This window comes from Erwinia sp. JUb26, assembly GCF_003751505.1.
Taxonomy (GTDB): domain Bacteria; phylum Pseudomonadota; class Gammaproteobacteria; order Enterobacterales; family Enterobacteriaceae; genus Erwinia.
The window spans coordinates 1-57,671 of the sequence record NZ_RJVB01000013.1 but is presented as its reverse complement, the minus strand read 5'-3'; the positions used below and the strand labels follow the sequence as shown (position 1 = coordinate 57,671).

Annotated in this window: 52 protein-coding genes and 7 tRNA genes (1 of these 59 running past the window's edge); 15 read left to right on the top strand and 44 right to left on the bottom strand. The window is 55.2% G+C overall.

The window, feature by feature from the left end; genetic code table 11:
- Window positions 1–455: the 3' portion of a glycerol-3-phosphate transporter gene (gene glpT / locus EC836_RS23930; RefSeq protein WP_123337856.1), read on the top strand. It extends 892 nt beyond the left edge of the window; the window shows 455 of its 1,347 coding nt (coding positions 893–1,347); the start codon falls outside the window, past its left edge; the stop codon is at window positions 453–455.
- Between the two features lie 54 nt (window positions 456–509).
- On the opposite strand, the gene EC836_RS23925 is transcribed toward glpT, so the two are convergent.
- Window positions 510–917 carry a hypothetical protein gene (locus tag EC836_RS23925; protein WP_123337854.1) on the bottom strand — a complete coding sequence of 136 codons (408 nt, stop codon included), beginning with the start codon at window positions 915–917 and terminating at the stop codon, window positions 510–512.
- A gap of 43 nt (window positions 918–960) precedes the next feature.
- A complete protein-coding gene (locus EC836_RS23920; RefSeq protein WP_148050403.1) occupies window positions 961–1,758 on the bottom strand; it encodes a transcriptional regulator in 798 nt (265 codons plus the stop codon).
- 329 nt (window positions 1,759–2,087) lie between these two features.
- Here EC836_RS23920 and EC836_RS23915 point away from each other — a divergent pair, with 329 nt between their 5' ends.
- Window positions 2,088–2,483, top strand: a complete 396-nt coding sequence (locus tag EC836_RS23915; RefSeq protein WP_123337849.1) for a hypothetical protein — start codon at window positions 2,088–2,090, stop codon at window positions 2,481–2,483.
- Between the two features lie 282 nt (window positions 2,484–2,765).
- Here EC836_RS23915 and yigL read toward each other — a convergent pair whose 3' ends face one another.
- Both yigL and pldB read right to left on the bottom strand, forming a co-directional pair.
- A complete protein-coding gene (yigL, locus tag EC836_RS23910) occupies window positions 2,766–3,566 on the bottom strand; it encodes a sugar/pyridoxal phosphate phosphatase YigL (protein WP_123337847.1) in 801 nt (266 codons plus the stop codon).
- Between the two features lie 69 nt (window positions 3,567–3,635).
- Window positions 3,636–4,628: a lysophospholipase L2 gene (pldB, locus tag EC836_RS23905; RefSeq protein ID WP_123337845.1), complete on the bottom strand. Its 993-nt coding sequence runs from the start codon at window positions 4,626–4,628 to the stop codon at window positions 3,636–3,638.
- A 114-nt stretch (window positions 4,629–4,742) separates the two neighbouring features.
- On the opposite strand from pldB, the gene rhtB reads away from it, so the two are divergent.
- The gene (gene rhtB, locus EC836_RS23900; RefSeq protein ID WP_123337843.1) at window positions 4,743–5,366 is read left to right on the top strand and encodes a homoserine/homoserine lactone efflux protein; all 624 of its coding nucleotides are present in this window, start codon (window positions 4,743–4,745) and stop codon (window positions 5,364–5,366) included.
- 43 nt (window positions 5,367–5,409) lie between these two features.
- Here the strand turns inward: rhtB and recQ are convergent, their stop codons facing one another.
- Both recQ and pldA read right to left on the bottom strand, forming a co-directional pair.
- A complete protein-coding gene (gene recQ / locus EC836_RS23895; RefSeq protein ID WP_123337841.1) occupies window positions 5,410–7,242 on the bottom strand; it encodes an ATP-dependent DNA helicase RecQ in 1,833 nt (610 codons plus the stop codon).
- A 322-nt stretch (window positions 7,243–7,564) separates the two neighbouring features.
- Window positions 7,565–8,449, bottom strand: a complete 885-nt coding sequence (gene pldA / locus EC836_RS23890; RefSeq protein ID WP_105595156.1) for a phospholipase A — start codon at window positions 8,447–8,449, stop codon at window positions 7,565–7,567.
- Between the two features lie 170 nt (window positions 8,450–8,619).
- Here pldA and EC836_RS23885 point away from each other — a divergent pair, with 170 nt between their 5' ends.
- Entirely contained in the window at window positions 8,620–9,090 is a 471-nt protein-coding gene (locus tag EC836_RS23885; RefSeq protein ID WP_123337839.1) for a thioesterase family protein, read from the top strand.
- Window positions 9,091–9,093: 3 nt separating this feature from the next.
- The gene (gene rarD, locus EC836_RS23880; protein ID WP_123337837.1) at window positions 9,094–9,993 is read left to right on the top strand and encodes an EamA family transporter RarD; all 900 of its coding nucleotides are present in this window, start codon (window positions 9,094–9,096) and stop codon (window positions 9,991–9,993) included.
- On the opposite strand, the gene EC836_RS23875 is transcribed toward rarD, so the two are convergent.
- The 10 genes from EC836_RS23875 to EC836_RS23835 form a co-directional block, all read right to left on the bottom strand.
- Window positions 9,973–11,016, bottom strand: a complete 1,044-nt coding sequence (locus EC836_RS23875; RefSeq protein WP_123337835.1) for an AbrB family transcriptional regulator — start codon at window positions 11,014–11,016, stop codon at window positions 9,973–9,975. The genes rarD and EC836_RS23875 overlap by 21 nt on opposite strands.
- A gap of 130 nt (window positions 11,017–11,146) precedes the next feature.
- Window positions 11,147–12,100 carry a magnesium/cobalt transporter CorA gene (gene corA / locus EC836_RS23870; RefSeq protein ID WP_123337833.1) on the bottom strand — a complete coding sequence of 318 codons (954 nt, stop codon included), beginning with the start codon at window positions 12,098–12,100 and terminating at the stop codon, window positions 11,147–11,149.
- A 147-nt stretch (window positions 12,101–12,247) separates the two neighbouring features.
- Entirely contained in the window at window positions 12,248–12,304 is a 57-nt protein-coding gene (ysgD, locus tag EC836_RS25180; protein WP_370348498.1) for a YsgD/CorL family protein, read from the bottom strand.
- Window positions 12,305–12,381: 77 nt separating this feature from the next.
- A complete protein-coding gene (gene uvrD / locus EC836_RS23865; protein WP_123337831.1) occupies window positions 12,382–14,544 on the bottom strand; it encodes a DNA helicase II in 2,163 nt (720 codons plus the stop codon).
- Between the two features lie 56 nt (window positions 14,545–14,600).
- A complete protein-coding gene (gene yigB / locus EC836_RS23860; protein ID WP_123337829.1) occupies window positions 14,601–15,317 on the bottom strand; it encodes a 5-amino-6-(5-phospho-D-ribitylamino)uracil phosphatase YigB in 717 nt (238 codons plus the stop codon).
- Window positions 15,317–16,225, bottom strand: a complete 909-nt coding sequence (gene xerC / locus EC836_RS23855) for a tyrosine recombinase XerC (RefSeq protein ID WP_123337826.1) — start codon at window positions 16,223–16,225, stop codon at window positions 15,317–15,319. Before xerC ends, yigB begins: the two co-directional genes overlap by 1 nt.
- The gene (locus EC836_RS23850; RefSeq protein ID WP_123337824.1) at window positions 16,222–16,932 is read right to left on the bottom strand and encodes a DUF484 domain-containing protein; all 711 of its coding nucleotides are present in this window, start codon (window positions 16,930–16,932) and stop codon (window positions 16,222–16,224) included. The genes xerC and EC836_RS23850 overlap by 4 nt, the downstream gene beginning before the upstream one ends.
- Window positions 16,929–17,753, bottom strand: coding sequence for a diaminopimelate epimerase (gene dapF, locus EC836_RS23845; protein ID WP_123337903.1), 825 nt, complete (start codon window positions 17,751–17,753; stop codon window positions 16,929–16,931). The genes EC836_RS23850 and dapF overlap by 4 nt, the downstream gene beginning before the upstream one ends.
- Window positions 17,754–17,780: 27 nt before the next feature.
- A complete protein-coding gene (locus EC836_RS23840) occupies window positions 17,781–17,981 on the bottom strand; it encodes a lipoprotein (protein WP_123337822.1) in 201 nt (66 codons plus the stop codon).
- Between the two features lie 105 nt (window positions 17,982–18,086).
- Window positions 18,087–20,642, bottom strand: a complete 2,556-nt coding sequence (locus EC836_RS23835) for a class I adenylate cyclase (protein ID WP_123337820.1) — start codon at window positions 20,640–20,642, stop codon at window positions 18,087–18,089.
- 297 nt (window positions 20,643–20,939) lie between these two features.
- On the opposite strand from EC836_RS23835, the gene hemC reads away from it, so the two are divergent.
- The 4 genes from hemC to hemY are packed head-to-tail and all read left to right on the top strand — an operon-like array spanning window position 20,940 to window position 25,017.
- Complete coding sequence (hemC, locus tag EC836_RS23830; protein WP_123337818.1) at window positions 20,940–21,881, top strand: hydroxymethylbilane synthase; 942 nt, start codon at window positions 20,940–20,942, stop codon at window positions 21,879–21,881.
- Window positions 21,878–22,627: a uroporphyrinogen-III synthase gene (gene hemD / locus EC836_RS23825; RefSeq protein ID WP_123337816.1), complete on the top strand. Its 750-nt coding sequence runs from the start codon at window positions 21,878–21,880 to the stop codon at window positions 22,625–22,627. Before hemC ends, hemD begins: the two co-directional genes overlap by 4 nt.
- A 57-nt stretch (window positions 22,628–22,684) precedes the next feature.
- Window positions 22,685–23,824, top strand: a complete 1,140-nt coding sequence (hemX, locus tag EC836_RS23820; protein WP_123337814.1) for a uroporphyrinogen-III C-methyltransferase — start codon at window positions 22,685–22,687, stop codon at window positions 23,822–23,824.
- A gap of 2 nt (window positions 23,825–23,826) precedes the next feature.
- A complete protein-coding gene (hemY, locus tag EC836_RS23815; protein ID WP_123337811.1) occupies window positions 23,827–25,017 on the top strand; it encodes a protoheme IX biogenesis protein HemY in 1,191 nt (396 codons plus the stop codon).
- 727 nt (window positions 25,018–25,744) lie between these two features.
- Here the strand turns inward: hemY and EC836_RS23810 are convergent.
- From EC836_RS23810 to trxA, 17 genes are all read right to left on the bottom strand, one after another.
- A tRNA-Pro gene (locus tag EC836_RS23810) sits at window positions 25,745–25,821 on the bottom strand.
- Window positions 25,822–25,897: 76 nt separating this feature from the next.
- Window positions 25,898–25,974, bottom strand: a tRNA-Pro gene (locus EC836_RS23805).
- 30 nt (window positions 25,975–26,004) lie between these two features.
- Window positions 26,005–26,091, bottom strand: a tRNA-Leu gene (locus tag EC836_RS23800).
- 13 nt (window positions 26,092–26,104) lie between these two features.
- Window positions 26,105–26,180, bottom strand: a tRNA-His gene (locus tag EC836_RS23795).
- 73 nt (window positions 26,181–26,253) lie between these two features.
- Window positions 26,254–26,330: transfer RNA gene (locus EC836_RS23790), tRNA-Arg, on the bottom strand.
- 179 nt (window positions 26,331–26,509) lie between these two features.
- Window positions 26,510–27,250, bottom strand: coding sequence for a lipopolysaccharide N-acetylmannosaminouronosyltransferase (wecG, locus tag EC836_RS23785; protein WP_123337808.1), 741 nt, complete (start codon window positions 27,248–27,250; stop codon window positions 26,510–26,512).
- Between the two features lie 22 nt (window positions 27,251–27,272).
- On the bottom strand, window positions 27,273–28,640 hold the full coding sequence (gene wzyE / locus EC836_RS23780; protein WP_123337806.1) for an ECA oligosaccharide polymerase: 1,368 nt from the start codon (window positions 28,638–28,640) through the stop codon (window positions 27,273–27,275).
- A complete protein-coding gene (locus tag EC836_RS23775) occupies window positions 28,637–29,713 on the bottom strand; it encodes a TDP-N-acetylfucosamine:lipid II N-acetylfucosaminyltransferase (RefSeq protein ID WP_123337804.1) in 1,077 nt (358 codons plus the stop codon). The genes wzyE and EC836_RS23775 overlap by 4 nt, the downstream gene beginning before the upstream one ends.
- On the bottom strand, window positions 29,713–30,960 hold the full coding sequence (gene wzxE / locus EC836_RS23770; protein ID WP_123337803.1) for a lipid III flippase WzxE: 1,248 nt from the start codon (window positions 30,958–30,960) through the stop codon (window positions 29,713–29,715). The genes EC836_RS23775 and wzxE overlap by 1 nt, the downstream gene beginning before the upstream one ends.
- A 1-nt stretch (window position 30,961) precedes the next feature.
- On the bottom strand, window positions 30,962–32,092 hold the full coding sequence (gene rffA / locus EC836_RS23765) for a dTDP-4-amino-4,6-dideoxygalactose transaminase (protein ID WP_123337801.1): 1,131 nt from the start codon (window positions 32,090–32,092) through the stop codon (window positions 30,962–30,964).
- On the bottom strand, window positions 32,089–32,784 hold the full coding sequence (rffC, locus tag EC836_RS23760; protein WP_370348482.1) for a dTDP-4-amino-4,6-dideoxy-D-galactose acyltransferase: 696 nt from the start codon (window positions 32,782–32,784) through the stop codon (window positions 32,089–32,091). The genes rffA and rffC overlap by 4 nt, the downstream gene beginning before the upstream one ends.
- Before the next feature lie 36 nt (window positions 32,785–32,820).
- Window positions 32,821–34,083, bottom strand: a complete 1,263-nt coding sequence (gene wecC / locus EC836_RS23755; protein WP_123337799.1) for a UDP-N-acetyl-D-mannosamine dehydrogenase — start codon at window positions 34,081–34,083, stop codon at window positions 32,821–32,823.
- Complete coding sequence (gene wecB, locus EC836_RS23750; protein ID WP_123337797.1) at window positions 34,080–35,210, bottom strand: non-hydrolyzing UDP-N-acetylglucosamine 2-epimerase; 1,131 nt, start codon at window positions 35,208–35,210, stop codon at window positions 34,080–34,082. The genes wecC and wecB overlap by 4 nt, the downstream gene beginning before the upstream one ends.
- Before the next feature lie 10 nt (window positions 35,211–35,220).
- Window positions 35,221–36,282, bottom strand: coding sequence for an ECA polysaccharide chain length modulation protein (gene wzzE, locus EC836_RS23745; protein WP_123337795.1), 1,062 nt, complete (start codon window positions 36,280–36,282; stop codon window positions 35,221–35,223).
- A gap of 46 nt (window positions 36,283–36,328) precedes the next feature.
- Window positions 36,329–37,417: a UDP-N-acetylglucosamine--undecaprenyl-phosphate N-acetylglucosaminephosphotransferase gene (gene wecA / locus EC836_RS23740; protein WP_123337793.1), complete on the bottom strand. Its 1,089-nt coding sequence runs from the start codon at window positions 37,415–37,417 to the stop codon at window positions 36,329–36,331.
- Between the two features lie 286 nt (window positions 37,418–37,703).
- A complete protein-coding gene (rho, locus tag EC836_RS23735) occupies window positions 37,704–38,963 on the bottom strand; it encodes a transcription termination factor Rho (protein ID WP_062749087.1) in 1,260 nt (419 codons plus the stop codon).
- Between the two features lie 365 nt (window positions 38,964–39,328).
- On the bottom strand, window positions 39,329–39,658 hold the full coding sequence (trxA, locus tag EC836_RS23730; RefSeq protein WP_123337791.1) for a thioredoxin TrxA: 330 nt from the start codon (window positions 39,656–39,658) through the stop codon (window positions 39,329–39,331).
- A 130-nt stretch (window positions 39,659–39,788) separates the two neighbouring features.
- Between trxA and rhlB the strand changes: the two genes are divergently transcribed.
- Window positions 39,789–41,081: an ATP-dependent RNA helicase RhlB gene (rhlB, locus tag EC836_RS23725; RefSeq protein WP_105595129.1), complete on the top strand. Its 1,293-nt coding sequence runs from the start codon at window positions 39,789–39,791 to the stop codon at window positions 41,079–41,081.
- A 7-nt stretch (window positions 41,082–41,088) separates the two neighbouring features.
- Window positions 41,089–42,573, top strand: coding sequence for an exopolyphosphatase (ppx, locus tag EC836_RS23720; RefSeq protein ID WP_123337789.1), 1,485 nt, complete (start codon window positions 41,089–41,091; stop codon window positions 42,571–42,573).
- Window positions 42,574–42,582: 9 nt separating this feature from the next.
- Here ppx and rep read toward each other — a convergent pair whose 3' ends face one another.
- Entirely contained in the window at window positions 42,583–44,601 is a 2,019-nt protein-coding gene (gene rep / locus EC836_RS23715) for a DNA helicase Rep (RefSeq protein ID WP_123337787.1), read from the bottom strand.
- Between the two features lie 146 nt (window positions 44,602–44,747).
- Between rep and ppiC the strand changes: the two genes are divergently transcribed.
- The gene (ppiC, locus tag EC836_RS23710) at window positions 44,748–45,029 is read left to right on the top strand and encodes a peptidylprolyl isomerase PpiC (protein ID WP_123337785.1); all 282 of its coding nucleotides are present in this window, start codon (window positions 44,748–44,750) and stop codon (window positions 45,027–45,029) included.
- Window positions 45,030–45,086: 57 nt separating this feature from the next.
- Here the strand turns inward: ppiC and ilvC are convergent, their stop codons facing one another.
- Complete coding sequence (ilvC, locus tag EC836_RS23705; protein WP_123337783.1) at window positions 45,087–46,565, bottom strand: ketol-acid reductoisomerase; 1,479 nt, start codon at window positions 46,563–46,565, stop codon at window positions 45,087–45,089.
- Window positions 46,566–46,726: 161 nt separating this feature from the next.
- Between ilvC and ilvY the strand changes: the two genes are divergently transcribed.
- Window positions 46,727–47,608 carry an HTH-type transcriptional activator IlvY gene (gene ilvY / locus EC836_RS23700; protein WP_123337781.1) on the top strand — a complete coding sequence of 294 codons (882 nt, stop codon included), beginning with the start codon at window positions 46,727–46,729 and terminating at the stop codon, window positions 47,606–47,608.
- On the opposite strand, the gene ilvA is transcribed toward ilvY, so the two are convergent.
- The 6 genes from ilvA to ilvL form a co-directional block, all read right to left on the bottom strand.
- Window positions 47,605–49,149: a threonine ammonia-lyase, biosynthetic gene (gene ilvA, locus EC836_RS23695; RefSeq protein WP_123337779.1), complete on the bottom strand. Its 1,545-nt coding sequence runs from the start codon at window positions 49,147–49,149 to the stop codon at window positions 47,605–47,607. The two genes, ilvY and ilvA, sit on opposite strands and share 4 nt — an antisense overlap.
- A 4-nt stretch (window positions 49,150–49,153) precedes the next feature.
- A complete protein-coding gene (gene ilvD, locus EC836_RS23690; RefSeq protein WP_123337777.1) occupies window positions 49,154–51,004 on the bottom strand; it encodes a dihydroxy-acid dehydratase in 1,851 nt (616 codons plus the stop codon).
- Between the two features lie 65 nt (window positions 51,005–51,069).
- Complete coding sequence (locus EC836_RS23685) at window positions 51,070–51,996, bottom strand: branched-chain amino acid transaminase (protein WP_123337775.1); 927 nt, start codon at window positions 51,994–51,996, stop codon at window positions 51,070–51,072.
- Between the two features lie 18 nt (window positions 51,997–52,014).
- A complete protein-coding gene (gene ilvM, locus EC836_RS23680) occupies window positions 52,015–52,272 on the bottom strand; it encodes an acetolactate synthase 2 small subunit (protein WP_123337773.1) in 258 nt (85 codons plus the stop codon).
- Window positions 52,269–53,915 (bottom strand): acetolactate synthase 2 catalytic subunit, encoded by a 1,647-nt coding sequence (gene ilvG, locus EC836_RS23675; RefSeq protein ID WP_123337771.1) that lies wholly within the window; start codon window positions 53,913–53,915, stop codon window positions 52,269–52,271. The genes ilvM and ilvG overlap by 4 nt, the downstream gene beginning before the upstream one ends.
- 139 nt (window positions 53,916–54,054) lie before the next feature.
- Entirely contained in the window at window positions 54,055–54,153 is a 99-nt protein-coding gene (ilvL, locus tag EC836_RS23670) for an ilv operon leader peptide (RefSeq protein ID WP_072277511.1), read from the bottom strand.
- Between the two features lie 336 nt (window positions 54,154–54,489).
- On the opposite strand from ilvL, the gene EC836_RS23665 reads away from it, so the two are divergent.
- Window positions 54,490–56,010, top strand: coding sequence for a YifB family Mg chelatase-like AAA ATPase (locus EC836_RS23665; protein WP_123337769.1), 1,521 nt, complete (start codon window positions 54,490–54,492; stop codon window positions 56,008–56,010).
- Window positions 56,011–56,043: 33 nt separating this feature from the next.
- On the opposite strand, the gene EC836_RS23660 is transcribed toward EC836_RS23665, so the two are convergent.
- On the bottom strand, window positions 56,044–56,382 hold the full coding sequence (locus EC836_RS23660) for a DUF413 domain-containing protein (protein ID WP_123337767.1): 339 nt from the start codon (window positions 56,380–56,382) through the stop codon (window positions 56,044–56,046).
- Window positions 56,383–56,503: 121 nt separating this feature from the next.
- Between EC836_RS23660 and hdfR the strand changes: the two genes are divergently transcribed.
- Window positions 56,504–57,325 (top strand): HTH-type transcriptional regulator HdfR, encoded by an 822-nt coding sequence (hdfR, locus tag EC836_RS23655; protein ID WP_123337764.1) that lies wholly within the window; start codon window positions 56,504–56,506, stop codon window positions 57,323–57,325.
- Window positions 57,326–57,494: 169 nt separating this feature from the next.
- Here hdfR and EC836_RS23650 read toward each other — a convergent pair.
- Window positions 57,495–57,570, bottom strand: a tRNA-Trp gene (locus tag EC836_RS23650).
- A gap of 7 nt (window positions 57,571–57,577) precedes the next feature.
- Window positions 57,578–57,654: transfer RNA gene (locus EC836_RS23645), tRNA-Asp, on the bottom strand.
- Window positions 57,655–57,671: the final 17 nt, after the last annotated feature.

The following is a 57,671-nucleotide window of genomic DNA, read 5'->3' as shown; positions in this document are numbered from 1 at the left end:
ATGAGTATGCGGGTATTCCCGGCACTCTGCTGTGTGGCTGGATGTCAGATAAAGTGTTCAAAGGCAATCGCGGCGCTACCGGCGTCTTCTTTATGACCCTGGTGACCATCGCCACTATCGTCTACTGGATGAATCCAGCGGGTAATCCTGGTGTAGATATGGCCTGTATGATGGTGATTGGATTCCTGATCTATGGTCCGGTGATGCTGATTGGCCTGCATGCACTGGAACTGGCACCGAAAAAAGCGGCGGGGACTGCCGCTGGCTTTACCGGCCTGTTCGGCTATCTGGGTGGGTCTGTTGCTGCCAGCGCTATCGTAGGGTACACCGTTGACTACTTTGGTTGGGACGGTGGCTTTATGGTGATGATCGGCGGATGTGTTCTGGCAGTCATTCTGCTTGCGATGACCATGATGAGTGAAAAGAAGCATAAGCAACAGCTTAAGGCTCAGTAATGAAATAATAAGTAGCGGGAATAGCCATTAAAAATCCCGCTACTTATTGTCCCGTCACTCCGATTTACACACCAGCAATGCATATTGATCGGTAGAAAGAAGATATCTCCGATCGTCAAGCCTGGTGATCCCGACCGTTAAATCATCCGCGCTGAACTGGGGGAGTAGTTTGCTTATCACCACATTGTGTTTTCGCACATGCAGGTCATAATTCCCCCCTTCCCTTTCATAGTCGAAATCTAAAATAGCGTTGATGACTTCTGAACTCTCCTGACATCCCATTTTCCCCGAGAGCATTAAATAACCGTCTCCATCGCCGTCCATCGCCATAAACAGATCGAGCAGATTTCGGCGACCACACTGGCCGAACGATGAGCCGGTATCCAGTTGCGCCCTGCAGGTAAAACGGTGCTTCTTACCCGTATTGAAAAAACAGAGAACGCACAGTGAGAGAATAATCATTACCACCCAGCCGGGATACTGCTTCCTGATCAAAGACATGACTTTAGTTCTCGTGTTTGAACAGACCGTAATTGATGCATGACGCACCATGACTATCATCGCACCAGGCAAAAATTTCTCTATCCATTGTGCTTTCATTCGTTAAATGATGCTTTCCAGGCCAATAAAAAACATCCGCTTTACGACCACAGTTAATGTGGTATTCATTCACGTATTTTTTTATTACTGAAGAAACCCCTTCTGATTTGTTGTTGGTTTCTCTCGCATCTAAAAGATAAATAGTGCATTTATTTAATCCAAATGAATGATACTCACCGTGAGTATCATTGCTCCATGGCAATGAAAAAGAATAAACAACACACAACAGCACAAGAATTTTTAACAAACTAACTTTATAAGTGACAAAAAGAGTAGCAGTGGAACTCATTATCTTTTTGAGTTTGTTATGGCAGGGGTTTTCTCTTGAATATAAGACCTGAAATGGGTTGGTCGCCCTACTTTTTTGAACATTATCAGGAATAACATCGATCTCTGCACTAAACATAAAGCCATAGCGTGGAATGGTAATAATCAAATCAGAGCATCCTAAACTTGCCAGAGCTTTACGTAGCACTGATATATAATTATTGAGATTATTACCCGAAGAGGCCAGGCCTCTTCGGGTCCATAATTCGTTCAAGATATGCTCTCTTTCTAATCGACTCTCATTATTCTCTACCATCAGCAATAACAACTCATTAGCAACCCTGCTAAGAGTTAGCATATCAATGCTGCCATCCAATAAATACAACGTTCCATCATAGGCGTTATATTTTAAGATTCTATTTATTAAATAAATCACAACCCCACCCGATTAACTAAGCGAGTGACTACCTTGGTAATAACAGGCATATGATGACATCACTTCGCCAACCAAAAAAAATAAGAGTCACTATTAAAAATCCACTATTTTTTTACAAGCAGTTAATTCAAAAGACTTAAAAAGCGACATATAAAACTAATATATATATTATATATAGAATAATTATCTATAAAACTTAAATAATGAAATGTAGATTGCTGTTAATCCATTACAAACAATACACTCTTCCTGACGAAATGACTTATTAGCAAAAAGACTGTCTTTGCATGTCATCTATCCCCACGTTTGAAAACAGAGAAATTGTAGAGATGAATAGCCTGGATCCAAGATCGGTTAAGTATGAGAATGAAAAACTTATCTTGAAAGAAAAATATCTCATCATGAAAGACACTGACATTATGGCCAAGGTCAGCAAAAACCAGAAAACGTTAATCCTTTGCCTGATGAATGACGTCATTGAAAAAGAGAAAATCATCCAAAATATTTGGGGAAAAAATCCATCAGGATCAAAAGAAAAAAATTACAATCAGTTAGTTTTTCAGACCCGTTCGCTTCTGGTTAAGCAAGGATTTCCCAGCGATCTGATTATGACAATTCATCGATACGGTCTGTGTTTTAACAAGTTTTTCTTGAACATAAATAAAAAGAGTTATGATGGTGATGAAGATGGAAAATATACGCCTGGTGCAGACACCCAACTGTAATTTTTTAAAACATGAGCTTTTAAAATTATATCTCTGCTGCATGTCGCTATGAAAAATGCATGTCAATCTCGGATAACTCAACTTCGCGCCTGTCATTGATTATCCATGGTGTTTCAGTCCACATCAAATCCAGATACGGATTCAATTATTTATCCAGTGCGTTTAACATTTCATAAGACCGCGGAGATAAATGAACATAAAAAAACCAGGAAATAGGCACTATTTCCTGGTTAATGAGAGGGCAATGCAGACTGATCGGTTAACGATTACAAATCCAGTCGCCTACACACCAAACAGGGTACGCAGCGTTTTTGGTACGGCCTCATCGGCGTTAGAACCAATGACTTCAAGCTCAGGCAACAAATCCTTCAGCCGCTGATGGGCGTTTTCCATGATGCATCCTTTACCCGCCATACTCAGCATCTCTTTATCATTCATCCCGTCACCGAAAGCGATGCACTCTTTCAACGATGAACCCAGAGACTGCGATACCGCATCCAGCGCATGACCTTTAGATACGCCACCGGCCATCACCTCAAGGCAGGTTGGCAACGAGAAGCTCACGTTAACCCTGTCGCCCCACCGCGCAATCAGCGCCAGCTCCAAAGGAACCAGTAGATCGGGATCGTTACAGGTAAAGAAGACTTTACTGATGCCGTCCGTCGGCAGTTCATCGGGATGGTAGATCTGGTAGTTAAAATCAGATTCCTTGAAGAAATCCATTTCATCAGGACGATGGCGGTTCAGAAACCACTCTTCATCGCGATAAATATTGGTGTAGATGTCGGGATTACTGTGCTGCATAGCAAACAGTTCGCGGGCGATGTCTTCATCGAGATTGTGGCTGAAAACCAGTTCACCGGCGGTGTTGTGCACACGTGCGCCGTTGGAGGTGATCATAAAGGCATCAATGCCCAGGCTGTCACGCATCTGCGCAACGTCAATGTAGTGGCGGCCGGTAGCAAAAATAAAATGGATCCCCTTGCGGACCAGCAGCTGCAGGGTTTCGCGGGCATAAGGAGAAAGCGTGTGATCGGGAGATAACAGCGTGCCGTCCAGATCTGAAGCAACAATACGATACATAAAACCTCTGGTTAATATCATTTAGCGGGCAGAGCCCGTCAGGTAACGTAAACCTCGCGTAGCGGGTGATCAGGGATGGCGGGAGAAAAACGCCATAATCGCCTCCAGCGCCTCCGCCCGCATACTGTCTTTCTCAAACAGTATTTCATGGCGGGCACCCGCGATAATTTTTGGACCGCCTCCTTCGCAGGGCTGTCCGGCATCGGCCATCGCCTGGCAAAAAAGATCCTGCGCTGTGTTATCAACAACCCGGTCCTCGGCCGCCTGTAGCAGCAGCAGCGGCGTTGAGATATGGGATGCCTGCTGCAGGATCGTCTGGCCCGCCAGCACCCCCTCCCTTACCCAATGGTAGGTTGGCCCGCCAACGCGGAGCCCGGGATCGTCAGCATAAAAGCGCAGATTGCGTTGGTAGCGCTCACGGCTGTGCGTTAGATGATTAAGGGCAAACGGGCGCGGACGCCATTTTCCGGTGCCAATGGCATAACCTTCGCTGACCGCCGGACGTTTTTCCGTCCAGTCCAGAATGCGATGGGCCATCCACTGGGGCATCGGCAGCGTGATGCCGAACATCGGTGCGGTCAATGCCGCCGCATCAAAGGCCGCAGGCTGACGCGCCAGCATCAGCGCGAGGATTGCGCCTCCCATCGAGTGAGCCAAGGCATAACGATGACGATAATGCCGTGCAACGATCTCTTTTAAATACAGCGTTTCCAGATCGTCGACGTAATCTTCGAAGGCCGCCACGTGCCCACGATGCGAATCCTGTAATAAACGCCCCGATCGTCCCTGTCCACGATGATCGACCACGATCACATCATAGCCGCAGTGAAACAGATCGTAAGCCAGTTCCGGATATTTCACATAGCTTTCAATACGGCCGGGACAGAGCAAAATAACGCGGTCATGTTGCGGAGAGATGAAGCGGGCATAGCGAATGGGCACGTTGCCAACACCGGCGAATTCATCCTCCTCACGCTGCTGCCAGAATCTCAGCAAAGGGCCGGTAGCAAAGGCCGCAAAGGATTGCTCACGCGTCAACCAGCCGGGTTTACGATGATCCATCAGACTTTTTCCTGGAAGGTGATTTGCCATTCAGCAAGGCCATTGTTACCCATAGCACAACGTTCAACAATCACGTATTGTGTCACAATTGAGCGTTTTTCGGGAGCTTTACCCATGACCATCGAATGGTGGCTGACCTACCTTTTAACAACCAGCATTTTAAGCCTTTCGCCAGGCTCTGGCGCAATCAACACCATGAGTACCGGTATCAGTCACGGCTATCGCGGTGCCGCCGCCTCCATTACCGGGCTACAGGTCGGGCTGTCGCTGCATATTGTCCTGGTGGGTATCGGGCTGGGTGCGCTGTTTTCACAGTCGCTGCTGGCATTTGAGATCCTGAAATGGGCGGGCGCGGCCTATCTGATCTGGCTGGGTATTCAGCAGTGGCGATCTGCCGGGGCGATCGATCTGAACGCCGTGGCGAAGGCGATGCCGAGGCGCAAGCTGTTCCAGCGGGCGGTGCTGGTTAACCTGACCAACCCGAAAAGCATCGTGTTTCTTGCTGCGCTGTTCCCCCAGTTTATCCTCCCACATCAGCCTCAGGCGATGCAGTACCTGGTACTGGGTGTAACGACGGTCGTGGTCGATATCATTGTGATGATTGGCTATGCCACGCTGGCCACGCGTATTGCCGTCTGGATCAAAGGTCCGCAACAAATGAAGCTGCTGAACCGGATTTTCGGGGGCTTATTTATGGCGGTGGGTGCGCTGCTGGCATCGGCTCGGCGTATCGCCTGACAGAACGTGAACGGGCCGGTTTCCCGGCCCGCATGCATGACGATTACTCGTCATCGACGCCATCTACGTGATCTTTAATCATCAGCAGGAAAGGTCTGCCAAAGCGTTCCAGCTTCTTGTGACCTACCCCGTTGATGCTCAGCATTTCTGAAGCCGTCAGCGGCATCTGTTCGGACATTTCAATCAGTGACGCATCGCTGAATACCACGTAAGGCGGAATGTTGTCCTCATCGGCAATCGCTTTGCGCAGCTTACGCAGTTTGCCAAACAGCTTACGATCGTAATTCCCGCCCCATGATTTCTGGCTGCTGCTGCGCGGCTTCGCCGTCACCAGGCGCGGAACGGCCAGCATCAGCGGCGTTTCCCCACGCAGGATCGGCCTGGCCGCTTCCGTCAGCTGGAGCGCCGAATACATCGCGATATTCTGGGTCACCAGGCCAAGGTGGATCAGTTGACGCAGTACGCTGGTCCAGTGTTCGTTAGTCTGCTCACGACCAATGCCATATACCGGCAGCTTGTCGTGCTGCATGTCGCGAATACGCTGATTATTTGCCCCGCGCAGGATCTCGACAATATATCCCATGCCGAAACGCTGCCCGACGCGGTAAATACAGGAAAGCGCCTTCTGCGCCTCCACCAGGCCATCATAGCGGCGCGGCGGATCGAGGCAAATATCGCAGTTTCCGCAGGCCTGCTGACGCCCTTCGCCGAAGTAGTTCAGCAATACCAGACGTCGGCAGGTTTGCGCTTCGGCAAAGGCGCCCATCGCATTGAGTTTGTGACGTTCAATATCCTGCAGCTGCCCCGGCGCTTTTTCTTCCAGGCAGCGGCGCAGCCAGGCCATATCCGCCGGATCGTAAAGCAGCAGCGCTTCCGCCGGCAGGCCGTCACGACCGGCGCGGCCGGTTTCCTGATAGTAGGATTCAATATTGCGAGGAATATCGAAATGCACCACGAAACGCACGTTGGGTTTGTTGATCCCCATGCCGAACGCCACCGTGGCCACGACGATCTGCAAATCGTCACGCTGGAAGGCTTCCTGAACATGCGCACGGTGGGCATTGTCCATTCCGGCATGATAAGCCCCCACGCTTAATCCACGGCTTTGCAGACGGGCGGCGGTATCTTCCACCTTGGCGCGGCTGTTGCAGTAAATAATGCCGCAGGTTCCACGCTGGTCCTGAACGTAGCGCAGCAGCTGTTCGGTCGGTTTGAATTTTTCCACCAGCGTGTAGCGAATATTCGGGCGGTCAAAGCTGCTGATCTGAATCAGCGGATCGTTGAGCTGCAGCAGACGAACGATATCGTTACGCGTGGTTTCATCGGCGGTGGCGGTCAGCGCCATCACCGGTACATTGGGGAGCCGCTGCCGAAGCTGCCCGAGCGCACCGTACTCAGGGCGGAAGTCATGGCCCCACTGTGAAATACAGTGTGCTTCGTCCACCGCCAGCATCGCCGGATTCCAGTGCGTCAGCTGATCGAGGAAGTTATCCATCATCAGCCGCTCAGGGGCGATATACAGCATGCGGACTTTACCGGTACGGCAGCCCGCCATCACGTCCTGCTGCTGTTCACGGCTCTGCGTGGAGTTCAGGCAGGCCGCAGACACGCCGTTTGCCAGCAGCTGATCGACCTGATCTTTCATCAGTGAAATCAGCGGTGACACCACCAGCGTTAACCCGTCGCGCACCAGCGCAGGAATTTGATAACAAAGCGATTTACCGCCGCCGGTCGGCATCACAACCAGACAGTCACGACCGTCGAGCGATGCCTGAATAATCGTTTGCTGTCCCGGACGAAACTGCTGATAGCCGAAGGTATCGCGAAGTACCTGCTCTGCCAGCGTCTCATTATTGATTACTGCTGCCGTAGACACATTGTCCCCAATCTGAAGTGGTGTGAAGCGCTACCGGGCACTGCCTGCCCGATGGTGATGCCGGAACCGACGGTTGAGCATGACTCAACCACAGCGAAGGATAATAACCCATGTCCGGAGCAAGATCTGGATTATCGCGAGCATTTTGCTTATTTGCGAAGCGGTTCGCGCCGTTTTGCTGCGCGAATAATGAGCCGCTGCATTATTTGCGTAACGGACTGCAAACCATAATAAGGCTGGATGCAGCAGGCCTGTTGAACAGGAGAGGGTCAGCGTTTAGCGAGTTTCCTTCGCCGGGCAGGGTTGCCCGGCGCAGATAAAATCAGAACAGATCGTTGAGGGTCACGCCCACGCCAACGCGAGTCTGACGGTGGTTATAGTCGATCAACGATTCGCCGTAGCCGCTAAATACCTGAGTATAAAAACGCACGTGCTCCGTCATAGGATAGCTCCAGCCCAGCTCCGCACCGCCGTAGCCGCTGTTCCAGTTGTAGTTACTTTTCACGCTGAAGATGCTGTCACCCATCTGATAGCCGAGCGTCAAACGGTAGTAACCCATGTATTTGGTGATATCCGGGTTATCGTCGTTGCTTTCACTTTCCGGCAGGCGATACCAGGGCTTCACTTCCACCAGCCAGTTGCCATTTTGCGCCATCAGTCGGGCATAAACCCGGTTCCAACTGCGGGAGGTCGGGTCGGAACGTCCGTTTGACTGGTGGTTCAGACCGGTTTCCACATCCCGCAGCGTCCAGCCGCCCAGGCTATAGTCGGTTGCCCAGCCGAGGAAAATCTGCGGCTCATAGTTGGTTTCACGGAATGGCGATGATGCACCCGCTCCACGGTTGGAGAGTTGCCACCAGGACTTCTGCGTGTAGGAGGCCGCCAGTACGGAATTATCGCCCAGAATACCGCGCCACAGCGGGAAGGCCAGGCTCAGCTGAAACTTCACTTCGTCGTGCTTGGCTTCATTACCCCAGTTGTAGGACTCGATTGCTTCCCGGTTAATATTGCTGGTGTAGGTGTAAAGCAGATAGTTGCTCTCGTAAGGATAGAGAACAAACGGGTTATCGTGTTTTTCCAGCAGGTTAGCAATGATGCTACCGGGAACCTCAGGTCGGTCGTGCACTTCTTTTAGCGTCGCTTCCTGTGCCAGCGCAATTGTCGGTACCAGGAGTGCTGTTGCCAGCAGTCCTTTCAGCAGAGCCATAATTTACTCCCGGTGGGCGAATATGAAGATAAAAGCACGCCATTCTACACATAAAGTGCTGCCCGCTTTAGTGCTGTTTTCTGAAAGTGGAAAGCGCTGCCAACGAAGCATAAGATACCCACCTTATTAACCTTTGATTTACTTTTCCCCGGCTTTACAGGATCACAATAATGTCAGCGTTACCTTTGGATCAGGCGGCGGCACGTCGGCTGATTGGCGAGATTTTCATTTACGATATGCCCTTCAACCGCTCGCTCGGCCTGGAGCTCGATCGCCTTGAGCCGGACTTCGCTCAGCTGAGCCTGGCGAATCAAACCATGCTGGTCGGCAACTTTGCACAAAAAATTCTGCATGGCGGGGTGATTGCCTCGGTGCTGGACGTGGCGGCGGGGCTGGTCTGTGTCAGCAGTGCGCTGACCCGCCAGCAAAGCATTACCGAAGAGGAGCTTCGCCAGCGCCTGTCGCGTATGGGGACGATCGATCTGCGCGTGGATTACCTGCGCCCGGGACGCGGCGAGCGCTTTATTGCCAGCAGCAGCCTGCTGCGCGGCGGCAATAAGGTTTCCGTTGCCCGCGTTGAACTTCATAACGATGCCGGCGTACACATTGCCAGCGCTACCGCTACCTACATGATTGGTTAAGTAATGAATCCACAACAAACACGTCAGGGCGTGCTTTTTGCCCTGGGGGCGTACTTTATCTGGGGCGTGGCGCCGGTCTATTTCAAGCTGATCCAGCAGGTGCCTGCCGGAGAGATCATGACCCACCGGGTCATCTGGTCCTTCTTCTTTATGCTGGTTTTAATCAGCATCAGCCGCGGCTGGCGCAATATTCGCGCCATTGCCGCCCAGCCGAAAAAGGTACTGCTGCTGGCCCTGTCCGCCGTGGTGATCTGCAGCAACTGGTTGCTGTATATCTGGGCGGTGAATAATCACCATATGCTGGAAGCCAGCCTGGGCTATTTCATTAACCCGCTGTTCAATGTGCTGGTCGGCATGCTGTTCCTGGGTGAGCGCTTCCGCCGTTTACAGTGGCTGGCCGTCGCACTGGCCGCCTGCGGCGTGCTGGTGCAGCTGTGGAAGTTTGGTTCAGTGCCGGTTATCGCACTTGGCCTGGCGACAACGTTCTCAATGTATGGCCTGCTGCGCAAGAAAATTGCGGTGGATGCACAAACCGGCATGCTGGTTGAAACCAGCTGGCTATTGGTGCCCGCTGCGGTTTATCTGTTCGGCATTGTCGACAGCCCTACCAGCCACCTTAGCAACAATGCGGCGAGCCTCAATGTTCTGCTGGCCGCCGCCGGGATTATCACCACCGTCCCGCTGATGTTGTTTACCGCCGCCTGCACGCGTTTACGCCTCTCCACCGTGGGATTCTTCCAGTATCTTGGCCCGACGCTGATGTTCCTGCTGGCCGTGCTGTTCTACGGTGAGCAGATGACATCAGATAAAGCCGTGACCTTTGGCTTTATCTGGGCAGCGCTGGCACTGTTTATAGCGGATGCACTCTGGACGCTACGCCGCTCATCGTCGCGCATAGCGTGAGAGAAATCTGGCCATTGCCGGGCCGGTGAGCAGTATAGAGAACAGACGTAGCGTCTGCATCGCCATCACAAAAGCCAGATCGACCCGGCTACCGGCGGCAATAATCGCAACGGTGTCCAGCCCGCCAGGGCTGGTCGCCAGATACGCCGTCAGCATGTCGACATGCAGTACCCGGGTCAGCATCCACGCCATGGCGCCACACAGCAGCATCAGGCCGATAATCGACACCACCATTTGCGGTAACGTGCGCAGCGCCAGCAGAAAGACAGGGCGGGTGAAGCGCAGGCCCACCGTCCAGCCGATCAGCGCGTAGGCCAGCGCCAGCAGCCATTCCGGTACCTGCAGCGTTACCATGCCGCTAGAATGCAATGTCGCCCCAATCAGTGCAGGCAGCAGCAATGCGCCGGAGGGGATACGGAATTTCTGCCCAAGCACGGCCCCCAGCACGATCACCGCCAGCGTCGCGGCAAATCCCGGTCCCAGATGTGGAAACCACTCCAGCCCCGAGGACTGCGCACTGTCGCCCAAGCTGATGCGCGCGACGATCGCGGCGGCAGCGGCGACAAACAGCACGCGCAGGTACTGCATAAACGCCACCAGCCGGGTATCCGCCCCGAAGTCACCGGCCATCGCGACCATGGCGGATGCGCCTCCGGGTGAGGAGCCCCACGCGCCGGTTGGGCCAGGTAGATCGCTAAAGCGCACCAGTAAATAGCCGGACAGTCCGCTGGCTGCAAGAGTCATCAGGAGCACGGACAGTACGATTGGCCAGTCGGCCAGTAGCGGCTGAAGAATGGAGGGAGAGAGGCTCTGGGCGATCATACAGCCCAGTACCGCCTGGCACAGCACGAAGAGGCGTTTACTGATGCGGATCCGCGCACCGCACAGCCCCATTACCACGCCGACAATCATCGGGCCCAGTAACAGCGCAGCCGGTACATGAAAAACCTGCAGGACAGACCCCAACAGCAGCGATGTGATGAGCAGTAGTGCCCACTGGTTTCGCAGGGATAACCGTTCCATAAAGTGAAGCGAGCTCAGCTGAAATAAGAGCTGACAGACTACCCGTAGCGCGGGCGTAGTACCAGTTCGTGAAACATTTTGTGAAAGTTAAGGCTGGCCCAGCCCGGTAAATCAGGCTGGGCCCGGGCAATCAGAGCCAGTTTTTACGCTTAAAGTAGGCGTACGGTGCCAGACCGGCGAGGATCATCAGGGTGATGGCGCCCGGATAACCAAAGCTCCAGCGCAGCTCCGGCATAAACTCAAAGTTCATCCCGTAGCTGGAAGCCACCAACGTTGGCGGCAGGAAGACCACCGAAACCACCGAGAAGATCTTGATAATGCGGTTCTGTTCGATGTTGATAAAACCCATTGCCGCCTGCATCAGGAAGTTAACCTTCTGGAACAGGGATTCGTTGTGCGGCAGCAGGGATTCGATATCCCGCAGGATTTCGCGCGCCTGTTCCAGCTGATTACCCGGCAGGCGTGCTTTACGCACCAGGAAGTTCAGGGCACGCTGGGTATCCATCAGGCACAGACGCACCTTCCAACCGATATCTTCCAGTTCCGCCAGCGTCGACAGCGCGGCGTCAAACTCATCGCCCTGCTGTCCTTCCATAATTACCCGGCTGAGCTTCTCCAGGTCGCTGTAGATATTTTCGATCTCATCGGCCAGCTGTTCGATTTTAGTTTCAAACAGATCCAGCAGCAGCTCGTAGGCGTTACCGTCCGTCAGAACCTGGTTACGCGCACGCATGCGGTAAAGGCGGAAAGCAGGCAGCTCACGTTCACGCAGGGTGTATAAACGCCCTTCGCGAATGGTAAACGCCACGGTTGAGTTACCGGCGTGATCGTCCGCATCCTCAAAGAAAAAGAAGGAGTGGATGTGCAGGCCGTCTTCATCTTCGAAGAAGCGGGCGGATGCCTCGATGTCTTCCAGTTCAGGACGGGTGGCCAGGCTCTGGCCCAGTTCGGTCTGGACGCGGTCTCGCTCGGCGTCTTCCGGTTCGATCAGATCGACCCAGACGGAACCGGTCAGCTCTTCGCTGGCATCATCCAGCTCAAGACGGGTCAGACGGCTCTGGTCCAGTTTAAATGCGCTCAGCATAGCAATACTCCCAATTCGCAGTGACTAGTGGGACAGAGCGCTTGAACACGGGAAACATGCGTTTCAGTCAGCGAAATGTACTGACTCAGAGCGACGAAAAATGCGGTCGCCAACAACCACGAAGGCTATCGGCAAAAGAGGATAGCCTTAGGAGTTGTACCTGGTGTGCAGGTCAGTGAGCCAGTATCTACTGGGTGTGTCCAAGGCGAATGTCCTCTTAGGGTAATGGTGGGCGCATGTTACGCTGAGACGAAAAAGGCGTCAAGCGGGCCCACCTTTCATCACAGCGCTTCCAGCCTGGCGTACGCGGCCACCAGCCATTTGATGCCCTGCCCCTGGAACGCGACCTGCAGGCGGCTGTGCTCACCGCTGCCTTCCAGGTTAACAATCGTTCCCTCACCAAACTTAGCGTGGAGCACGCGCTGCCCAAGGGTAAAGCCGCTGTCGTTTTTCGCCACCGGCGTACCCATCCGCTGATGGCTGACCGGGCGAGTGACGCTGGCGCGCAGTCGCACTTCTTCCACACACTCTTCCGGCAGTTCGCCGACAAAGCGTGATGGGCGATGATAAACTTCTTTGCCATACAGACGGCGCGTTTCCGCGTAGGTCAGGGTCAGCTTCTGCATCGCGCGGGTCACGCCAACGTAGGCCAGACGGCGCTCTTCTTCCAGCCTTCCGCCTTCATCCAGCGACATCTGGCTGGGGAACATGCCCTCCTCCATACCGACGATAAACACCTGCATAAATTCCAGCCCTTTGGCCGCATGCATGGTCATCAGCTGAACCGCGTCCTGCCACTTGTCCGCCTGCCCTTCGCCCGCCTCCAGCGCCGCATGGGAGAGGAAAGCCTGCAGCGGCATCAGGTCTTCATCTTCGTCCTGATAGCTGTACTGACGGGTGGCGTTGACCAGCTCTTCAAGGTTCTCAACGCGTGCCTGGCCCTTCTCCCCTTTTTCCTGCTCGTACATCAGCCACAGACCGGAATCTTTGATCACCCGGTCGGTCTGCACATGCAGCGGCAGTTCGGTGGTTTCCTGCGCCAGTGAGTCCACCAGCTCAATAAAGCGCTGCAGCGCCGAGGCCGCACGCCCGGCCAGCGCTTTCTCCTGCAGCAGCGCGCGCGAACTTTGCCACATCGTCAGCTGGCGCTCACGCGCGGTCTGACGCACCACATCAAGCGTGCGATCGCCAATGCCGCGCGTTGGCGTATTGATCACGCGCTCAAAGGCGGCATCGTCATTGCGGTTGGCAATCAGGCGCAGATAGGCCAGCGCATCCTTGATTTCCTGACGTTCGAAGAAGCGCATGCCGCCATAAATACGGTAAGGCATGCTGGTTTGCAGCAGCGCCTCCTCCAGCACGCGCGACTGGGCGTTGCTGCGATAGAGGATTGCGCAGTCATTCAACGCCCCGCCGTTTTCCATCCATACCTTGATGCGGTTAACTACAAAGCGCGCTTCATCAAGCTCGTTGAAGGCGCAATACAAGGCGATCGGTTCACCGTCGCTGCCGTCGGTCCACAGCTCTTTGCCCAGACGGCCGCTGTTATTGGCGATGAGCGCGTTGGCCGCTTTCAGAATGTTATTGGTCGAGCGATAGTTCTGCTCAAGGCGAATAGTTTCCGCACCCGGGAAATCGTTCAGGAAACGCTGGATGTTCTCCACCTGCGCGCCGCGCCAGCCGTAGATAGACTGATCGTCATCACCGACGATAATCACCTTGCCGCTGTCACCGGCCAGCATGCGGATCCACGCGTACTGGATGTTGTTGGTATCCTGAAACTCATCCACCAGAATGTTGGTAAAACGCTCGCGGTAGTGATTGAGGATATGCGGCTTGTTCAGCCACAGTTCATGCGCGCGCAGCAGCAGCTCGGCAAAGTCGACCAGACCCGCGCGATCGCAGGCTTCCTGATAGGCCTGGTAAATGCGCAGCCAGGTCTGTTCAATGGGGTTGCCGTAGCTTTCAATATTTTTCGGGCGCAGACCTTCATCTTTTTTGCCGTTGATGTACCACATCCCCTGACGAGCAGGCCACTGCTTCTCATCAAGGTTCATCGCCTTGATCAGACGCTTCAACAGCCGCAGCTGATCCTCACTGTCGAGGATCTGAAAATCCTGCGGCAGATTGGCATCCAGATGGTGGGCACGCAGAAGACGGTGTGCGAGGCCGTGGAAAGTGCCAATCCACATTCCCCCCTGGCTGGTGCCGATCAGCTGTTCGATGCGGTGCCGCATCTCAGCGGCCGCTTTATTGGTAAAGGTCACCGCCATGATGGAATAAGGGGAACAGTTTTCAACCGCCATCAGCCAGGCAATACGGTGAACCAGGACGCGGGTTTTTCCACTGCCAGCGCCCGCCAGCACCAGCAGGTTGCTGCGCGGCGCGGCGACGGCTTCGCGTTGTTTATCATTCAGGCTGTCGAGCAGATCGGAAACGTCCATAAGCACCATCGGGGTAGAGAGCGGCACGCCGCTCTACTGGTTATTTAACCAGTTCATTATAACAACGCAGTCAGCGATGCCAACTGAGAAATCTCCAGCGTTGGAAGAAGACGCGCATCGTCGATATGCATCAGGTTGCCACCGCGCAAATTAATCCAACAGGCCTGCATACCACAGCGCACCGCGCCGGCAACGTCGGTGGTGAGATCGTCACCCACATGCAGAATGTGTTCCGGTGCCAGATTCAGCCGTTCTGCGGCGCAGTGATACATATCCTGATACGGCTTGGCGCGGCCATCGGGACCGGCCCGCAGAATAAACTGGAAGTACTTATCCAGCCCAAACAGATGCGGCTCGGCGTTACCGTTGGTGATCGCCACCAGTGGAATACGCTCGGCCAGCGCCGCCAGCGTCGCATGGTTTTCATCCGATATGGTGATTTTGCTGCGCCATTCGGCGAAGACGGACATCACTTCGCGCGAGCCGTCGGCCGCCTGCACGGGAGCCAGTCCGACATCGAGCATCGACTGTTCAACCGCGCGACGACGCCACTCGCTGACATCATGATAGATTTCCGGCTCGGCCAGCAGCAGCCGCTGACGCACCTGCTGATACTGCTCCACGCTATAGTCTTTTAGCGCCGGATGATGGGCCTGCAATGCGGCGTGGGATTCTTTCGTGGTTCGTGCGATAACCGGATAATTGTCGTACAGCGTATCATCAAGATCGAAGGTCATCGCCGCGATGGGACGCGGTGGTCGGTAAAAATGCATCAGGTCTTTCCTCGTTTCGCACGGGGATGTGCAGCGTCGTACACGGACGCAAGGTGTTGGAAATCAAGATGGGTATAAATCTGGGTAGTTGCCAGATTGGCGTGGCCAAGCAGCTCCTGCACCGCGCGCAGATCGCCGCTGGACTCCAGCATGTGCGTAGCAAACGAGTGGCGAAGTTTATGGGGATGAACGTGGCTGGACAGCCCCTGCTTAATGCCCCATTCAGCAAAACGCTTCTGCACGTTACGCGCGGAGATGCGTTTGCCCAGCTTAGACAGGAACAGCGCGTTGTCCTGCGGTGAGAACAGCTCCCGCAGCGCCAGCCAGTGCTCCAGCCAGAGTACCGCCGTTTTTCCCATCGGCAGGCGGCGCTCTTTGCTGCCCTTACCGGTTACCCAGACTTCGCCGGATGCCAGCTCAAGATGGTTGACATCAATGCCTGTCAGCTCAGAGAGGCGCAAACCCGCGCCGTACATCACTTCCAGCATCGCGCGATCGCGCACCGCCAGTGGGTCGTTGAGGTCGATGTCCAGCAGTTGGTTAACTTCATCGACATCAATATTTTTGGGCAGGTGTCGTGGCGCACGCGGCGTGGCAACGCCTTTCGCCGGATTGGCCTGAATCGTCCCCTGGCTAATCAGCCAGTCGAGGAAGCTACGTAGGGCCGAGAGCCGGAGGGCCAGGCTGGCGGGCTTCAGTCCGCTGCGGCTACTGCGGGCAGCGAGCGTTCGAACCAGCGCGGCATCCAGACGCGGCCAGTCGGTGACCTTTAATGCGTCCAGCAGTTCAACCACCACCGTTAGCTGGCGGCGATAGTTAATCAGGGTCAGCGGGCTGAGCTGACGTTCAACCTTCAGGTAACGCAAAAAGCCCTCTACGGCAGGGAGCAGGGGCGATTCGCTGCTCACGCGCGCTCAATCCAACGCGACAGCAGATCGGGAAGCATCAGTGACAGATGCTGGAGCAGCATGGTTCCCATACCGGACTGATAGTGCTGCTTGTCACGACTGCTGAACATCAGCACGCCAAGATCGCCGCGTTCACCCAACAGGGACATCGCCACCGAACCAATCGCCTTAGCCTGCGGCAGCAGCAGCAGCAGTTCAGGCCCGTTCAAATTGCCGAGATAGTGATTTTCTTTGCCCAGACGTTGAATGCGCACCGATTCAAACGCCTGCCTTGGCAGCGCCAGTTGGGTGAAATCGGATGGCGCGCCAATACGCCATTGTTCACTAAATAGGCGAATATTGGCTCCCGCCAGCCCCAGCTCACGCGCCCACAGATGCAGGCGATTCAGCATATCCTGCAGATTTGAAGCCGAGGCCAGACGTCCCTGCAGCGTAAACAGGCGTTCGAACAGCTGCTGGTTAGCGCTGGCCTGCTCCATCAGCAGGGTGATTTCTTCTTCCAACTGATGAATATGGTTGCGCTGGCGTGCCAGCTGCCATTCCACCAGCGATACAGTGCCACGGATTGGATGCGGCACCGTCATCTGCTCAACCTGGCGGGCATTGCGAATAAAGAAGTCTGGATTTTGCAGCAGGTAATCGCCGACGGCGCGATCGTCCAACAGCACTTCGCTGCTGTCCTGTTGTGGCTCCCCGACAGTTTTCATAGATGAATAAACCCGTCATAAACGTGAGTGGCTGGCCCGGTCATAAACAGCGGATGCCCCGGCCCTTTCCAGGCGATGTTTAACGTGCCACCCGGCAGGTCAACCCGCACTTTCTCTGACAGTAATCCCTGCTGAATGCCGACAGCGACCGCCGCACAGGCTCCGCTACCGCAGGCCTGAGTTTCACCCGCGCCGCGTTCGTACACCCGCAGACGAATGTGCTCGCCGTTGACCACTTCCATAAAGCCGACGTTAACGCGCTCAGGGAAGCGCTCGTGGCTTTCCAGCACCGGCCCCAGCGTTTCCACCGCGGCGGTTTTCACGCTCTCCACCTGCAGTACGCAGTGTGGATTACCCATCGACACCACACCACACATCACGGTCTGTTCTGCGGCCCGCATCAGGTAAATATTTTCGGCTTTGTTGGCGCGGAACGGTACCTGCTGCGGCTCAAAGTTCGGCTCGCCCATATTCACGCAAACCAGTTCATCCTGATTCACGCTCAGCACCATGCGGCCCGTTTGCGTACTGACGCGAATATCGCTTTTATTGGTCAGGCCTTTTAAGCGAACGAAGCGGGCGAAACAGCGGGCGCCGTTGCCGCACTGGGCGACTTCACTGCCGTCAGCGTTGAAAATGCGGTAATGGAAATCAAGATCGGGATCGTAAGGTGGCTCAACGATCAGCAGCTGATCGAAGCCGATCCCCAGATTGCGGTCCGCCAGTCGACGGATCAGTTCAGGTGAGAAGTAAACGTTTTGCGTAACGGCATCGACCACCATGAAGTCATTGCCGAGACCGTGCATTTTCGAGAACTGCATTTTCTGCTCCGCCGAGTGTGTCATAGTTTACTGGACCGGTTTAACATCCTGCCCGGAGGACGTGGCAGGAGATGACACGCTGCTGCCGGACTGCGTCGGCGAAGAGGTTTGAGTGGCCTGCGGTTTACTCGTTTTGTCTGCCGGGAAATAGAGCGGCCCTTTGAGTCCGCATCCCGCCAGGCTGGCAACGGCAAGTAACAGTGCCAGTTGGCAAATAGCTTTTTTCATTCTCATTCTGCTCGTTAAAGATACCCGTTGCTGTCTATCATCGCAGGTGAAGACTGAAAAGCAACAGGAAAAGCAGAGTCCAACCGGAAGAGTATCCCGGCTGGCTTAGTGCATCTGATAGCGCTGCGAATAATCGCCGCTGATTTCACTGTTTGGCACGGCGGCACAAAGCTGAGTCAGCGTCTGGCTGCGGAAGGGGATCACCTGGAAGCGCTCTTCAACCTGCACAATTTGATAGAACTGCGGCAGGTTGAAGTTAATAAAGCTGGAACCGTAGGTGAAGCGATCGTGCGACGACGAGTAGAAACGGCTGACGTCACGCACCAGATCTTCTTTGTTGCCTTCACAGTGGTGATAAACCTCAACCCGGTTGGTTTCATCCAGAATATAGATATTAAACCCGTGATCGTCGTGCGTATCTTCGAAGAAGAACTGGATGATCCCTTCGCTGGCATAGCCATTCACTACCGTCGGTAGCCGGACCTGGTTGGTTTCAACCTTCAGCGACAGGCCGTGAAGCTTGTTGTTGGAGATCGCACCGTAAAACTCAACGGCGTTTTCCAGCTTCTGTACCGAAACACTGAGGCGTTCAAAGAACAGTCCCCAGGTCTGTCCGGCCACGCGCAGGGCTTTAAAGCGACCTGGCTCCTGACGCGTGCTGGAAAGACGCAGCTCAATGCACTCTGAAACCAGCTGCTGGACGCGGGTACGGATCAGACCGCGCAGATGCTGGCTGTAGCAGAAGACTTCTACGGCGTCCGGCGGCGCGGCATCCTGATGCATTTTGCCCAGAATGGTTTTCAGCGCTTCAATCATCGCCTGCTCGCCGTTGAAGTGCAGCGTGCGCACTTCATTCCACGAGTTGCGATACAGCAGATCGACGCTGCCGACCAGGCACTGCTGCTCAGCGCCAAAGCTGAATACGTCCAGCTTGCGGAAATCGAAATGCACCACCTGGTTACGGAAGGCCGATGTCGGGTCGTATTCCAGGTTAACGATGATCGCCAGATGGCGGATCTCGCAGGGACTGTAGAGCGCTTTAGGCGTTGGTGCAGGCAGACGCAGCGGGAAATGGTGCGACACATCGGCAACCAGTTCCTGCAGACGGGCCAGGTCACAGACCTCATTGCCCTTCATATGCAGCCGCGTTTTGCTGGTCAGCAGGCCGTTAAACCACGCCCAGGCCACCAGCTTGTTTAGATAGCGGTTATATTCCAGCGGCTGATGGCTAATGATGGAACTCATATCCGGCGACTGATTGTACAGATACCAGCCCGCGCGGTTGGCGCGACCGTTCGGTACATGAATAAAGGTCAGATGCTGCTCGGACAGGTCGGGGGAAATCTGCGGGTTCACCAGCGTCACCTTGCCGGGCAACGCCTCGAACGCGGCGTAAAGCTTACGCGTTAACACGCCGATGTCCTGCGGGCTGGCGCTGACGCTCAGATTATTTCGGCGGGCAAAGCGGATCAGGTTGCGATAGCTCTGCATCATCGCATCCAGTAGTTCATTGTGGGCTTCGCGCACCCGACCAATTTTCCAGTCGGCACGGCTGTCCAGTACCTCAAGGCGCTGCGTATCCCAACCCCATTCCGTCACCAGCTGGCTGAGAATTTCCCGACGCCAGCCGGACTGCTCAGTCTCCTGAGACAGCTTCTCACACACTTTGAGATAGAAACATCGACGAACCAGGTCGAGGCGCGCGTGATCGTCAATGCTGATCAGGTAACGCGTTACCCGCTCCAGCATCATGCAGTACGGATCCAGTCCGTAGGAAACGATCTCGCCATCGTGCAGCCGCTGTTTGATGTCCATTGCCAGCAGGCGGGTATCCGGGTATTCCCACGAATACGCTTCCAGCAGCAGAGTTTTCAGCACGGCCTTATACGGGGAATCAATGCTCTTATACAGCTGCCACAGGCTGGCACCAAAGTACTCTTCCGCCGACAGCGTACCCAGACCACCAAGATCCAGCCACTCGTTCGGCGTCAGAACGCCCTGTTGATAGAGCGACATCACATAGTCGTCGTAATGCTCTTCTTCCTCACGCGGCACCATATTCCACAGAATACGTTTACCCGCCATTCTTACCGCCGTGCGGTAGAACTCATCCAGCAGCAGGATGTGCTGGGTTGAACCACAGTCCTCGCCGCCAAGGCTGCCACTTTCGTTGTGGCGGAAGCGGTTCTCATCAATCAGGAAGAAGCTGACCTCAACGCCCATCGCCGCACACCAGTTTTGTAACTGCGTGCATTTCTTTTGCAGGGCCAGACGCTCGCCATTGTCCAGCCACGACTGGTGGCAGACCCATATGTCGAGATCGGAGGTGGCGTTTTGCCCCACGGAAGAGGTGCTTCCCATCGAATACACCCCGGTGATCGGCATTTCTCCACGCGGAGGTGCAGTCAGGGATTTGTCTGATTTCACTTGTAAATCATCAAGATAGACAAGCTGGCTTTCATCAGGCGTGTAGAAGCTGATGCCATGTGGGACGTTACCCTCAAGGTAACCCGGCATCAGTGGATGATGATAATGTAGTAAGGTCGGCAGCAGACTGTAAACCTGTTGGAACGCAGGTCCCATTGCAGCCAGTGCGCGGTCGACGCGCAGCTGGTTAATGGCATCCAGTCTCTGTTTCAGTGTCTCAATGTAGAGGTACAAGACGTCTCGCCTGATTATCCCAGTGCTTACACCCTTGGAGAGAAGGGTATACAAGAACTCTTTTTCCAAAATCTGCCGTTTGCTTTAAAAATAGTCGTGCAGATTATTGCTGGAAACGTGATCAATCTAACATCAGACAGATTGACCGTAAAGAAAGTTGCGCTAGTTAACAGTTTAGCACAATTTTGCGTCAATCCACCGCTATGCTTCTACGAACGACCGTTTAGATGCTATTCACTGACAGCCTTCGCGGTTAAATGATAGGATAATCAATGAACGATCAAAACGGTATTGAGCATGTCAGACAAAATTTTAAGAATTGCGACGAGACAAAGTCCCCTTGCCCTTTGGCAGGCGGAATATGTACAGCAGCGCCTGATCGCCTGCCATCCGGGGCTGCGCGTTGAGCTGGTGCCTATGGTGACGCGCGGTGATGTGATCCTTGATACCCCACTGGCTAAAGTGGGCGGTAAAGGACTGTTCGTTAAAGAACTTGAGCAGGCCATGCTTACCGATCGCGCCGATATCGCCGTCCATTCGATGAAAGATGTGCCGGTTGAATTCCCGGCAGGCCTGGGCCTGGTGACCATCTGCGAGCGCGAAGATCCGCACGATGCTTTTGTCTCTCATCATTATGCTTCCGTTGATGCGCTGCCACAGGGTGCCGTTGTGGGCACCTCAAGCCTGCGCCGCCAGTGCCAGATTAGCGCCCGTCGCCCGGACCTGGTGATTCGCTCACTGCGCGGCAACGTCGGCACCCGCCTGGGCAAGCTGGATGCCGGTGAATACGATGCCATCATCCTTGCCGTTGCCGGTCTGAAACGCCTCGGACTGAGCGACCGGATCCGCCAGATTATGCCCGCTGAAGAATCGCTACCCGCCGTCGGACAGGGCGCGGTGGGCATTGAATGCCGCCTTGACGATAGCGAAACGATTCACCTGCTGGCCGCGCTGAATGATGAAGATACCGCCTGCCGGGTCCGCGCCGAGCGTGCGATGAATACCCGCCTGGAAGGCGGCTGCCAGGTGCCGATTGGCAGCTATGCAGTGCTGGAAGGCGATCAATTATGGCTGCGTGGCCTGGTTGGTGCCCCGGACGGCAGCCGGACGATCTACGGTGAGCGCCGCGGCCCGCGTGCGGATGCGGAGCAGATGGGGATTTCATTAGCGGAAGAGCTGCTGAATAACGGCGCCAGGGAAATTCTGGCTGACGTTTATCAGGGACACCCGCCAGCATGAACATTCTGGTCACCCGCCCGTCACCGGCAGCTGACCAACTGGTTAGCAGGCTGCGTAGCCGCGGGCAGGCTGCCTGGGCATTTCCTCTGATTGAATTCACTCCGGGGGGGCAACTCGATCGCCTTCCCGCACGGCTTGAGGCACTCAGGCCAAACGATCTGGTTTTTATCCTTTCTCAGCATGCCATCCACTACGCCAATCCGGCGATAACGCAGGTTGGTAAAACCTGGCCCGCCGGTCTGAACTATTATGCAATAGGCCGCAGCACGGCGTTGGCGTTGCATGCGGTTAGCGGGCACTCTGTCACCTGGCCGCACGAACAGGAAATCAGTGAAGTTCTGATTCAGTTACCCGAGCTTCAGCAGGTCGCCGGCAGGCAGGCGCTCATTTTGCGTGGCAACGGCGGACGTGAATTGCTGGGGGAAACTTTGCATAACCGCGGCGCTCAGGTAGAGTTTATTGAGTGCTATCAACGCTGTGCAAAGCATTATCACGGCGCTGAAGAAGGCCGTAGATGGCGCGATCGCGGGATAGATACGCTGGTCGTCACCAGCGGAGAGATGCTGCAACAGCTTTACGCCCTGTTTCCCACTATCGATCGGGATGCCTGGTTATTACACTGTCGGCTGGTGGTCGTCAGTGAACGTTTAGCCACTCTGGCCAGGGATTTGGGCTGGGCGAACGTTTGTGTCGCCGGGGGTGCCGATAATGACGCGCTGCTGCGCGCACTGGACCTATACTCTTAAGATTTCGCGAGCGGGAAGATTAAGGTATATCACACTTAAAATATGGGATGAGCCATTATGACGGAACAAAAAGATTCCTCCGCCATGGTTGAAGATGTTACCCCTGCGGTTAAAGACTCAACCTCCGGGCAGCCGCCTTCGGAAAAATCAAAAAATCACGGCGTCGTTTTAGGCGCGGTGGCAATTGCCATTGCATTAGCGCTGGGTGTCGGCCTGTGGCTGAATAGCAAACATCAGGTTGCACAACAGGAAGAGGCGCGTCAGGCACTGGCCGCTCAGATTGCCGATTTGCAACAGCAGTCTACCCATGACAAACAGTCGCTGGTCGAGCAGCTGTCGGTGCAAACCCGGGCGCTGGATGCGGCTCAGCAGCAGCAGGCAGCCCTGAGCCAGCAACTGGATGAACTGAAACAAAAAGTGGCCACCATTTCCGGCAATGATGTTCATACCTGGATGCTGTCGCAGGCGGATTACCTGGTCAAAATGGCGGGCCGCAAGCTGTGGAGCGACCAGGATGTCACAACAGCCGCCGCGTTGTTGAAAAGTGCCGATGCCAGCCTGGCCGATATGAACGACCCGAGCCTGCTTGAAGCACGACGCGCGCTAACCCACGACATCAGCACCCTTTCCGCACTTAGCCAGGTTGACTACGACGGCGTCATCCTCAAGCTGAACCAGCTGTCCAACGGCATCGATAACCTGCGCCTCGCCGATAATGATAACGACGATGCGCCAATGGATGCGAACAGCGGTGAACTGTCATCATCATTACGTGAATGGCGGCAAAATCTGGTCAAAAGCTGGCATAACTTTATGGATGACTTTATTACCATCCGCCGCCGTGATGCCACTGCCGAACCGCTACTGGCCCCGAATCAGGATGTCTATCTGCGTGAGAATATCCGCTCGCGCCTGCTGATTGCCGCGCAGGCCGTGCCGCGTCACCAGGATGAAATCTACAAACAGTCGATTGATACCGTTTCCGGCTGGGTTCGCGCCTGGTACGACACTGACGATGCCAACACCAAAGCCTTCCTCGATCAGCTGGATGAGCTGAGCCAGCAAAGCATCTCGATGGATGTACCGGACTCACTGGAGAGCCAGCCGCTGCTTGATAAGCTGATGCAGACGCGCGTGCGTAATCTGCTGGCGCAGCCCGCTGCTGCACCAGCCACTCCTCAGCAGCAGGGAGAATAACGATGTTAAAAGTTCTTCTACTGTTCCTTCTGCTGATTGACGGTGTGGTTCTGGGGCCCATGATCGCAGGTCATCAGGGCTACGTACTGATTCAGACCGATAACTGGAATATTGAAACCAGCGTGACCGGCCTGGTGATTATTCTGATCCTGTCCCTGTTGGTGATCCTCGGGATTGAGTGGCTGCTGCGCCGTATTTTCCGCACCGGAGCACGCACGCGTGGCTGGTTTACCGGCAGGAAACGCCGCAGCGCACGCCGGCAGACTCAGGCGGCGCTGGTCAAACTGGCGGAAGGTGACCATCAGCAGGTTGAAAAGCTGCTTTCACGCAATGCCGATCACGCCGACCAGCCGATGATCAACTATCTGCTGGCGGCCGAAGCGGCACAGCAGCGCGGCGATGAGGCCCGTGCCAATCAGCACCTTGAACGCGCTACCGAGCTAAACGATGGCGATCCGCTGCCGGTGGAAATTACCCGCGTGCGTATTCAGCTGGCGCGCAATGAGGATCATGCCGCTCGTCACGGGATCGATCGTCTGCTGGAGATCGCGCCGCGTCACCCGGAAGTACTACGCCTGGCGGAACAGGCCTATATCCGCACCGGTGCCTGGAGCGCGCTGCTGGATATTCTGCCCGCGATGGAGAAAGTGAAGCTGGGCGATGACAACCACCGTATTGCTCTGCAGCAGCAGGCCTGGCTGGGCCTGATGAATCAGGCCATGGCCGATCAGGGTAGCGATGGTCTGAAACGCTGGTGGCAAAATCAGAGCCGAAAAACCCGGCATGAGACGGCCCTGCAGGTGGCAATGGCGGATCATCTTATCGTCTGTGACGACCATGAGACCGCGCAGCAAATCGTGCTGGATGGTCTTAAGCGTCAGTATGATGAACGCCTGGTTCTGCTGATGCCGCGCCTGAAATCCGGTAATCCCGAGCAGCTGGAAAAAGCCCTGCGCCAGCAGATCAAGCAGCACGGCGCCACGCCATTGCTCCACAGTACGCTGGGGCAGCTGTTGATGCAGCACGGCGAGTGGGAGCAGGCCAGCGAAGCCTTCCGCGCCGCACTGCAGCAGCGTCCTGACGCATTTGACTATGCCTGGCTGGCAGACACGCTGGACCGCCAGCATAAACCCGAAGAGGCTGCGGCAATGCGCCGCGATGGTCTGCTGCTGACGCTGAAAAATAATTCCTGAACAACCAGCGTCACCGACTTTTCGTTGTGGCGCGGGTATTTGAGGGTTTATCCAACCGCTATCTTTCTGAGATAGCGGTTTTTTTTCGCTTCAGGCAAAAAAAACACCTGCCCGAGGGCAGGTGTAACGATCAGGTCGGTTAAGACAACCGATTGGTACCCGACTCAACGTTGTGCCCGATATTCCAATAAGACGTTAGCGATATTGGCTGGCTGGACAACGGGTACCGTAAAGTGGCTCTGCGTCATTCCCAGGTTTATGAAGCCTAAGCAAACATAAGGGGTGGAATGAGCATCTACAGATATAGTGTTGCACAGCCTGTGCCAGAATGGCACTTCCAAAATTCCTAATATTCTACTGCTATGATTTTTATCACTTTTAATGTCATTTTTAGCATTACGCCACCTCTCACCGCCGTCGTCAAAAGCGGACACCAGCCTGGATAAAGCGTCTCTAAACGGAGACAACTAGCGCATAGTTAGGTAAACCTTATTAATAACAGCAGGTTAAACGTCTCAACGCGACGACAAACAGCGATATTCCGGAAAAACGAAAACAGTACTGTAGGCGGATGCACGAACGTTGACGGGAGACTTCCTGATACGCTGAGTTGGCGAGTCATGATGGGAAGAAAGAGGATTTTGGAAAAGATACGAGAAGTTGCCGGATAACACGTGGCTGAATGACAAACGAAAAAAAACCTGCTTTTTCAAGCAGGTTTCTTAATTGGTCGGCGAGAGAGGATTCGAACCTCCGACCCACTGGTCCCAAACCAGTTGCGCTACCAAGCTGCGCTACTCGCCGAACTGTACTACCTTACTGCATCGCTCAAAACCCTCAGGCTCTAAGCAAAAACCCCGCTACTGCAGGATTTTAAAATTGGTCGGCGAGAGAGGATTCGAACCTCCGACCCACTGGTCCCAAACCAGTTGCGCTACCAAGCTGCGCTACTCGCCGAACATAACTTCTTTTCACTTAAAGATTTTGTGGTGCGAAGAGAGGGACTTGAACCCTCACGTCCGTAAGAACACTAACACCTGAAGCTAGCGCGTCTACCAATTCCGCCACCTTCGCATTCAACAAAATCTGGGGTGGCTAATGGGACTCGAACCCACGACAACTGGAATCACAATCCAGGGCTCTACCAACTGAGCTATAGCCACCACAACTACTTCCAACTTCTTACTGCTTATAACGCGGTAATGATACCACCGCAGCTCTTGCGCACAAACTTAATGGCGCGCCCGACAGGATTCGAACCTGAGACCTCTGCCTCCGGAGGGCAGCGCTCTATCCAGCTGAGCTACGGGCGCGTAGCGCCGTTGCGGATGTGCATACTACGGACAGGAGCCCTACCTGTCCAGTGCTTTTTTCACAAAAAAACGCGTTTGATTACGCTTTGTGCATTCCGTCTAAACTCGCAGCATTTTTCCGCCTTTTCGTACAGAAAAACCACAGCAGCAACGTATTACCGTCGCGACTTATCCAGAAATTAAAGATCGCCCTTCCAGTGATAGTTGAGATATTTCAGCAGTCTGAGCTGGCGTTTAAGACGCGACGGCTGTGAAAGTAAGCGATACAGCCACTCCAGGCCCATTTTTTGCCAAATTTTGGGTGCGCGTTTCACGTGCCCGGTAAATACGTCATAGGTGCCACCCACGCCCATATACAGCGCATCGGGATAAGCGGCCTTACAGTCACGCATCAGGAGCTCCTGGCGCGGCGAGCCCATGGCCACCGTCACCAGCTTTGCCCCACTGGCAATCATGCGTGCCAGGACGGCATCGCGCTGGTCAGGCGTAAAGTAGCCATCCTGCACACCGACAATATTCACATTCCACTGACGGCGCAGCTTATCCTGAGTTTGCTCAAGGACATCAGGACGCCCACCGATCAGAAATACGGGGGTCCCCTCGCGTCCGGCCCGCTCCATCAGCGCCTCCCACAGATCGGCACCGGCAATACGGGATACCTGAGCCTCTGGATACTTCTTACGAATCGAACGCACAATGCTGATGCCGTCGGCATAGCGGTATTCTGCAGCGGCAATCAGCTGGAAGATTTCGGCATCATTCTCCGCCGTCAGCACCTTTTCCGCATTGATCGCCACCAGCGTTCCACTCTTCAGCTTTCCATCCTGATTGAGGTAATCGACAAACTCCGCCATATCGCGAAATCCGGCCAGCGACAGGCCGCGAATTTGATACTGCGGCACGGTTACAGAGGCATGCATGGTATTTACCTTAAGTCTGAAATCAAAACGGCCCAGAGCCCGCATCGGGCTGCGCGGCGAGTGGGCGAACAGCGTTGCGGTCGCGGACTAATCCGGCGCTATCCAGTAACCAGTAAAGCAGCTTCGCCACCACCACGCAGACCGCAAAAATGACACAGAAGAACACCACTCTGGAAGCAAACGCATCCAGGCCTTCTCGCGCCAGTACAATCATGTTAAACACCGCGCCAAAGCAGAAGCTTTGCAGGATCGCAGCCTTATAGCGGTTTTGCTCCTGCTGGCCTTTTTCATACAGCCAGTCAAACCACTTGATAATCAGTCCGACGGCAACGGCACCGAGAGGAATAAACAGCGCCCCGCCCATCACCAGCAGCGAGCCAATGAGCGTCGGTGATATCGCCAGCCCGGAATGGTTATCCAGCACTTCCCAGGTGAAGTAGTTCGCGCTATTTAGCACCAGCGACGGACGACCGTGCCACAGCCAGCTGGGAATGAAGACGTAGAAATCCCGGACGATCGGCGCCAGCCCCTGGAAGCTGATTTTGTCGTAGTTTTGCAGCAGCAAACCCAAATTCTCCCACGGCGAGAATGTATCGCGGGTGAGGTAGAGGAAGGTATAAAACGCCTCCGAGCCGCTCACATCCAGGTTATAGCGTTTCAGCGCCAGCCAGAACATGCCGACAATACCGCCGACGCCCGCCAGTACCAGCATCCACAGGGTGATCCAGCCGCGGATGATGCCGATAAACAGGAACAGAGCGAAGGCGATAATAATGTTGGCGCGCGTACCGCCCACAATCACATAGGTCAGCAGCCCGAAGGCCACGGTGCTGATTAAAAACAGCAGCCAGCCGCGAAAATCCTGCTTCAGGAAGTAGACCACCAGCATCGCCGGGATAAAGAAGTAGAAGAAGCGCTTTAAGGCAACGCCCGAGACATCCGCCGAGAAGATCTGGCTGTAGCTGTGCAGTTTGAACAGCAGGAAGCCGTTGTGCATAAAGAACACGCTGACCGTGCCCAGCGCGACCAGCGCCAGCAGCATCCAGCTCAGGTTCGCCTCCACGCGGTTGATGGTGAACACCTGCCGCGCGGGCTTTGTCGTGCGCGCGCGCAGCCGGGTTTTATAGCTCACGTAATAGATGGCATAGAAGCAGCCCGCCGCCAGCATCGCCTGAAGCAGGTATTCCGGCGGTACCACGGCGACGTTAAAGCCAAACACCAGTACGCTGGTGAAGGGGAAACCGAAGAAGAAGGTCAGCAGAAACAGCAGCGAGAAAAAGACATTAAAGTTGAACCGCACCCGGCGAAACTCGCGCCAGGTCAGCGTCAGAATAAATCCTGCGCACAGCAGCCAGACGACCAGCAGCCCGGAAAATTCTAATAAGCTCATGTGCGTTCTCCTTCCACCAACCGCAGTGCCTGCTGCCAGCCCGCCAGATAGCCCGGTTCAAAGAAGGCGATCTGCTGCTTGTCCATCAGGCTCAGCTGCCGCTGCGCCTCACTAACCGTCGCGGCATCCAGCGCGTCACCGGTAAACAGTACCGGCACCTGCTGTTCAACCAGATCCTGCCAGAACGGGTTCTTACGATTCAGAACGAAAGGAATATTGGCCTGCATCAGCAGGCACAGCGTGCCGATACCCTGCTGCCGTTCGAAAATAAACCAGCCGAGATCGCAGCGAGAGATCAGCTGCAGATAGTCGTTGAATTCCATTTTCTCCGTCAGGAGCTGTACCTGACCGGAGGTAAACAGCGCATCCGAAGCGGCACGCACGCGAGCAATATAGGCGTCGTTATTCGCCGGATAGCCCAGCGGAACCACAACCTTCACGTCACTGCCAAACTGCTGATGGATCTCCTGTAGCGCCTGGATATGGCGGTTGCTGGCATCGCCCGAGTTACCCAGCAGGATCGTCAGTGGCCCCTGATGCGGTTGAGCAGTCGGCACGTTCTGTGCCAGCCGCGTCGGGAAATAGAGCAGCGACGCGGGCACGTGCGGGTGGCGCTGATGAAAATGGGTGATGTCACCCCGGGTCGCAAACACCTGCGCCACGCGCTTCTGCGCCTGACGACGCAGCAGATAGAACAGGCGGAATTTCAGGCTGGTCGCATCCTCATACAGGTCAGCGCCCCAGATATGCCAGTAGAGCTGTGATCGTGAAATCTTGCCTGACAGCAGCGCCAGCCAAAGCTTAGGATTAAACTGCCCGTGGCAGAAGAAACGCGTGTCGCGCTGCCGACGAGCCAGATCGATGACCGCTTCAGCCAGCGCACTTTTATCGGTAAACGCGCGGATCTGCAGCCGGGGGTACTGCTCGGCCACAGAGGGCTGGTTTGATACCAGCCAGAACTGACGCGGGGCCGCCGTGGGCACCACGTCATACATTACCTGGTTAAAAAAGCCCAGAACCGTCTGATTATGATGCGGTATATCCGAGCCTAAAAGATGGATTACTGTGGTCATTATCGTCTACGGTAGAGAGTAAATACGCCTGCACAGAGCGCAAAGTAAGCGATATAGGTCGCCATATATGCCTGCGCTGCCCCTGCTGCACCGTGCAGCGGGATCAGCCAGCGGGAAAATCCAGTGAGCAGGATAAACTGGCTCACTTCAGTCAGAATGTAAAAACGCAGGGACGCTTTGGCGATCACCAGATAGCCAAAGACATAGCAGCCGACCTTCAGCACATCGCCAATCAGCTGCCAGACAAACAGGTCGCGCATGCCGGTAAACTGGCTGGAAAACAGCAGCCAGATGGCGAAGTCGCGCAGCAGCCAGACGCAGAAACTGGCGACCATCACCGCAGGCAGAACAAAGCGCAGCGCACGCATAATCTCCCGAGAAATATCCGCCTTATTCTCCAGACGCGCCAGCGTTGGCAACAGCCAGACGCTAAACGAGGCGGTAATAAACTGCAGATAGGCGTCGGAGATGCTGCTCACCCCCTGCCACAGCCCCACCTGTTCCCAGCCCGCGTGCGCCTGCAGCAAATTACGCATCATCACCCACGCCACCGGCAGCGTGACGGCGGTAATCAGCGCCATCACCGTAAACTTGCCGAGCTGACGGGCATACTGCGGCTGCCACATTGGCAGCAGATAGCGCATCGGCAGATGGTCGCGCCGGGCCAGCACCGCCATCGCCGGGATCATCACCAGCGCGGGCACCATCGCCAGCCCAACCAGCGCGCCGCTGTAGCCACCCAGCCAGTAGCAGACAAACCATGCCGCTACCCCTATAACGCTACCGACGATCAGCGCCAGCGCATTCCCGGCCGCATCGCGGAAACCTTTGACGATCGCCAGCGCCAGGTTAGCCCAGGCGATGCCCAGCTGTAAAAACGCCACGATGCGAATCACCTGCTGGTACTTCACATCATCAAACAGTGCCTGGCTGATGGGGGCGGCAAACAGCAGAAAACCGACCGCCAGCAGCAGCGAGAAGCCGAGAACCATGCACGAAGCCGTGCCGGTCACCGCACGCAACTCCATCGGCTGCTGCTGATGCTGCGCCACCAGCTTGGTCACGCCGTTAAATATCCCCGCCCCGGCCAGCACGCCCAGCACGGTAATCAACTGGCGGAAGTTACCCGCCTGCCCCACGCCCGACGGGCCGTACGACACCGCTAGCATCTTCACCACCAGCAAACCGGCGGCAATTTTTATCAGTGTGGACGCGGCGGTCCACACGGAAGCTCTGGCCAGCGACATATCAGGAAAGATAGCTGCGTAAGGAGCCAATCACCGTTTTCTGATTATTATCAGAAAGGTTATAGAACAGCGGCAGCCTCAGCAGACGATCGCTGTCCTGCTGGGTGTAGCGATCGGTGCCGTGGAAACGGCCAAAGCGCTGTCCGGCAGGCGAACTGTGCAGCGGGATATAGTGGAACACAGCCATGATTTCCGCCTCTTTTAGCCAGGAAATCAGGGCGGTGCGATCGTCATTATCGCGCAGCTTCAGGTAGAACATATGCGCGTTGTGCTCACAGTCTGCCGGGATGACCGGTAGATCGATCCGCCCGCGCTCGGCGAACGGTTCCAGCGCGGTGTAATAATTTTTCCAGAGGTGTAAACGCTGCTGGTTGATGCGCTCTGCGGCTTCCAGCTGCGCCCAGAGATAGGCGGCCTGCAGATCGGCCATCAGGTAGCTTGAACCGATATCGCGCCAGGTATATTTGTCGACCTGGCCGCGGAAGAACTGACTGCGGTTGGTGCCTTTTTCGCGAATGATTTCCGCACGCTCAACCAGCGCCGCATCGTTAATCAGCGTCGCACCGCCCTCGCCCCCGGCGGTGTAGTTTTTTGTCTCATGGAAGCTGAAGCAGCCAATATGGCCAATCGTACCCAGCGCGCGGCCTTTATACGTCGACATCACGCCCTGTGCGGCATCTTCAATCACCCAGAGTTTATGCTTCTTTGCCAGCGCCATAATGGTGTCCATTTCGCAGGCCACGCCCGCATAGTGGACCGGCACGATCGCCTTAGTGCGCTCGGTGATCGCCGCTTCAATCAGCGTCTCGTCAAGATTCATTGTATCCGGGCGCACGTCGATAAAGACAATGGTGGCGCCGCGCAGAACGAAGGCATTGGCGGTTGAGACGAAGGTGTAGCTCGGCATGATCACCTCATCACCGGGCTGGATGTTGATCAGGATCGCCGCCATTTCCAGCGAGGCGGTACAGGACGGCGTCAGCAGCACCTTACGGCTGCCAAACCGCTGTTCCATCCACTGCTGGCAGCGGCGGGTAAAGCCACCATCGCCGCACAGCTTGCCGCTGCCCATGGCCGACTGCATATATTCGAGTTCAGTTCCCACCACCGGTGGCGCGTTAAACGGGATCATGGCGTTTTCCTGTATAACCAGTAGGCGGTACGTTCAATCACGCCACCGCAGCGAAGATAGAGACGCAACGCAGCAAGGTTGCCCAGCTGCGTTGCAACGTGAAGTCGAGTCAGGCGTCTGGCGCGGCACCAGTCATTTGCCGCATCCATCAGCCGCTGACCAATGCCTAATCCCTGATAAGCGGGCAGCACGGCCAGCAGCCCAATGCGCGCCGTCCCGTCCTCCAGCTCGCGCAGGGAAACAAAGCCCTGCATAGCGCCCTGTTCATCCACCGCCAGCAGGCACTGATGGTCGAAAGTGCCGCGCACGGCGTTTTCGATCCACTGCGCGTAGAAACGTCCGCTGTCACCAACGGCAAACCAGGGCGCACGAAAGCGGCTCCAGATAAAGGCTTCACTCGCCGCCTGGCGCAGGGCCGGAATATGTTCGGCGCGGGCGATACGAATCCCGGTTGGGCGCTCGGCAGGGGTAATTCCCAGCACGCAGTCCGCTTCCCCTTCCACCATGCTAAAGCCCAGCGCGCTAAGCGCATCCAGCTCGGCACTCTGCTGAGCCAGCACTTTCACCTGCACCAGCGGCCAGTCATCCAGCGCGGCGAGTGCCAGCGGCTTTTCGCCCTGCAACTCCAGCAGGGCACTCCGCTGACCAAAAAATTCATTTTCCCATGCGAGGGGTTTAAGCGTGGCAAACATACGCAACTCCACGGGCATGAAAAGCAGAAACGGCGATCATCGCCATACGCCTTTGGTATCGACGATAAAACGTTGCTGCACGGCTTCAGGCTGAATGGCTTTGAACTGGCGGTGATCGACCAGCATCACCAGCACATCCGCCTGCTGAAGCGCATCGTCCAGCGCCAACAGCGTGACTTTATCCCGCAGTTTTTCCGGTAGCTGCTGCACGTGCGGTTCCACCACCAGCGTGCTGCCCTGATGCCAGTCGGCAATCAGCCGGGTAACCTGCATCGCCGGGCTTTCGCGTAGATCGTCGATGTCCGGCTTAAACGCCAGGCCGAAGCAGGCAATTTTCAGGTCGCTGGCGCGCTTATTGCTGGCCATCAGGCACTCTGTCACCTGCTGCTTCACCTGTTCAAGTACCCAGTGAGGTTTTGCGTCGTTTACTTCACGCGCGGTGCGGATCAAGCGCGACTGCTGCGGGTTTTGCGCGACGATAAACCACGGGTCGACGGCGATGCAGTGGCCACCTACGCCCGGACCCGGCTGCAGGATGTTCACCCGCGGATGGCGGTTAGCCAGACGGATTAATTCCCAGACATTAATCTGCTGCTCGGCGCAGATCAGCGAGAGTTCGTTGGCAAAGGCGATGTTAACGTCGCGGAAGCTGTTCTCGGTGAGTTTGCACATTTCTGCGGTGCGGGCGTTGGTCACCACGCACTCACCCTCAAGGAACAGATTGTAGAGGTCGCAGGCCCGCTGCGAACTGGTGGCGGTCATGCCGCCGATGACCCGATCGTTTTTAAACAGCTCAACCATCACCTGCCCCGGCAGCACGCGCTCCGGGCAGTAGGCAATGTGGATATCCGACGCGTCGCCCGCCTGCTGCGGGAAGCTCAGGTCAGGACGTTCGCCGGCCAGCCATTCGGCCATCTGCTCGGTAGCACCGACCGGCGACGTAGACTCCAGGATCACCAGATCGCCTTTCTTCAGCACCGGCGCAATCGAGGCCGCAGCGGCGCGAACATAGGACATATCTGGCTGATGGTCACCTTCAAACGGTGTAGGAACGGCGATCAGAAAGGCATCGGCGGGTTCAGGGCGGGTCGCGGCGCGTAAAAACCCGCCCTCAACGGCGGTTTTCACCACCCGATCGAGATCGGGCTCAACGATATGGATCTCACCGCGATTAATGGTATCCACTGCGTGGGCATTCACGTCAATGCCGATAACCTGCTTCTGGCGTGAGGCAAAGGCCGCGGCGGTTGGCAGGCCGATATACCCCAGGCCAATAACTGAAATGGTGTTGAAATTCATAATGTAATCCGATTATTTTTTAAGGCCTGCACGATGCGCTGGCAGGCGAGCCCGTCGCCGTAGGGATTATGTGCGTGACTCATCGTTTGCCATGCGGCCTCATCGGTCAGCAGGCGGGTCACTTCACTCACTATTTTGGCACCGTCCGTCCCCACCAGCCTGACCGTACCGGCCTCAATCGCTTCGGGGCGTTCAGTCGCATCCCGCATCACCAGCACCGGTTTTCCCAGCGACGGCGCCTCTTCCTGAATGCCGCCGGAATCGGTGAGGATCAGCCAGGCCCTGTCCATCAGCCAGACAAACGGCAGATACTCCTGCGGCTCAATCAGGATGATGTTGTCGATACCTTTCAGGATGCGATTCACCGGCTCGCTGACGTTCGGGTTGAGGTGGACCGGGTAGACGATCTGCAGCTGCGGATTCAGGCGGGCGATCTCCGCCAGCGCGTTACAAATACGCTCAAAACCGCCGCCAAAGCTCTCCCGACGATGTCCGGTCACCAGCAGCAGCTTTTTATCGGCATCCAGGAACGGATAGCGCGCCGCAAGGCTGGTGCGCAGGCTGTCATCGTTCAGCACGCGGTCCCGTACCCAGAACAGCGCATCGATCACCGTATTGCCGGTCACAAAAATCCGCGAATCAGGCAGATTTTCACGCAGCAGGTTCTGCCGGGAACGTTCGGTCGGCGCGAAATGGTAGCTGGCGAGGTGCCCGGTCAGCGTGCGGTTGGCCTCTTCAGGCCAGGGGGAATAGAGATCCCCGGTGCGCAAGCCCGCTTCAATGTGCCCGACGGGGATGCGGTGATAAAACGCCGCCAGGCTGGCTGCCAGCGTGGTGGTGGTATCGCCATGAACCAGCACCACATCGGGGGTAAAGTCGGCAAACACCGTTTTCAACCCTTCAAGGATGCGGCTGGTGATTTCGGTCAGCCCCTGTCCCGGACGCATGATATTCAGATCGTAATCCGGCACCAGTGAGAACAGGTGCAGTACCTGATCCAGCATCTCACGGTGCTGAGCGGTGACGCACAGGCGGGACTCAATTTCGTGGTCCTGCGCCAGCGCATGGACCAGCGGGGCCATTTTTATCGCCTCAGGGCGCGTGCCAAAAACCGTTAATACTTTCACCGGCGCTCTCTCAATTGGTCCGTTGATTAACAACATGACCCTTGCGAGGTCGGCGTATCAGCGCGGTCCCGGCACCGGTCAGGGCTCCTACCGCTCCCCACATGATCATCAATAACAGACGGCGCGGGCTGTCACGGGTTACCGGCTCTTCCGGCGTACGCAGATAGCGCCAGGTCTGGAATGACTTAACCAGCGTTGGCCCGACGTTGAGCGTGGCCAGCATGGCACGGTTCTGGTCGTACTCAACATCGTAAGAAGGGCCGCTGGCACGCAGGTTTTCCAGCCGCGCCTGCAGCATTGGCCGCCCCAGCAGGAACAGTTCGGAATCCGGTAGCTGTTCGGACGGCGTATCGGTTTTCGTCTGCTCGAAGCCCTGCTGCTGGGCAATCTTCAGCGCCTGCTCAACGCTGTGGATCTCACGATCGTAAATCGCAGTGGCCACGGCCTCCTGGCGCTTAATCTGCGCTTTCAACTGGATGCTGCGTGCCGCCCAGGCACCGGTCACTTCTTCGTTAAGATGCGTTGTCGCGCGCGCATTGGCGAAGGCCACGTACTGGCGCAGCAGCGTATTGGCATCCCCCGAGGTTTCGGCTATCAGCTTAACGGTGTCATTGATGTTTTTCGCCGCGTCCGCCGGTTGGAACTGGATGTTGGCAATCAACTCATCCAGCAGCGCCGCATTTTCCCGCGCGCTACCGGTCTGGCGCTGCTTGTAGTAATCGGACTGCAGCCAGAAGTCGCGCCGGGTATCCCAGGCGGAAAGCTGCATGATAAATTCCTGGTAGGCTTCATCCATCACCGTGGGCTGTGGCGCGTTCAGACTGAGATTACCAGCACGCTGATCCAGGTTATTCAGGAACTGCTGCTGGGAATAGAAGCCGGACAGCATGTTAACCGTTGGCCGATCGGTAATGGCCGTGGTGCTCCATTTCGGCGTAACCAGCAGCGTGTAAATCCAGGCCAGCAGAGCAAACAGCACACCTCCACCAATAATCCAGAATTTACCGCGCCATAGCGCGCAGCAAAGACCGCGAATATCCAGCTCGTTATCGGCAGCAACAGGATGGGTCATACATCATTTCCTTATTGTCAGGGCATCTATCAATCAGTTAAAAAGTTTAGCTATCGTTATTGTTATTACGCAGGCGACGCTTGATACGTTTGATCATCCGCGCAACGCGCCAGGCGCGTTTTATACAGTAGCCGTAAAGCATAAAAGCCAGTAAAAACAGGATCAGCATCACCCATTCCGGGGTGAAACTCAGGTATTCGCCCAGCACACCGATCGCCGCCAGCAGCGCGGCCGCCAGCGTAATCAGCATAAATGCCTGCCGTGAGGTAAAGCCCGCACGCATAATAAGGTGATGAATATGCTGACGATCTGCCGAGAAAGGGCTCATCCCTTTGCTAAGACGGCGATACATAATAGCGACCATATCCATCAAAGGAATAGCGATCAACCACAGCGCGGTAACCGGGGTGATCGGGTGGCTTTCCCCCTGGGTGGCGGCCAGCAGGATCCAGATAATCGTGAAGCCGATCAGGGTGCTGCCGGCATCGCCCATAAAGACCTTGTAGCGACCACCGCACATCCCGAGATTAAGCAGAATATAGGGGACAATGGCAGCGATCATCGTGAAACACCACATCGCCAGGCTGGTCTGGCCGTCAAAGAGCAGGATGATGCCCATCGCCATAAATGAAACGCAGGACAGGCCGCCCAGCAGGCCATCAATTCCGTCAACCATATTAAAGGCGTTGATCGCGGCCCAGACGGCAAACAGCGTCAGCACGTAGCCAAACGGACCAACGACCAGTTCCCAGGGGCCAAAAATGTGGCCCAGGCTGAACAGATACAGCTTGGCCTTCACCATCATCACCACGGCGACGCCAGCCTGAACCACGGCACGAAGTTTCACGCTGATATCAAAGCGGTCATCCAGAGCGCCAACCAGCACCAGGCTGCCTGCACATCCCAGATAAAGCATAAAATGGGGAATGTAGTAATCGGAAATGGCAAAAGCGAAGCAGCTGCCGGCAAACACGGAAATACCACCCACCAGCGGGATCACGCCCTGATGGCGCTTGCGATAGTTAGGTCTGTCAACCAGACCGATTTTCTTAGCTGCCTTACGGGCAAAAAATAGAAACGCCAGCGAAAAAACAAAAGTCAGTGCAAGCTCAGTACTCATATTGAGTAAATTCACATTAATCAGCTCTCTGCGAAGAATTGCGTAATGTTATAAGCAAAATTAGTGCCATAATCATCCGTGTAATTCTGATTTAATCGATCAGGACGAGCAAAACTAACGTCGTTTTATTGCAGTCCTGCACCATACACCAGGTTTAGTTCTCCCTTAACCGGTTAGCGTATAGGTCAAAAACAAAAAACGCCACGACTAAGCGTGGCGTTACCCGAGTTTGTTTTTTGGCGAAGACAATAAAAACAGCAACGCTACAGGAGCGCGCCGCTTTCAAAGCATCATCAAACCATTACGAACGTTTCATCATGTCGAAGAATTCGTCGTTTGTTTTGGTCATCGCCAGTTTGTTAATGAGGAATTCCATCGCATCGATTTCGCCCATTGGGTGAATGATTTTGCGCAGGATCCACATTTTTTGCAGCTCTTCGGATGTGGTAAGCAGCTCTTCTTTACGCGTACCTGAACGATTATAGTCGATTGCAGGGAACACGCGCTTCTCGGCGATTTTACGCGCAAGATGCAGCTCCATGTTGCCGGTACCTTTAAATTCTTCATAGATAACTTCATCCATTTTAGAACCGGTATCGACCAGCGCCGTAGCGATGATGGTCAGGCTTCCGCCCTCTTCAACGTTACGTGCAGCACCGAAGAAACGCTTTGGACGATGCAGGGCGTTCGCATCCACACCACCGGTCAGAACCTTACCAGAGGCAGGAACAACGGTGTTGTAGGCACGCGCCAGACGGGTGATGGAGTCCAGCAGGATGATCACATCCTTTTTATGCTCAACCAGGCGCTTAGCCTTCTCGATCACCATCTCGGCAACCTGTACGTGGCGTGATGCCGGCTCGTCGAAGGTAGAAGCAATCACTTCACCTTTAACCAGACGCTGCATCTCGGTCACTTCTTCCGGACGCTCGTCAATCAGCAGCACCATCAGCACACAGTCAGGATGGTTATAAGCGATGCTCTGCGCAATATTCTGCAGCAGCATGGTTTTACCGGCTTTCGGCGGTGCCACGATCAGGCCACGCTGGCCACGGCCAATCGGTGATGCCAGATCCAGCACGCGTGCGGTAAGGTCTTCAGTCGACCCGTTACCGCGCTCCATACGCAGACGAGAATTCGCATGCAGCGGGGTTAAGTTTTCAAACAGGATTTTGTTACGCGCATTTTCCGGTTTGTCGTAGTTAACTTCGTTAACTTTCAGCAGCGCAAAGTAACGCTCACCCTCTTTTGGCGGACGGATTTTGCCAGAGATGGAGTCACCAGTGCGGAGGTTAAAGCGGCGGATTTGACTAGGGGAAACGTAGATATCATCGGGGCCTGCGAGGTAGGAACTGTCTCCGGAGCGGAGGAAACCAAATCCATCCTGCAATATCTCGAGAACGCCATCGCCGAAGATATCTTCGCCACTTTTAGCATGCTGCTTGAGGATGGCGAAAATGATGTCCTGTTTGCGCAAGCGCGCCAGGTTTTCCAGCCCCATATTTTCGCCGAGGGTAATCAGTTCTGAAACCGGCGTATTTTTTAATTCGGTAAGATTCATAATGGTGGGTTCTTAAACTCGGGGTAAAACTTGAATTGTTTGTCGTAAATGGTATGGCGAAAGATCCATGCCTGTTTAATTGGCTCTTGATTCCGAAGTCCGCTCGATGATCACGTGCAGGAAAACGCAGATCTGAAACGAAGGGACGGTGAGGACAAGAAGCCGGAAAATCAATAGATACTAACCGTCAGATTGCTGAGTAGCTGTAATATTCTGATGAATACAGTGTTCAACAAGGAGTCATTCTATAAGGTGCAAACTACAAGGTAAGTTCGTCGTGCAGTAGATTTAACTTAGCACGCTTAATGCCGGTCGTCTAGCGGTCTGAGAAAAATTCCAAACCGCCAGTCGCCGGCAAAGCATGATTAGCCCAGGTTCGCGTTCAGGAACTCTTTGAGCTGACCTTTAGACAGTGCGCCAACTTTGGTCGCAATGACTTCGCCGCCTTTAAACAGCAGGAGCGTAGGGATACCGCGAATGCCGTATTTCGGCGCGGTAGCCGGGTGCTCATCAATGTTGAGCTTGGCAATAGTCAGCTTGCCTTCATACTCTTCGGCAACTTCGTTCAGGATCGGGGCAATCATCTTGCAAGGGCCACACCATTCTGCCCAGAAGTCTACCAGCGTTAAACCATCAGCTTTCAGGACATCAGTTTCGAAGCTATCATCGGACAGGTGAACAATTTGAGCGCTCATGTTTACTCCAGGGGGATTATCTTAATCTTGATGATGTAGCGTTAAGCAGCATCAGGTTAACAATTTCACTGCTTTTATTTCAACGGATATGCTTTCGTAAAGCAATACTTAGCTGATATTCTACCACACTATGAGCAAAACACACTTAACCGAAAAGAAGTTTTCCGACTTCGCCCTGCATCCTCAGGTCATTGAAGCTCTTGATAATAAAGGGTTTCATAATTGCACGCCTATTCAGGCGCTGGCATTACCTTTTACGCTCTCCGGGCGTGATGTAGCAGGTCAGGCGCAAACCGGTACGGGCAAAACGATGGCGTTTTTAACGTCAACGTTTCATCATCTTCTTTCTCACCCTGCTCCGGAAGGCCGCCAGGTTAACCAACCGCGCGCGCTGATTCTGGCTCCGACGCGTGAACTGGCCGTTCAGATCCACGCGGATGCGGAACCGCTGGCGCAGGTTACCGGGCTGAAACTCGGCCTGGCCTACGGCGGCGATGGTTATGATAAACAGCTGAAAGTGCTGGAAAGCGGTGTCGATATTCTGATTGGCACCACGGGCCGTTTAATCGATTACGCGAAACAAAATCACGTTAATTTAGGTGCTATCCAGGTCGTTGTCCTCGACGAAGCCGATCGCATGTTCGATCTCGGCTTCATTAAAGATATCCGCTGGCTGTTCCGCCGCATGCCTGCCGCTAACCAGCGTCTGAATATGTTGTTCTCCGCCACGCTGTCGTTCCGCGTGCGTGAGCTGGCTTTCGAAAATATGAACAACGCCGAGTACGTTGAAGTCGAGCCAGAGCAAAAAACCGGGCACCGTATTAAAGAAGAGCTGTTCTATCCTTCCAACGAAGAAAAGATGCGTTTGCTGCAAACGCTGCTGGAAGAAGAGTGGCCTGACCGGGCAATTATTTTCGCCAATACTAAGCATCGCTGTGAAGATATCTGGGGCCACCTGGCCGCCGATGGTCATCGCGTCGGTCTGCTGACCGGTGACGTGGCTCAGAAAAAACGCCTGCGTATTCTGGACGATTTCACCAAAGGTGATGTGGATATCCTGGTTGCGACTGACGTCGCCGCCCGTGGTTTGCACATTCCTGCGGTCACGCACGTGTTTAACTACGATCTGCCTGACGATCGCGAAGATTACGTTCACCGCATCGGACGTACCGGCCGCGCCGGCGCTAACGGACACTCAATCAGCCTGGCCTGTGAAGAGTACGCGCTGAACCTGCCCGCGATTGAAGAGTATATTGGCCACAGCATTCCGGTCAGCCGCTATAACAGCGATGCGCTGATGAGTGAACTGCCGCCGCCAAAACGCTTAACCCGCAACCGCACAGGCAACAATCTGCGCCGTGGGGGTAACAACAATCGCCGTGGAAGCGCACCGCGAAACCCTAACCGTAAACGCTCAGGTTAACGTCTCTATGCTCAGCGCGTCATCACTCTATGCTGCAATCGATCTGGGATCGAACAGTTTTCATATGTTGGTGGTGCGCGAGGTGGCTGGCAGTATCCAGACCATTGCCCGCATCAAGCGTAAAGTGCGTCTTGCTGCCGGTCTGGATGGCAGCAGCCATCTCTCTGAAGAGGCCATGGAGCGTGGCTGGCAGTGTCTGCGGCTGTTTTCAGAACAGCTGCAGGATATTCCCCCGGAGCAAATTCGCGTTGTGGCCACCGCCACGTTGCGTATCGCCGTCAACGCCGACAGTTTTCTGGTTAAGGCCAGGAAAATCCTCAACTGTCCGATCAATGTGATCAGCGGTGAAGAGGAAGCCCGGCTAATTTATCAGGGCGTCGCCCACACAACCGGCGGTTCCGATAAACGCCTGGTGGTGGATATTGGCGGCGGCAGTACGGAACTGGTCACCGGCAAAGGTTCGCAAACCACCTCGCTGTTCAGCCTGTCGATGGGCTGCGTTACCTGGCTGGAGCGTTATTTTACCGACCGCCATCTGGGGAAAGAGAATTTCGCGCAGGCCGAAGAGGCTGCCCGTGAAATGATCCGCCCGGTAGCGAGTGTTCTGCGTGAACACGGCTGGCAAGTGTGTGTGGGTGCGTCCGGCACCGTGCAGGCGCTGCAGGAAATCATGATGGCGCAGGGAATGGATGAACGCATTACCCTGAATAAACTGCAGCAGCTCAAACAGCGCGCTATTCAGTGCGGAAAGCTGGAAGAGCTGGAAATCGAAGGGCTGACGCTGGAACGCGCTCTGGTGTTCCCGAGCGGGCTGTCGATCCTTATCGCCATTTTCACCGAACTGAATATCAGCAGCATGACGCTGGCCGGTGGCGCACTGCGCGAAGGCCTGGTGTACGGCATGCTGCATCTTCCGGTCGATCGTGATATCCGCAAGCGCACGCTGCACAATATTCAGCGCCGCTTCGCGATTGATGTTGAGCAGGCAGAGCGTGTTCGCCAGCTGGCAGAAAGTTTTACCCGTCAGGTCAGCCACGGCTGGAAGCTGGACGATCTGAGCCGCGACCTGCTGGAGAGTGCCTGTTTAATCCATGAAATTGGCCTGAGCGTCGATTTCCGCCAGGCTCCGCAGCATTCCGCTTATCTGATACGTCATCTGGACCTGCCGGGCTTCACACCCGCGCAGAAAAAGCTGCTGGCCACCCTGCTGCAGAACCAGGTCAACGGCATCGATCTGGCGCTGTTAAGCCAGCAAAATGCCGTACCGCCGCGCGTGGCTGAGCGCCTGTGCCGCCTGCTGCGTCTGGCGATTATCTTCTCCAGTCGTCGTCGCGATAACACGCTGCCCGCGGTCCGTTTACAGGCCGATGATGATACGCTGAATCTGACGCTGCCCGCCGGCTGGCTACGCGCGCATCCGCTGCGCGCCGAGCTGCTGGAGCAGGAAGTTCACTGGCAAAGCTACGTTCACTGGAATCTGACCGTCGTCTGATATCGCGTATTATTTTTTTGCTTTATCCAGCATCGCCCGCAGACCGGCTACCCGACTTTGGCCGGTTTGCATCCGCTCTTCCGCACTGACCACCTTGCGCTCTCGCTCCCACTGCAAATCATCCTGCGGCAGCTCCAGCAGAAAACGGCTGGGCTCCGGCCGTATCAATTCGCCGTACTGACGGCGTTCGCGGCACAGGGTGAAGGTCAGCTCTTTCTGCGCGCGGGTGATGCCAACATAGGCCAGCCGACGCTCTTCCTCGACGTTGTTTTCATCAATGCTGCTCTGATGAGGTAACAGACCCTCCTCCATGCCCACCAGGTAGACGTAGGGGAACTCAAGGCCTTTCGACGCGTGCAGCGTCATCAGCTGGACCTGATCGGCTTCTTCATCGCTCTCGCCGCGTTCCATCATGTCGCGCAGGGTGAAGCGCGTCACCACCTGCGTCAGCGTCATCGGTTCATCAATATCGCTGCCTTCGAGCATTTCCGTCATCCACTGGAAGAGCGTATTGACGTTTTTCATGCGCATTTCGGCCGCTTTCGGACTGGCAGAGGTTTCAAACAGCCAGCTTTCATAGTCGATGCCGTGGATCAGATCGCGCACCGCCGCCACCGGCTCACGCTCGGCCAGTCGGGCAATTTCCTGCAGCCAGTGGGTAAAGCGCTGAAGTGATTCCAGTCCGCGCCCAGTCAGCGTCTGGCTCAGCCCCATATCAAAGCTGGCGGTAAACAGGCTTTTATTACGCTGCATCGCCCATTCACCCAGCTTTTGCAGCGTGGCCGATCCGATTTCACGCCGGGGCGTATTCACGATGCGCATAAAGGCGCTGTCGTCATCGGCATTGGTTAACACCCGCAGATAGGCAAGCAGGTCTTTGATCTCCGGGCGCGAGAAGAACGAAGTTCCGCCGGAAATCCGATATGGGATGCGGTTCTGCATCAGCATTTTTTCAAACACCCGCGACTGGTGATTGCCGCGATAGAGAATGGCGTAATCCTTGTACTGCGTCTTATTGATAAAGTGGTGTGCAATCAGCTCGCCCGCCACCCGCTCGGCCTCGTGCTCTTCATGGTTAGCCATCACCACTTTAAGCTCAGCACCGTATCCCAGCTCGGAGAAGAGGCGTTTTTCAAAGACGTGCGGATTGTTGGCAATCAGGATATTTGCCGCTTTAAGAATTCGCTCTGAAGAGCGGTAGTTCTGCTCCAGCTTGATCACCTGCAGAGCCGGAAAGTCCTCTTGCAGCAGCACCAAATTCTGTGGCCGCGCCCCGCGCCAGGAGTAGATAGACTGATCATCATCCCCAACGACAGTGAAGCGCGCCCGGCTGCCCACCAGCAGCTTAACCAGTTCGTACTGGCTGGTGTTGGTATCCTGATATTCATCCACCAGCAGGTAACGTATACGCTGCTGCCAACGTTCGCGGACTTCCAGATTGCGCTGGAACAGCAGCGTGGGCAGCAGGATCAGATCGTCAAAATCCAACACGTTGCAGGATTTCAGATGTTTGTCATACAGCGCATAGCAGTGGGCAAAAAGCTTGTCGCGCTCGGACTGCGCGCCTGCGGCGGCACGCGGCGGATCCAGCAGATCGTTTTTCCAGTTTGAGATCGTCGAGGTCAGCAGTTGAAGCAGATTTTTATCGTTTTCCAGCCACTCCTCGGTCAGATCTTTCAGCAGCGCCAGCTGGTCCTGATCGTCAAACAGCGAGAAGTTAGATTTCATCCCCAGCGCGGCATATTCACGCTTGATGATTTCCAGGCCGAGGGTGTGGAAAGTGGAGATCATCAGCCCGCGCGCTTCTTTACGGCCCAGCGTCTGCGCCACGCGCTCTTTCATCTCACGCGAGGCTTTATTAGTAAAGGTCACGGCGGCAATGTGCCGCGCCTGATAGCCACATTCGCGGATCAGATGCGCAATTTTATTGGTAATCACGCGCGTTTTACCCGACCCGGCTCCAGCCAGTACCAGACAGGGTCCGGTAACAAATTCGACGGCGTGTTGCTGACCAGGATTCAGACGCATAGCTTGATTATTCCACTAATAAAACAGGCAGGAAGTATAACCAAAGAAAGCCTGCCTGTAGAGCAGTCGCGCCGGAAAGAGTGAGCAGGTATAGTAAGCGCCATCCGGCCTACTGGCCTGACTGACTCAATATTCTGGAGAACAACATGGCGAAAATGGCAGCAGCACTACACATTCTGGTTAAAGAAGAGAAACAGGCACTGGATCTGCTGGAACAGCTGAAGCAGGGTGGTGATTTTGAAAAGCTGGCGAAGAAACACTCTACCTGCCCTTCCGGTAAAAAAGGCGGACATCTGGGTGAGTTTAAACAGGGTGCGATGGTACCGGCATTCGATAAAGTGGTGTTCTCCTGCCCGCTGATCGAACCACAGGGCCCGCTGCATACCCAGTTCGGCTACCACATCATTAAAGTGCTGTACCGCAAATAAAAAATGGCACCCTCGGGTGCCATTTTTCGCTCTGACAGACGATTAATCCGCTGAGAATTAGCCTGCTACTGCGATACGTTTCATATCGGTCATGTAGCCACGCAGGGTGCGGCCTACAGATTCGATTGGGTGCTGACGAATCGCTTCGTTCACGTCGCGCAGCTGTGCGTTATCAACGGTAGTCGAAGTGCTTGCTGCTTTACCCAGATCGCCCGCCTGCAGCGTGGTCATGAACTCTTTCAGCAATGGTACCGCCGCGTAAGAGAACAGGTAGTTACCGTATTCTGCAGTATCAGAGATAACCACGTTCATTTCGTACAGACGCTTACGTGCGATGGTGTTCGCAATCAGCGGCAGCTCGTGCAGTGATTCGTAGTAGGCAGATTCTTCGATGATGCCCGCATCCAGCATGGTTTCAAACGCCAGCTCAACGCCCGCTTTCACCATGGCAACCATCACTACGCCTTCGTCGAAGTAGGTCTGCTCGGCAATTTTGCCTTCGAACTGTGCGGTAGTTTCGAATGCGGTTTTACCGGTCTCTTCACGCCAGCCCAGCAGGTTTTTGTCGTCGTTAGCCCAGTCAGCCATCATACCGGAAGAGAACTCACCGGAGATGATGTCATCCATGTGCTTCTGGAACAGCGGAGCCATGATGGTTTTCAGCTGTTCGGACAGCGCATAAGCACGCAGTTTAGCCGGGTTAGACAGACGATCCATCATCAGCGTGATACCACCCTGCTTCAGGGCTTCGGTGATGGTTTCCCAGCCGAACTGAATCAGTTTTTCTGCGTAAGTCGCATCAGTACCTTCCGCCACCAGCTTGTCGAAGCACAGCAGAGAACCAGCCTGCAGCATACCGCACAGGATAGTCTGCTCGCCCATCAGGTCAGATTTCACTTCCGCAACGAAAGAGGATTCCAGCACGCCCGCACGGTGACCGCCGGTCGCTGCTGCCCAGGCTTTAGCAATCGCCATGCCTTCGCCTTTCGGATCGTTTTCCGGGTGAACCGCGATCAGCGTCGGCACACCGAAACCACGTTTGTATTCTTCACGAACTTCCGTACCCGGGCACTTAGGCGCTACCATCACTACGGTGATGTCTTTACGAACCTGCTCACCCACTTCAACGATGTTGAAACCGTGAGAGTAGCCCAGCGCAGCGCCGTCTTTCATCAGCGGCTGTACTGCCTGAACAACAGAAGAGTGCTGCTTGTCTGGAGTCAGGTTAACAACCAGGTCAGCCTGTGGGATCAGATCTTCGTAAGTGCCCACCTGGAAACCGTTTTCGGTCGCTTTACGCCATGAAGCACGTTTCTCAGCGATCGCTTCTGCACGCAGAGCGTAAGAGATGTTCAGGCCAGAATCGCGCATGTTCAGACCCTGGTTCAGGCCCTGTGCACCACAACCAACGATGACGACTTTTTTACCTTTCAGGTAGCTTGCTTCATCAGCAAATTCTTCGCGCGCCATGAAGCGGCATTTACCTAATTGCGCTAACTGGTTGCGCAGGTTCAAAGTGTTGAAATAGTTAGACATGGGCACTCCTGAGGTTGTGTTCGCGTATTATTTGTTGTCCGGGCTGTCGATTTCTCCGCCCTGAATAGACCCTATCATATGACAGGAAATCTATTGCTGAAATTGATATATTAACAACGTGACATTGCATGTTCTGCAACGTAAAAACGAGGCTCGATTCCATGGATTTGCGCGACCTGAAATTATTCCTTCATCTGGCGGAAAGCCGTCATTTCGGGCGCAGTGCGCGCGCCATGCACGTCAGCCCCTCCACGCTCTCCCGCCAGATCCAGCGGCTGGAAGAAGACCTGGGCCAGGCGCTGTTCCTGCGCGATAACCGCACTGTCACCCTGACCGATGCCGGTGAGCGCCTGCGGCAGTTCGCTCAGCAGACGCTGCTGCAGTATCAGCAGATGCGCCACGCCATCGGGCAGAATGGCCCATCGCTGAGCGGTGAACTGAAGTTGTTCTGTTCGGTGACCGCCGCTTACAGCCACCTGCCGCCCATTCTCGACCGCTTTCGCGCGGAACATCCGCTGGTTGAAATCAAGCTAACCACCGGCGATGCCGCCGATGCGGTGGAGAAGGTGCAGTCAAACGAAGTGGATATCGCCATCGCCGGCCGCCCGGAAACGCTCCCCGCCAGCATTGGCTTTATGCCGCTGGGGCTGATCCCGCTGGTATTGATTGCGCCCGCACTGCCCTGCCCGGTACGTAACCAGGCAACCCAGGCAGAGCCGGACTGGGCGCAGATCCCATTTATCCTGCCCGCGCAGGGGCCTTCGCGCCGCCGCATCGACCTCTGGTTTCGCCATCGTCATATTGCGAATCCCATGATTTACGCCACGGTATCCGGGCATGAAGCGATTGTTTCGATGGTAGCACTGGGCTGCGGTATTGCGCTGCTGCCGGATGTGGTGCTGGAGAACAGCCCGGAACCGGTTCGTAACCGTATTCTGGAACTGGAAGACGTGGAGATGGTTGCGCCGTTCGAACTGGGCGTTTGCGTACAAAAAAAGCGGCTCAATGAGCCGCTTATTGATGCGTTCTGGAATCTGCTTTAACCGGCGAGGAAAAAGCGGAACGCCGGGTTGCTGGTTTCATCATGGAAATCATAGCCCAGCGCCGCCAGGTGCTCTTCGAACTGCGGTTCGTTATCGCTCAGTTCAAACGCGGCCAGCACGCGACCAAAATCGGTTCCGTGGCTGCGGTAGTGGAACAGAGAGATATTCCAGTGCGTTCCCAGCGTTTGCAGGAAGCGCAGCAGCGCCCCCGGGGCTTCCGGAAATTCGAAGCTGAACAGCCTTTCGCGCAGCGGCTTGGATGGACGACCGCCGACCATGTAGCGCACATGCAGTTTCGCCATCTCGTCATCGGACAGATCCACCACCTTGTAGCCACCCTCGGTAAGAAGCTCCAGAATCTCCTGGCGCTCTTCCAGCCCGCGGGTCAATCGGACGCCGACAAAAATGCAGGCATCATCGGCGTTGGCATAGCGATAGTTAAACTCCGTGACCGAACGCCCGCCCAGCAGCTGGCAGAAGCGCAGGAAGCTGCCCTGCTGTTCGGGGATGGTGACGGCCAGCAGCGCCTCACGCTGTTCACCCAGCTCGCAGCGTTCTGAGACATAACGCAAACCGTGGAAGTTGACGTTTGCCCCTGACAGCACATGCGCCAGGCGTTCACCTTTGATCTGGTGCTGCTGGATATACTTCTTCATCCCGGCCAGCGCCAGGGCACCGGAGGGTTCGGCCACCGCACGCACATCGTCAAATAAATCCTTCATCGCCGCGCAGATAGCGTCGCTGTCTACGGTCACGATGTCGTCGATGTACTCCTGGCACAGACGGAAGGTTTCACTACCGATCCGCTTCACCGCCACGCCTTCGGCAAACAGCCCAACGCGTGGCAAATCGACCGGCTGACCGGCATCCAGCGCCGCCTTAAGGCAGGCCGAGTCGTTAGATTCAACCGCAATCACTTTAATCTGCGGCATCAGCTGCTTGATCAGTACCGCAACGCCTGCGGCCAGACCGCCGCCGCCTACCGGGACAAACACGCGATCGAGATGCGCATCCTGCTGCAGCAGCTCCATCGCCAGCGTTCCCTGGCCGGCGATCACCATCGGATGATCGAATGGCGGAACAAAGGTATAGCCCTGCTGTTCCGACAGCTCTATCGCCTTGGCTTTCGCTTCATCAAAGTTAGCACCGTACAGGTAAGCCTCACCGCCAAATGCCCGCACCGCATCTACTTTGATGTCCGCCGTGGCAACCGGCATAACAATCAGGGATTTAATACCCAGTTTGGTAGCGGATAGCGCCACGCCCTGAGCATGATTTCCCGCAGACGCAGTGACAACGCCCCGCGCCTTTTGCTCTTCGGTTAGCCCGGCAATCATTGCGTAGGCACCGCGAAGCTTAAAGCTGTGAACCGGCTGGCGATCTTCACGCTTAACCAGAATAGTATTGCCGAGGCGCGAGGAGATTTTCTCCATTTTCTGCAGCGGCGTTACCTGCGCGACTTCATACACCGGCGCGCGAAGCACCGCGCGCAGATACTCCGCACCACAGGGCTGTGCGGGTAGCGGTTGAGACTCAGCCATATCGTTAGCCTCCCAGCTTGCTCTTATCGCGGACGGCACCTTTGTCGGCGCTGGTTGCCAGAGTGGCGTAGGCGCGCAGGGCGAAGGAGACCTGACGCACACGGCCGTGTGGCGTGTATGCCTCATCACCGCGCGCCAGCTCTTTTTCACGACGCGCATGGATTTCGTTGTCTGGCAGATCCAGATGGATGCGACGATTCGGAATATCCAGCTCGATCATGTCGCCATTCTCAATCAGCGCAATGGTGCCACCGCTTGCCGCCTCTGGTGAGATGTGCCCAATAGAAAGACCGGAGGATCCCCCAGAGAAACGGCCATCGGTGATCAGCGCACAGGCTTTGCCCAGCCCCATCGATTTCAGATAGGTGGTTGGATAGAGCATTTCCTGCATGCCAGGACCACCTTTTGGCCCTTCGTAGCGGATAACAACGCAGTCGCCCGCCACCACTTTGCCGCCGAGGATCGCTTCTACCGCATCATCCTGACTTTCGTAGACTTTTGCCGGGCCTTTGAAGGTCAACAGCTCAGCATCTACGCTAGCGGTCTTCACGATACAGCCATCTTCCGAGATGTTGCCGTACAGCACAGCCAGACCACCATCCTGAGAGAACGCGTTTTCGCGGGTGCGAATACAGCCTTCCTGACGGTCATCATCCAGCGTGTCCCAGCGGCAATCCTGTGAGAAAGCCTGTGTGGTACGAATACCGGCCGGGCCAGCGCGGAACATCTTTTTCACCGCTTCGTCTTTGGTGAGCATGATGTCGTACTGATCCAGCGTTTCACGCATGGTCTGCTGCAGGATATTGCGCGCGCTGGTGTCGATCAGCCCTGCACGATCCAGCTCGCCCAGAATCCCGATCACGCCACCTGCACGGTGAACGTCTTCCATGTGATATTTCGGCGTACTTGGCGCCACCTTGCACAGATGCGGAACTTTGCGTGACAGGCGATCGATATCGGACATGTTGAAGTCGATTTCACCTTCCTGCGCGGCCGCCAACAGGTGCAGAACGGTATTGGTGGAACCGCCCATGGCGATATCCAGCGTCATCGCGTTCTCGAATGCGGCTTTGGTCGCGATGTTACGCGGCAGCATGTTGGCGTCATCCTGCTCGTAATAGCGCTTAGTCAGGCTAACGATGCGCTGACCGGCGGTCAGGAACAGCTCTTTACGGTCGGCGTGCGTCGCCAACAGCGAGCCGTTACCCGGCTGAGACAGACCCAGCGCTTCGGTCAGGCAGTTCATCGAGTTGGCGGTGAACATACCGGAACAGGAGCCGCAGGTCGGACAGGCGGAACGTTCAATCTGGTCACTGTCGGCATCGCTGACGTTAGGGTTTGCGCCCTGAATCATTGCATCGACGAGGTCCAGCTTGATGATTTTATCCGACAGCTTGGTTTTACCAGCTTCCATCGGGCCGCCGGAAACGAAGATAACCGGAATGTTCAGGCGCAGCGACGCCATCAGCATTCCCGGGGTGATCTTGTCGCAGTTTGAGATACACACCATGGCATCGGCACAGTGTGCGTTAACCATGTATTCGACCGAGTCGGCGATCAGTTCACGTGACGGCAGAGAATAGAGCATTCCGCCGTGACCCATGGCGATACCATCATCAACGGCGATGGTATTAAATTCTTTCGCCACGCCGCCTGACGCTTCGATCTGCTCAGCGACCAGTTTACCCAGATCGCGCAGGTGAACGTGACCCGGCACGAACTGCGTGAAGGAGTTGACGACTGCAATGATCGGCTTACCGAAGTCATCATCGGTCATTCCTGTGGCGCGCCACAGGGCACGGGCACCCGCCATATTGCGCCCATGAGTGGTGGTAGCGGAACGGTACTTAGGCATGCTCTATTACTCCAGAAATCGATGGTACGCGGGCGTCAACTGACGCCCGAGAAAATACATAGTTCTTATGAGTTAACCGGATCCAGCCAACCCCATTTGTCTTCAGTTTCGCCAGTGAACAGGCCAAAGAATGCAGACTGAATACGCTCGGTAACCGGACCACGTTTACCTTCACCCACCTGGATGCCATCAACGCTACGAACCGGTGTGATCTCAGCAGCAGTACCGGACATAAACACTTCATCCGCCAGGTACAGTGATTCACGCGACAGCACCTGCTCACGGACTTCGATGCCCAGATCCTGCGCCAGTTTAATAATGGCATCACGGGTAATGCCCGGCAGTGCGGAAGAGGTGAACGGCGGGGTAAACAGAATGCCGTCTTTCACTTCAAACAGGTTCTCACCGGCGCCTTCAGAGATGTAGCCCTGAGTGTCGAGTGCGATACCTTCTTGATAGCCATGGCGACGCGCTTCGCTGCCAACCAGCAGGGAAGACAGGTAGTTACCACCTGCTTTCGCCGCGGTGGGCAGGGTGTTTGGTGCCACGCGATTCCATGAAGACACCATCGCATCGATGCCCTGCTCCAGCGCTTCAGCACCCAGGTAAGCACCCCACGGGAACGCGGCGATGATCACATCAGTGCTGTAGCCGTCTGGCGGGTTCACGCCCAGGCCCACATCGCCCACAAACACCAGCGGACGAATATACGCGCTTTTCAGATTGTTTTTGCGCAGCGTTTCGCGGCACGCTTCCATCAGTTCATCAACGCTCTGGCTGACAGGGAAACGGTAGATTTTTGCAGAGTCGCGCAGGCGCTGCATATGTTCACGATGGCGGAAGACCACTGGTCCTTTGTGCGAGTCATAGCAACGGACGCCTTCAAATACGGACGTACCGTAGTGCAGTGCGTGGGACATAACGCTCACCTTCGCGTCTTCCCATTTAACCATCTCGCCATTGAACCAGATAAAGTCAGCTTTCTTCGTCATGCTTATTTCCTTGCCCGCTTAAGCGCGGATTTGTTGTGTTGTCTGTTGTTGAACCTGAACGCATGCAACGTCCATCAATTTACTTAACTGTGTTGACAGTAAATCGACTGAACGCTGGCTGGCAACGGTCAATTCAATATTAATATTGTCGGTATTCGCCAGCGAAGCCATATTCATCGTGCATACCTGGAAACCACGGTGACGGATCACACGTAAAATGCGCTCCAGTATTTCCGGGCGAAAACGCGCTTCGATAGACAATTGATGCTGCATCATGAGGTTTTCTCCATCATATTTTCGTTGCTGGCACCGGGCGGTACCAGAGGCCAGACGTTCTCATGCTCGTCAATCGCGACGTGGAGCATGTATGGCCCTTCACTGTGCAGCAAAGCGTCTAATGCGGCGTCGACCTGATCTTTACGGGTAATGCGCTGGCCGGGAATATTGAAAGCACTAGCCAGTGTGAGAAAGTCCGGGTTATCTGAGAGATTGGTTTCGCTGTAACGTTCTTCGAAGAACAGCTGCTGCCACTGGCGCACCATACCCAGGCGCTGGTTATCCAGCAGCACGATTTTCACCGGCAGCTGTTTGCGTTTGATGGTGCCCAGCTCCTGTACATTCATCATAAATGAGCCATCGCCGGAGACGCAGATCACGGTATCGTCGGGACGGGCCACCTGTGCGCCCACGGCTGCCGGCAGGCCAAAGCCCATGGTGCCCAAACCGCTGGAGGTGATGAAATTCTCCGGGCGGGTAAAGCTCATATGCTGCGCCGCCCACATCTGGTGCTGGCCGACATCGGTGGTGACTACGCTGCTATCCGCTTTGCGGTCCGACAGCTGCTTCAGGAACAACGGCGCAAAAATCGCCTCGCCCGGGTGATCGTAACGCCAGCCGTGATCGGCTTTCAGCGCCTTGATCTCTTCGCGCCAGGCGGAGATCGCCACCGGCTGATAGAGATCCGGCAGCAGCTTGTTCAGATCGCCCTGCAGGGCAACGTGTGCGCGGCGCAGTTTGTTCAGCTCCGCCGGGTCGATATCCATATGGATAACGCTGGCGTGCGGGGCAAAGGTGTCCAGCTTGCCGGTTACCCTGTCGTCAAAGCGAGCACCGACGGCAATCAGCAAATCGCACTGCTGAACGGCGAGGTTCGCCGCTTTGGTGCCGTGCATACCCAGCATGCCGAGATAGCACTCATCTTCCATGTCCGGCGTGCCCAGGCCTTTCAGGGTCGCAACGGTAGGGATGCCGGTTTCTTTAGCGAAGGCGCGCAGCGCATGCACCGCATCGGCCATCCCTACGCCGCCACCCACGTATAAAATCGGCTTTTGCGACTGCGCCAGCAAATGACGGGCCTGCTGAAGCTCAGCGTGCGGATGAGCCTGCTCCTGCTCAACCGGCAGCAGATGGGCAGTCAGATCGCCGCTGGCCAGCTGGATGTCCTTAGGAATATCAACCAGAACGGGGCCGGGACGACCGGATTTGGCAATGGCGAAGGCTTCAGCCATCACGCTCGGAAGCTCATCGAGTGATTCCACCAGGAAGCTGTGTTTGGTACAGGCCAGCGAGAGGCCCAGAACGTCGATCTCCTGGAAGGCATCGGTGCCCATGACCGCAGAAGAGACCTGCCCGGTGATAGCAACAATGGGAACCGAATCCAGCAGCGCGTCGGCAAGACCGGTAATCAGGTTGGTCGCGCCGGGGCCAGAAGTGGCGATGCAGACACCGACTTTTCCGGTTGCGCGGGCAAAGCCGATAGCGGCCATAGCAGCACCCTGCTCGTGGCGGCACAGTAGGTGTTCGACACCGCCGTCATAGAGCGCGTCATAGACCGGCATAATTGCTCCACCAGGATAGCCGAATACGGTCTCGACTCCCTGCGCTCGCAAAGCTTGAACCACCCACTGTGCACCATTCATAGTTATTCCCCCGCCTCTTGCTGGGAACAACAGCATTTTATGCTACTGTTCATCTTATGTTCCTTAACACGTTTTGCCTTGCAAAAAAAAACCCCCGGACCTTTCGGTGCGGGGGTTCTTTCGAATTCAGGCTTGATTTTTAAGCCTTTCTTTCTCCGAGCGTAGCCCCGCACGGCGTGATAATAATCACGACGACGTTAATGACGACTAGGCTAATGACTCGTAGAAGGGCTTTCATTTGGATTCTTTCAATTCACTTGTTCGAATTAATGTCTATAGAGTTATCACAGTTACGTAACCATATTCAACTTTTTTCATCATTTTATTTTATGACCTCGTCCGCAATAAAAGTAAAAACTATTGTTATTCAGTGGATAAGAGGATGTTGAGGAATTTTCAATACTCACCTGTCGTGATCGCTTTATTTCCACATAGTGGAATTTTCGCGACGGATCGCAACCTGATGAAACGCCCTGCATCACCGCAAAATAGCTGTCGGCCCGTCTCACAGTGATTCCTTCTGCCAATCGTCAGATGAACAATAGTTGCGCACAGTGGCCTAAAAGGAGGTTCCATGTCGCTATCTGTTGCTTACACGCGTGCGGCGATTGGCATTCAGGCACCGCAGGTTTGCGTTGAAGTTCATCTGAGTAACGGGCTTCCCGCGCTTTCCATGGTGGGTTTACCTGAAACTGCCGTCAGAGAGGCCAGAGATCGGGTACGCAGCGCCATTATTAACTGTGGATTTTCTTTCCCGGCAAAGCGCATTACCGTTAACCTGGCCCCGGCCGATTTACCCAAAGAAGGGGGAAGATTCGATCTTCCTATCGCAGTTGCCATTCTCGCAGCCTCAGAGCAAATTCCTGCGGAGAAACTCCTGCATTATGAATTCCTGGGCGAACTGGCGCTGACAGGCGCTCTACGGGGCGTACAGGCGGTCATCCCGGCCGCCATGGCCGCTCAGGAGGCTGGAAGGCAGCTTATCCTCTCTGCGGACAATCTCGCAGAGGTTGGCCTGATAGAACACGGTGATAACCTACTCGCACGCGATTTGCTGGAGGTCTGCGCTTTTCTGCATGGCGAAGCACAGCTGGAACGCGCGTGCGTAAAGCATGATGACCTGCCGGCAGTGGAAGGTGACCTGCAGGAAGTCATAGGCCAGCAGCAGGCCAAGCGCGCACTGGAGATTACTGCTGCCGGCGGGCACAATCTGTTGCTCATCGGTCCGCCCGGTACCGGTAAGACCATGCTGGCAACGCGTCTGAATAGCCTTATGCCGCCGCTCAGCGATCGGGAAGCACTGGAGAGTGCCTGCATTGCCAGCCTCGTCAGGAGTGACGGTATGCATGCTCACTGGCGCCAGCGTCCGTTTCGCTCTCCTCACCACAGCGCGTCTCTGTTTGCTTTGGTTGGTGGTGGTGCGTTGCCAAAGCCGGGTGAAATATCACTGGCACACAACGGCGTGTTGTTTCTTGATGAGCTTCCGGAGTTTGAACGCCGTGCGTTGGATGCCCTGCGTGAGCCACTGGAGTCCGGTGAGATCGGTATATCCCGCGCCCGCGCTAAAGTGACCTACCCGGCGCGATTCCAGCTGATCGCCGCGATGAATCCCAGCCCTACAGGGCACTATAGCGGCCCATATAATCGCTGTTCTCCACAGCAGACGCTGCGCTATCTGAGCCGGTTATCTGGCCCTTTCCTTGACCGTTTTGATCTTTCACTGGAAGTGCCGCTGCTACCGACCGGAACGCTGAGTGCACAAAGGAGTGAAAGTGAATCCAGTGCTACCGTCCGGCAACGTGTTGTCGTTGCTCGTGAACGCCAGCTGGCGCGCATTGGGAAAGTGAACGCCCTGATGAGTAATAATGAAATCAAAAACTGCTGCATGTTAAAAAATGAAGATGCCGAATGGCTGGAACAGGTATTGAATCAGCTAGGACTGTCGGTGAGGGCCTGGCAGCGCATTTTGAAGGTAGCGCGAACGATCGCCGACCTGGCGGGTGATGATGAAATTAATCGGGAATATTTGACTGAAGCGGTGAGCTATCGGGGAATGGATCGATTACTGATTCATCTACAAAAAAGTCTGGGGTAGTAGGCATGAAAAAGGGGCCGGAGCCCCTTCATCTTAATCGTCACTATCCGAATAGTCTTCCACGCCTTCCATCTGCGGTTTACCGCCTGAAAGGGTATGAAAACGCTTAGGACGTTGAATACGGGTCATGTACTTAGACCAGACTCTCTCTGCCTCGGTTTGCGGTTCACGCACGCCGCGGCACACCTCAATAAACAGACGCTCTTCTTCCGTCGTCGGCTCACGCTTTGCCAGATCCAGCTCGTTAAAAGCATAACCATGACGCTCAAGAAGTTGGGCTTCTTTGATGGTGAAATCGCCGTGCCGGGAGAACCCGCGGGGATAATGTTTGTTATCAAAAAAACGACTGGTTGTTGCGAAGCTTTCCGCCATTTTACACGCTCCTAACTCTTTTAAGGCCGAGCTATTTATGGCGCGGAGTATTAGATAGGCTTGACAGAGTGTAAAACAAAACATTTAAATCATAACGACAAATGTTTTTTAGGAGATAGCTGTGGATACGGAATTACTAAAAACCTTTCTTGAAGTGAGCAGAACTCGCCACTTTGGACGAGCTGCGGAAGCACTCTATCTAACGCAGTCCGCCGTTAGTTTTCGCATTCGGCAGCTTGAAAACCAGCTGGGCGTGAACCTGTTTACCCGGCATCGCAACAATATCAGGCTAACCTCAGCGGGAGAGCGTTTGCTGCCCTATGCAGAGAGCCTGATGAATACGTGGCAAATGGCTAAAAAAGAGGTCTCGCATACCCAACAGCAGCATGAACTGTCGATAGGGGCCAGCGCTTCGCTCTGGGAGGCTTATCTGACGCCATGGCTGCAAACGCTGTACCAGCAGCATGAAAGCCTGCATCTTGAGGCTCGCGTTGCACAACGCCATCTGCTGGTTAAGCAGTTGCATGAGCGCCAGCTTGATCTGTTGATCACCACTGAAGCCCCAAAAATGGACGAGCTGACAAGCCATCAAATCGGTCATATTTCGCTGACGCTCTTCAGATCGCGAAAATCAGAGAAAAAGGAGAAATATGCTTACATTAAGCTGGAATGGGGTGCCGATTTTCATCAACATGAAAATTATCTGGCCGGTGCTGACGACATCCCGGTACTGACCACAACCTCTGCGCATTTAACGCGTCAGCTGCTACATACCACCGGAGCCTGTGCATTTTTACCGGACTTTTGGGAGGCAGAATATAGCGATCTTCTCTCTGTACAGGACACGGCCGTTGTCGTCAGACCTTTATATGCAGTCTGGTTACAGAATAGCGATCAGCAAACACATATTCGTCAACTCATCAAATCTTCGGTCAATACCTGAGCAATAAACGTTGATAAAAACGACAAAAGAGCCGCTCAACGGCTCTTTAAAACGAGTGATTTTTGCATATGAGCGGGGTAAGCCACGCGTTTTTTGCTACTGCGGGCTGAATTTTCTGAATTGCAGACAAAAAAAAATCCTTTGCCTAAGCAAAGGATTTTTCTCTATCTGGCAGGGGCGGAGAGACTCGAACTCCCAACACCCGGTTTTGGAGACCGGTGCTCTACCAATTGAACTACGCCCCTAAAAGGGTGGCGGAACGGACGGGGCTCGAACCCGCGACCCCCTGCGTGACAGGCAGGTATTCTAACCAACTGAACTACCGCTCCACCGATTCTGTACTGAT

What these genes read in the sequence shown, in the direction of transcription:
- dapF (WP_123337903.1), bottom strand. Translation starts at nt 17,753, where the DNA reads ATGCAGTTCTCGAAAATGCACGGTCTCGGCAATGACTTCATGGTGGTC.
- wecC (WP_123337799.1), bottom strand. Translation starts at nt 34,083, where the DNA reads ATGAATTTCAACACCATTTCAGTTATTGGCCTGGGGTATATCGGCCTG.
- wzzE (WP_123337795.1), bottom strand. Translation starts at nt 36,282, where the DNA reads ATGACCCATCCTGTTGCTGCCGATAACGAGCTGGATATTCGCGGTCTT.
- pldA (WP_105595156.1), bottom strand. Translation starts at nt 8,449, where the DNA reads ATGGCTCTGCTGAAAGGACTGCTGGCAACAGCACTCCTGGTACCGACA.
- wzxE (WP_123337803.1), bottom strand. Translation starts at nt 30,960, where the DNA reads ATGTCGCTGGCCAGAGCTTCCGTGTGGACCGCCGCGTCCACACTGATA.
- ilvD (WP_123337777.1), bottom strand. Translation starts at nt 51,004, where the DNA reads ATGCCTAAGTACCGTTCCGCTACCACCACTCATGGGCGCAATATGGCG.
- EC836_RS23660 (WP_123337767.1), bottom strand. Translation starts at nt 56,382, where the DNA reads ATGGCGGAAAGCTTCGCAACAACCAGTCGTTTTTTTGATAACAAACAT.
- yigB (WP_123337829.1), bottom strand. Translation starts at nt 15,317, where the DNA reads ATGCATTTTTACCGACCACCGCGTCCCATCGCGGCGATGACCTTCGAT.
- corA (WP_123337833.1), bottom strand. Translation starts at nt 12,100, where the DNA reads ATGCTGAGCGCATTTAAACTGGACCAGAGCCGTCTGACCCGTCTTGAG.
- rffC (WP_370348482.1), bottom strand. Translation starts at nt 32,784, where the DNA reads ATGTTTGCCACGCTTAAACCCCTCGCATGGGAAAATGAATTTTTTGGT.
- trxA (WP_123337791.1), bottom strand. Translation starts at nt 39,658, where the DNA reads ATGAGCGCTCAAATTGTTCACCTGTCCGATGATAGCTTCGAAACTGAT.
- ilvM (WP_123337773.1), bottom strand. Translation starts at nt 52,272, where the DNA reads ATGATGCAGCATCAATTGTCTATCGAAGCGCGTTTTCGCCCGGAAATA.
- EC836_RS23665 (WP_123337769.1), top strand. Translation starts at nt 54,490, where the DNA reads ATGTCGCTATCTGTTGCTTACACGCGTGCGGCGATTGGCATTCAGGCA.
- rarD (WP_123337837.1), top strand. Translation starts at nt 9,094, where the DNA reads ATGAATCCACAACAAACACGTCAGGGCGTGCTTTTTGCCCTGGGGGCG.
- EC836_RS23875 (WP_123337835.1), bottom strand. Translation starts at nt 11,016, where the DNA reads ATGGAACGGTTATCCCTGCGAAACCAGTGGGCACTACTGCTCATCACA.
- hemY (WP_123337811.1), top strand. Translation starts at nt 23,827, where the DNA reads ATGTTAAAAGTTCTTCTACTGTTCCTTCTGCTGATTGACGGTGTGGTT.
- ilvL (WP_072277511.1), bottom strand. Translation starts at nt 54,153, where the DNA reads ATGAAAGCCCTTCTACGAGTCATTAGCCTAGTCGTCATTAACGTCGTC.
- EC836_RS23850 (WP_123337824.1), bottom strand. Translation starts at nt 16,932, where the DNA reads ATGAAAACTGTCGGGGAGCCACAACAGGACAGCAGCGAAGTGCTGTTG.
- EC836_RS23925 (WP_123337854.1), bottom strand. Translation starts at nt 917, where the DNA reads ATGATTATTCTCTCACTGTGCGTTCTCTGTTTTTTCAATACGGGTAAG.
- ilvG (WP_123337771.1), bottom strand. Translation starts at nt 53,915, where the DNA reads ATGAATGGTGCACAGTGGGTGGTTCAAGCTTTGCGAGCGCAGGGAGTC.
- EC836_RS23915 (WP_123337849.1), top strand. Translation starts at nt 2,088, where the DNA reads ATGAATAGCCTGGATCCAAGATCGGTTAAGTATGAGAATGAAAAACTT.
- yigL (WP_123337847.1), bottom strand. Translation starts at nt 3,566, where the DNA reads ATGTATCGTATTGTTGCTTCAGATCTGGACGGCACGCTGTTATCTCCC.
- EC836_RS23685 (WP_123337775.1), bottom strand. Translation starts at nt 51,996, where the DNA reads ATGACGAAGAAAGCTGACTTTATCTGGTTCAATGGCGAGATGGTTAAA.
- ppx (WP_123337789.1), top strand. Translation starts at nt 41,089, where the DNA reads ATGCTCAGCGCGTCATCACTCTATGCTGCAATCGATCTGGGATCGAAC.
- rffA (WP_123337801.1), bottom strand. Translation starts at nt 32,092, where the DNA reads ATGATCCCGTTTAACGCGCCACCGGTGGTGGGAACTGAACTCGAATAT.
- rhtB (WP_123337843.1), top strand. Translation starts at nt 4,743, where the DNA reads ATGACCATCGAATGGTGGCTGACCTACCTTTTAACAACCAGCATTTTA.
- wecG (WP_123337808.1), bottom strand. Translation starts at nt 27,250, where the DNA reads ATGCATGCCTCTGTAACCGTGCCGCAGTATCAAATTCGCGGCCTGTCG.
- ppiC (WP_123337785.1), top strand. Translation starts at nt 44,748, where the DNA reads ATGGCGAAAATGGCAGCAGCACTACACATTCTGGTTAAAGAAGAGAAA.
- hemD (WP_123337816.1), top strand. Translation starts at nt 21,878, where the DNA reads ATGAACATTCTGGTCACCCGCCCGTCACCGGCAGCTGACCAACTGGTT.
- wzyE (WP_123337806.1), bottom strand. Translation starts at nt 28,640, where the DNA reads ATGAGCTTATTAGAATTTTCCGGGCTGCTGGTCGTCTGGCTGCTGTGC.
- ilvC (WP_123337783.1), bottom strand. Translation starts at nt 46,565, where the DNA reads ATGTCTAACTATTTCAACACTTTGAACCTGCGCAACCAGTTAGCGCAA.
- rho (WP_062749087.1), bottom strand. Translation starts at nt 38,963, where the DNA reads ATGAATCTTACCGAATTAAAAAATACGCCGGTTTCAGAACTGATTACC.
- rep (WP_123337787.1), bottom strand. Translation starts at nt 44,601, where the DNA reads ATGCGTCTGAATCCTGGTCAGCAACACGCCGTCGAATTTGTTACCGGA.
- EC836_RS23775 (WP_123337804.1), bottom strand. Translation starts at nt 29,713, where the DNA reads ATGACCACAGTAATCCATCTTTTAGGCTCGGATATACCGCATCATAAT.
- EC836_RS23885 (WP_123337839.1), top strand. Translation starts at nt 8,620, where the DNA reads ATGTCAGCGTTACCTTTGGATCAGGCGGCGGCACGTCGGCTGATTGGC.
- ilvA (WP_123337779.1), bottom strand. Translation starts at nt 49,149, where the DNA reads ATGGCTGAGTCTCAACCGCTACCCGCACAGCCCTGTGGTGCGGAGTAT.
- uvrD (WP_123337831.1), bottom strand. Translation starts at nt 14,544, where the DNA reads ATGGACGTTTCCGATCTGCTCGACAGCCTGAATGATAAACAACGCGAA.
- ilvY (WP_123337781.1), top strand. Translation starts at nt 46,727, where the DNA reads ATGGATTTGCGCGACCTGAAATTATTCCTTCATCTGGCGGAAAGCCGT.
- rhlB (WP_105595129.1), top strand. Translation starts at nt 39,789, where the DNA reads ATGAGCAAAACACACTTAACCGAAAAGAAGTTTTCCGACTTCGCCCTG.
- EC836_RS23840 (WP_123337822.1), bottom strand. Translation starts at nt 17,981, where the DNA reads ATGAAAAAAGCTATTTGCCAACTGGCACTGTTACTTGCCGTTGCCAGC.
- hemC (WP_123337818.1), top strand. Translation starts at nt 20,940, where the DNA reads ATGTCAGACAAAATTTTAAGAATTGCGACGAGACAAAGTCCCCTTGCC.
- hemX (WP_123337814.1), top strand. Translation starts at nt 22,685, where the DNA reads ATGACGGAACAAAAAGATTCCTCCGCCATGGTTGAAGATGTTACCCCT.
- pldB (WP_123337845.1), bottom strand. Translation starts at nt 4,628, where the DNA reads ATGGATCATCGTAAACCCGGCTGGTTGACGCGTGAGCAATCCTTTGCG.